A 57671-nucleotide genomic window follows, 5' to 3' on the forward strand; every position below is an offset into this window, starting at 1 on the left:
TTAGGTGGCCTTGGCGGTTTAGGCGGAATGTTTAAACGATAATTTCAGAAGATAAAAGTGCGGTTAAAAAAGAAATATTTTTACCGCACTTTTATATTTTACGCTGGATTATCTATATCTTTAAATTCTACATCAAAGCCATATTCTTTCGCCAACCATTCACCTAATGCCTTGATGCCATATCGTTCAGTTGCGTGATGACCTGCAGAGAAGAAATGTAATCCTTGCTCACGGGCAGAATGAATTGTTTGTTCTGATACTTCACCAGTAATAAATGCATCGCAGCCTTGTTCTGCAGCAAGATCAATATAACCTTGTCCGCCACCAGTGCAGATACCAATTTTTCGGATTAAGTGTGGTCCGTTTTCAATGCAAATTAACGGTTTTCGATTTAACACTTTTTCTATTTTTTCTGCAAAGTCTTCACCTGTCATCGGTTCTTTTAATTCGCCCCAAACAGGAATACTCACAGCACCTTTTTCTAATGGTTGTAAATTTTCAATGTCTAGCAGTTTGGCTAATTGTGCATTGTTGCCTAATTCTGGGTGCACATCTAATGGCAAATGATAGCCATATAAATTAATGTCGTTCACTAAAAGCGCTTTAATTCGCTTGCCTTTCATTCCTCGAATACAAGGGTTTTCACTTTTCCAAAAATAGCCATGATGAACCAAAATCGCATCAGCATTTTGGCTGATTGCGTAATCAATTAGAGCTTGACTTGCCGTTACGCCAGTAATGATTTTTTTGATTTCTGTTTTACCTTCGACTTGTAAGCCGTTGGGCGCATAGTCATTGATTTTATCGGAAGAAAGTTTTTGATTAATGAGTTGTTCAAGTTTGAGATTATTCATAATGGATCGTTGATTGGAAAAAGTTGAGATATGGTACAAAATTCCAAAAAAAATGGCTAGTGCGAAGGAGTGGGGGAATGCACTAGCCAAGTTTCATTACTATTAAATTACTATCTAGTATCTAAAACAGAATTCATTATATACACAAATTTATATCGATCAAGGGGAAATAAGAAATTTTTATTTTACTTAAAGTGCAGTTTAAATTTCTTACGTTTTTTAATAGTTCAATAAGTCAAATTTATCAGTAAAGAAGGGGAGCTTGGCTTTGGTGAGAGGGGTTAATGATGGCAAGGAAAGCAAAATATTTTGTTGGGATGTGGCGTCGTTGTGCTACAATTCACAGGTTTTTTAATTTAGCAAAAAGGTTTACTTATGAAAAAATGGTTATTGATTATCGCAGGCTCGTTGATTATTTCAGCTTGCGCAAATAAGGATGTGTATTTTAACGGCGCAGAAGGCTCTCATTCAGGTGTTAAATTTGATAAAGATGCTCGCCAATGGGGATTGAACCCATAAAGTTTGGTAGATTTTAGTCTAATTTCTATTCAAGAAAGTGCTGGTTTCCCAGCACCTTTTTATCCACATTTATTATTTATATTGAACCGCAATATCGCTTTCGCTGACGCTATCACCATAAACAGGCAATAATGTTTTTTCATAGGCTTGTTTTAATTACGCCTTCTTTAGAAAGTTTCACAATTTCAGTATTTAACCAATTGAGTAAATCTGGCGCATCTTTGCGTACTGCAGGGGCAATAACATCTTGATCGCCAAAACTTTTTACGCCTACTGTGTAGCCTGGATTTTGTTTTGCCCAAGCAAATAAGAAGGTATTGTCATTAGAAAGTGCATCACCACGTCCGTCACGTAATGCTTCAAAGGTTTCGGTATTTTGTTCAAATTTAAGTAATTTTATGTTGGGGTAATTTTTGGTAAAGAAAATATCAGCGGTAGTCCCTTTATCCACAATCAGGGTTTTATCTTTTAATTGTTCAAGGTTTGTGATGACTTCACCATTTTTAGACACCACGCCAAGTGCAACTTTCATATAAGGGTTAGCAAAATCGACCACTTCTTTACGTGCTGCGGTGACAGTAAAATTTGCTAGAATAATGTCTACTTTTTTGGAAAGTAAATATTCGGCGCGGTTTGCCGCATCTACAAGCACAAATTCCACTTTATTTTCATCGCCTAATAGATCCTTCGTAATCGCTTTACCGATTTCCACATCAAAACCTTGGCTTTTTCCTTGGGCATCTACATAGCCAAATGGCGGTTTATCACTGAATACGCCAATGCGTACTTTGCCTGCTTGTTTGATTTGTTCAATTGCAGAAGCTTGTTTCGTTTCTTTGACCTGTTCTTTATCGTTACAGGCCGATAATCCAAAAGCAAGTGCTGCCGTGGCAAAAAGTGTGGTTAATTTTTTAAATGTTTTCTTCATAGTTTGTCCCTCTTGGTTCATAGTTTAAGATGTTTAAGAATGTTTTCGCCCGATCCGTGGTCGGATTCGTGAAGAAATCTTCAGGCTTGGCTTGTTCGATAATTTGACCTTTATCCATAAATACAATGCGATGTGCGACTTGACGTGCAAAATTCATTTCATGTGTCACAATCAACATTGTCATGCCATCTTTGGCTAGACCTAAAATAACATCGAGTACTTCGCGTACCATTTCTGGATCCAATGCAGCGGTCACTTCATCAAATAGAATAATTTCAGGATTCATACATAGGGTGCGCACAATGGCTATGCGTTGCTTTTGCCCACCTGAAAGCTCGCGTGGATAGGCATTTTTACGCTCATATAATCCCACTCGTTTGAGTAATTCATCTGCTTGTTTTTCTGCTTCAGCACGATCGCGTTTTTGTACTTTTAATGGTCCAAGTAGAATGTTGTCGATCACCGATAAATGAGCAAATAATTCATAACTTTGAAACACCATACCAATACGTTGGCGCGCTTTTACCCAACTGATGTCTTTGCCAAGTATGCCTGCATTTTGCAGTAATAATTGACCGCTCTTTATTGGTTCTAAGCCATTTAGTGTGCGTAGAAAAGTGCTTTTCCCACAGCCAGATGGCCCTAAAATTACGACAACTTCCCCTTTTTCGACAGAAAGACTTATTCCTTTTAATGCTTCTACGTCGCCATAATTTTTAACAAGATTTTTGATTTCTAGTAATGCCATTTTGGTTCCTTAATTTTCCCAACGCGCTTCTAAATAGCGAGAAAATAATGAAAGTGGATAACAAATTACAAAATATAAACAGAAAATTACACCGTATATCCAAAGAGCAGCGGATTGATTAGTGAAAAGAGAATGTTCAATAATTTGTTGGCCAACTTTGATAACTTCAACCACACCAATTAACATGGCAAGTGAACTGGTTTTTATCATACGTGTGAATAAGTTAATCATGCTTGGTGTCACTCGTTTTAGGCTTTGAGGAAGTAAGATATAAATGAAGGTTTTCAAGGGCGTTAAGCCTAGGGCGTAAGCCGATTCAATTTGGTGCTTTTCAATGGAGGTGAGCGCACCACGCACGAGATCCCCCATTTCTGCAGTTCCCCAAAAAATAAAGACAAGAATACAGACGGTGACACTATCTAAATGGATATCAAACCATTTTGCTAATCCAAAATAGGCAAGAAACAACAACACTAATAATGGAATAAGGCGTACAAATTCAAGATAAATGCCTGTAATTGCTTTGATAATATTATTTTTACTTGTCATCAGTACGCCTAAAATAATCCCGAAGAAGCAAGCAAAAAATACTGAAATAAATGCAATTTCAGCGGTAATCCAAAGCCCATGGAGTAAGCGGTTTAATTGGTTACCTTGGAATAATAATTCAAGCCCCATATTTTGCTCTCCGAGTACGTTTTTCTAAATAGCGAATCAAAATTGACATCGGTAATAAAATAATTAGATAAAATATAACCAATAAAAATAAGGACTCATTTGTTTTGTAATCCATACCAATGATTTCTTTTGCAATAAACATTAATTCTGCGACAGCAACTGCGCTGATAACGGAGGTTTCTTTCATTAAAAATAAACAGTTTGCTCCAATAGCTGGTATAGAAATGGCAAAGGCTTGAGGTAAAATCACATAGCGGAAAGCTTGAAAAGGTGTTAAACCGATGCTGAGTGCAGATTCTATTTGCCCTTTTGAGACTGCTTCTAATCCCCCGCGAATGGCCTCAGCCATATAGCTCCCACCTAAAAAAGCTAATCCAATTACACCACAAGTGAATCCATCTAATTTAATGCCAACTTTAGATAAGCCGAAATAAAGGAAAAACACTTGAATTAAAAGTGGGGTATTACGAGAAAGCTCAATGTAGCTTTTAACTAGCCAATTTAATGATTTCACTTGGTAAATACTTATCACTGCACAAATTGTGCCGATAATCAGCGAAAGTAAGATTCCCCAAAAGGAGAGAGCAAGTGTCATTAATGTTGCATCTACAAATCGCGGAAAAACGTTAATGATATAATCCCAGTTCATTTTCTTTTTATGAAAGCATTGTCTGTAAAAAGATAATAAAAGAGATTTTTTATGTTGAAAAAGAATTGAAACGAATGATTTATAGCAAAATGGAATAAGATGAAAAAAGAAAATGCGGTGAAAATTCACCGCATTTATTTATTATTCTACTTTCACAATCCAGCCTTCAGGTGCTTCGATATCACCGAATTGGATGCCTGTGAGTTCTTCATAAAGGCGACGTGTTACTGGGCCAACTTCAGTTTCAGAATAGAACACATGGAATTTGCCTTTATGTTGGATTCCGCCAACGGGTGAAATGACCGCTGCAGTACCACAGGCACCCGCTTCAGCAAATTGATCTAGCTGATCGATATAAACATCGCCTTCAATTGCTTCCATACCTAAACGCTCTTTTGCGATATGTAAAAGAGAGTATTTGGTGATACTTGGTAAAATAGATTCTGATTTTGGTGTGATGAATTTATTGTCTTTTGTGATCCCAAAGAAGTTTGCCGCACCGACTTCTTCAATTTTAGTGTGAGTTTTTGGATCTAAATAAATGGCATCAGCGAATTTACGTTCTGGCGTACCTTGTTCTGCCGCTAATACATGTGGCAGAAGGCTTGCAGCGTAGTTACCCCCCACTTTTACGCCACCTGTTCCCATAGGTGCAGCACGATCGTATTCGGTGGTAATAAAGTTAGATGGTGTCAAACCACCTTTGAAATAGGCACCAACTGGGCAGCAGAATACAGAGAAAATAAATTCTGGCGCAGCTTTTACACCGATGTTTTCACCCACACCAATTAAGAATGGACGTAAATATAGGGTTGCACCAGAGCCGTAAGGGCCGACCCATTCTTCGTTCGCTTTCACCACTTCTTTACATGCACGGATAAATAATTCAGTGGGAACTTGTGGCATGAGTAAACGATCTGAAGTATGTTGCATGCGCTTTGCATTTTCTTGTGGACGGAATAAGTTGATTGAACCGTCTTTGCAACGGTAAGCTTTTAAGCCTTCAAAGCATTGTTGACCGTAGTGAAGTGCGGTAGAACCTTCGTGAATATGTAAGGTATTGTCTGTGGTGAGTTTGCCTTCGTCCCATTTACCATCTTTCCAGTGAGCAATGAAACGGTAATCTGTTTTAATATAACTAAAACCAAGGTTATTCCAGTCTAAATCTTTCATTTTACTTCCTTAATATTATTTTTTTGAATGAAATGTTGTTTAATCTACACCATTCCGGAAGTGATTTAAATAATAAATTCTCGAAATTATGCAATTTTTAGCCAATTAAAAAGGAATAAGGAAATTTTGGAAACAGGGCAGGAAATAAAGATATAGTTATGCTAAAATCGGGATGAAAAAAACGCCACTCAATGAGAGCAGCGTTTAACCAAATCGGTTTAATAATATACAGGAAGTAAATGAGTAACATATTTGTTACTCAAGTTCGGTTACCCGAACTATATGCAAACACAACATCATACTTAAGTCCGAAACTCATTAACTAGTAAGGAATTACCAATCATTAAGTATGGTTGTATTGTAAGGAAAAAGGGTTGGAAAGGACAAATGACGTTTTTTTATTTGAAGTATTAGAAAAACTAATCCGAATTAAATCTTGTCTATTATAGACAAAAATTTTATGAATGGAAATACTTATGTATAAACGTTTGCCACCATTGAATTCGCTAAAATCTTTTGAGTCGGCTGCTCGCCATTTAAGTTTTACTAAAGCTGCAGATGAGCTTTGTGTCACACAAGCGGCAGTTAGTCACCAAATTAAATTATTAGAAGAATTCTTAGGAATTGGATTATTTAAGCGAAAGAATCGTTCTTTAGAATTAACAGAGCTTGGAAAAGCATATTTTGTTGATATTAATAAAATTCTACGTCGTTTAAATGAAGCAACAGAACGATTATTAACGTTAAAAACGGATCCGCATTTAAATATTAGCGTACCACAAACTTTTGGTATTCAATGGCTCGTGCCACATTTAAGTGAATTTAATCAGCTTTATCCGCAAATTGAGGTTCGTTTAACAGGTGTGGATCAAGATGAAGGCTTGTTAAATAAAGAAATTGATCTTGCTATTTATTATGGTTTGGGTAATTGGCAGAATCTACAAGTTGATCGTCTTGGTGAAGAAAATTTATTGATTTTAGCCTCGCCCGAATTGTTAGCGGAAAATCCAATTATTCAGCCTGAAGATTTAAAAAAACACACATTAATTCACATTCATACACGTGATAATTGGCAAGCGATGGCAAATCATTTACAGTTAGATGATTTAAATATTCAGCAAGGGCCGTTATTTAGCCATACATTTATGGCATTACAGGCCGCTATTCATGGGCAAGGCATTGTATTAGCTAATCGCTTATTAGCCTTGCAAGAAATTGAAAATGGCTCATTAAAAGTGATATTGCCAACCAATTTACCTGATCCAAAATCATTTTATGTGGTCAATCATCTTGATCGCCTAGATGATCAAAAAATTCAAGCATTTCGTCAGTGGATTATTAACTCAATTAAACAAGAAGAAAATGAATAAACTCGCATTATATTGTCGTCCAGGTTTTGAGAAAGAAGTCGCCGCAGAGATCACCGCTCAAGCAAGCAATTTAGGTGTATTTGGCTTTGCACGAGTACAAGATAATTCGGGCTATGTCATTTTTGAATGTTATCAACCTGATGAGGCAGATCGCCTTGCTCGAGACATTCCTTTTAACCGTTTGATTTTTGCTCGTCAGATGATAGTTATTTCCGATTTATTGGAGGATTTAGATCCTGCTGATCGTATTAGCCCCATCGTGGCGGCGTTTGAAGAATTATCACAACAAGTTAATTTTGCTCAATCTAGCGAGCTTTTTGTCGAAACTGCAGACACAAATGAAGCGAAAGAGCTTTCCACTTTTTGTCGTAAATTTACCGTGCCTTTACGTCAGGCATTGAAAAAACAAGGTTGGCTTTCGGCAAAGGCGAGTCAAAAGAGCGGTCAATTTTTACATTGTTTTTTTGTAAAACCGAATTGCTGCTATGTGGGATATTCTTATGTGGATAATCATTCCCCCCATTTTATGGGAATCCCTCGTTTAAAATTTCCGGCAGATGCGCCGAGTCGCTCCACGTTAAAACTAGAAGAAGCTATTTTGACTTTTATTCCGCGTAAAGAAGAGAATAAACGTTTAAATGAAAATATGATTGGCGTTGATTTAGGGGCTTGTCCTGGCGGTTGGACGTATCAATTAGTCAAACGCGGTTTATTTGTTTATGCTGTTGATCACGGAAAAATGGCGGCGAGTTTGCATGATACGGGGCGCATTGAACATTGCGCGGAAGATGGTTTTAAATTTCAGCCTCCCAAAAGGAAAAAAGTGGATTGGTTAGTCTGTGATATGGTGGAACAACCAAGTCGTATTTCGTTATTGATTGGTAAATGGTTGTTGAATGGTTGGTGCCGAGAAACGATCTTCAATTTAAAATTACCCATGAAAAAACGTTATCAAGAAGTGATATTATGTTTAGAAAACTTAGCTGTTATGTTGGCTGAGCAGAATTTGAATTTTGATATTCAAGCAAAGCATTTATATCACGATCGTGAAGAAATCACGGTTCATATAGCATTAAAATCTTGAGTGAATTGTTTTCATAACCAAAAAGGACGTCGCGAATGAATTTACACGAATACCAAGCAAAACAACTATTTGAGCATTATGGACTACCCGTAAAAAATGGGGCGGTCTGTCAATCTGTTGATGAGGTAGATTTGGTACTGGCTCAACTTTCAGGCGATAAGTTGGCGGCGAAATGCCAAGTTCATGCGGGTGGGCGTGGTAAAGCAGGTGGCGTTAAATTAGTGCGCGATGTAGAGGAAGCAAGAGCTTTTACAGAAAAATGGCTAGGACAACGTTTAGTCACTTTTCAAACGGATAAATTGGGTCAGCCAGTAAACCAGATTTATTTTGAAGAAACTTGCGATATTGATAAAGAATTTTACTTAAGTGCGGTTGTTGATCGCGCCTCTCAAAAAGTTATGTTTATTGCTTCTCCTGCTGGTGGAATGAATATTGAAGAAGTCGCGCAAAATTCACCGCACTTACTCCACAAAGTCACCATTGATCCTTTATTTGGAGGATTGCCTTATCAAGGCCGTGAATTAGGGTTTAAATTAGGGTTAAGTGGTACGCAAAACAAACAGTTTACCGATATCTTTATGGGATTATCTCGATTGTTTCTAGAAAAAGATTTATCTTTAGTGGAAGTCAATCCGCTTGTTCTAACTAAACAAGGCAATTTGGTTTGTCTCGATGCCAAAATATCTGTTGATGATAATGCTTTATTCCGTCATAAAGATCTCTTAGCACTGCAAGATTTAACTCAAAATGATGCCCGTGAAGCAGAAGCTGAAAAATTCCAGTTAAACTATGTGGCTTTAGAGGGCGACATTGGTTGTATGGTAAACGGGGCAGGGCTTGCAATGGGCACCATGGATATTGTGAAACTCTATGGTGGGAAGCCTGCGAATTTTCTTGATGTGGGTGGTGGTGCAACAAAAGAGCGGGTTGCTGAAGCGTTCAAAATCATTTTAACTGATCCTTCCGTGAAGGTGATTTTAGTGAATATTTTTGGTGGCATTGTTCGTTGTGATTTGATTGCTGAAGGCGTGATTGCTGCTGTAAATGAAGTGGGCGTGAGAGTGCCTGTGGTTGTGCGATTAGAAGGAACGAATGCTGAAATCGGTCGCCAAATTTTAGCGGAAAGCGACGTTAATATTCTTACCGCACACAGTTTACAACAAGCCGCAGAATTAGCCGTGAATGCAGCAAAAGGAGAACACTAATGGCGATTTTAATTGATAAAAATACCAAAGTGATTTGCCAAGGTTTTACTGGTGGACAAGGGACTTTTCATTCTGAACAAGCATTAGCCTACGGAACGCAATTAGTTGGTGGCGTATCACCAAATAAAGGTGGAACTACCCATCTTGGTTTGCCTGTATTTAATACAGTTCGTGAAGCTGTCGAAAATACGGCGGCAACAGCGACGGTCATTTATGTGCCAGCACCATTTTGTAAAGATGCGATAATTGAAGCCATTGATGCAGGGATTAAGTTAATTGTCTGCATTACTGAGGGCATCCCTACATTGGATATACTTAAGGTGAAACAAAAATTAAATGAAACAGGCGTTGTGATGATTGGGCCAAATTGCCCGGGTGTGATTACGCCTGATGAATGTAAAATCGGCATCATGCCGGGACACATACATAAAAAAGGTAAAGTGGGGATTGTTTCTCGTTCTGGTACTTTAACGTATGAAGCGGTAAAACAAACTACAGATGAGGGCTTTGGACAATCTACTTGTGTGGGTATCGGTGGAGATCCTATTCCAGGTTCTAGTTTTATTGATATTCTTGAAAGATTTCAACAAGATCCTGAAACAGAAGCCATTGTGATGATTGGCGAGATCGGCGGTTCCGCAGAGGAAGAAGCGGCAACCTTCATTAAAGATAAGGTCACTAAACCCGTGGTTGCCTATATTGCGGGTATCACTGCGCCAAAAGGTAAACGGATGGGACATGCTGGTGCCATTATTAGTGGCGGAAAAGGTACTGCCGCAGAAAAAATAGCAGCGCTTGAGGCCGCAGGTGTGACCTGTGTAAAAAGTCTCGCTGAAATTGGTGCAGCCTTGAAAAAGGTATTAAAATAATTTCAAAAAATTAACCGCACTTTAGTTTGACAAGGCGTAGATTGACTCTCTACGCCTTTATTTTTATATGCTCGCCATTATAAAGTGAGCGCAAAACTGCTATAATCAGCGCACACTTTTTAAGGAAGAAACAGATGAGCCAATTTTTTTATATCCACCCTGAAAATCCACAAGCGCGCTTGATTAATCAAGCCGTAGAGATTTTACAAAAAGGCGGTGTGATTGTGTATCCGACGGATTCGGGATATGCCTTAGGCTGTATGATGGGCGATAAACATGCTATGGATCGCATTGTAGCAATTCGTAAATTGCCTGAAGGACATAATTTTACGTTGGTGTGTAGTGATTTGTCGGAACTTTCAACTTACGCAACGGTGAGCAATACTGCGTATCGTTTGATTAAGAATAATACGCCAGGGCGTTATACTTTTATTCTTACTGCAACGAAAGAATTACCGCGTCGTTTAATGACATCAAAACGTAAAACCATTGGTTTACGCGTACCAGATAATAAAATCGCTTTAGATTTACTTTCAGCCTTAGGTGAGCCGATTTTATCTTGTTCGTTAATGTTGCCAGGTGAAGAACATACCACGCAATCTGATCCTGAGGAAATTCGAGATCGTTTGGAGCACCAAGTCGATTTAATTATTCATGGTGGATATTTAGGGCAAGAGCCTACAACAGTGGTGGATTTAACGGAAGAATCACCAGTGATTTTGCGCGAAGGAAGTGGAAGTACTTCTCCTTTTATTTAACTTATAGACGCTTGTGAAAGCGACCTTTCCATTATTTAAGGAAAACAATGAAACCTAGTCAAAAACAAACTCAAAGACAACCGCACTTTTCCAAAGATTCAGCAAAGAAAAGTGATTTTTCAGCTAAAAATGATAGACGTTCAGTGTCTCGTACTGCTCGCGTAGAAACAGCAAATACGAAAAAAAGTGCGGTTAATTATGACAACAAATTTTTAGCTAAGCCAAAAGCGAAACCTGTTTTAAAAGCCTCAAATCAGCCTAAAGTAGAGGGCGAAAAATTACAGAAAGTTTTAGCGCGTGCTGGACAAGGCTCTCGTCGTGAAATTGAATCGATGATTGCCGCCGGCCGAGTGAGTGTAGAGGGTAAAATTGCGACTTTAGGCGATCGTATTGACGTACATTCTGGTGTAAAAGTGCGTATTGATGGTCAAATCATTAATCTTAGTCAGGCACAAAAAGAAATTTGCCGCGTGTTAATGTATTACAAACCTGAAGGCGAACTTTGTACTCGTAGCGATCCTGAAGGGCGTGCGACAGTGTTTGATCGTTTGCCACGTTTAACAGGCTCTCGCTGGATTGCAGTGGGGCGTTTAGATATTAATACATCGGGTTTGTTGCTTTTCACTACTGATGGTGAGCTGGCAAATCGCTTAATGCACCCAAGTCGTGAAGTTGAGCGTGAATATTCGGTGCGTGTATTTGGTCAAGTTGATGATGCAATGTTAGCGCGTTTACGCAAGGGAGTTCAGCTTGAAGATGGCCCAGCCAACTTTAAAGAAATTAAATTTACAGGCGGTGTGGGTATCAACCAATGGTATGACGTAACCTTGATGGAAGGACGTAACCGTGAGGTCCGCCGTTTGTGGGAATCCCAAGGAATTCAAGTCAGCCGTCTGATTCGTATTCGTTACGGCAATATCAAACTGATGAAAGGTTTACCTCGTGGTGGTTGGGAAGAAATGGATCTTGAAAACGTCAATTACTTGCGTGAACTTGTGGGATTACCGGCTGAGACTGAAACAAAATTAGATGTTACACAGCCACGTCGTCGTCCAAAATCAGGACAAATTCGTAAAGCGGTAAAACGTTATTCTGAACTGAGCAAACGTTATAAAAAATAAGGACTTTTTTTATGAAAATGCAGCAACTGCGGTATATTGTTGAAATTGCTAACCATAATTTAAATGTAACTGAAGCGGCTAATGCGCTTTATACATCACAGCCTGGAATTAGTAAGCAAGTGAGGTTGCTGGAAGATGAATTAGGTCTAGAAATTTTTGAACGTCATGGCAAGCATATAAAATCAATTACGCCAGCAGGGAAAAAGATTATTTCGATTGCACGCGAGTTACTTGTTAAAGCGCAAGGTATCCGTGCCGTTGCCGATGAATATACTCAGCCGAATCACGGTGTATTACGTATTGCGACGACAAATACTCAGGCACGTTATATGCTGCCAAGCGTGATTGAACGTTTTTCTAAAAAATATCCTGATGTAAGTTTGCATATTCACCAAGGTTCGCCAACACAGATTCATGATGCATTAATGTCGGGTGAAGTGGATTTGGCGATTACTACCGAAGCGCCTTATTTATTTGATGATTTGGTTCAGATTCCATGCTATTGGTGGAATCGCGCAGTGATTATTACGCCCGAGCATCCGCTTGTCAAAGTGAAAGAACTGACGATCGAGGAATTAGGTAAATATCCGCTTGTGACCTACACGTTTGGTTTTACAGGTGTTTCTGATTTAGATTACGCATTTAATAGCGCAGGAATTTTGCCGAATATAGTCTTTACTGCTACCGATGCCGATATCATTAAGACTTATGTACGCTTAGGCTTAGGGGTGGGCATTATGGCATCTATGGCTCATACACCGTCAGATACGGATCTTGTGGCGATTGATGCCAGTCATTTGTTCCGCCCGAGTATGACGAATATTGCATTTAAACATAGCACGTTCTTACGTAATTATATGTACGATTTTATGGAATATTTTTCACCGCACTTAACTCGTAGTGTCGTGGAAAAAGCAGAACGCTTGCGTGATAACAGTTCAGTGAAAAAATTATTTGAAGGCATTGAATTGGAAACAAGATAACAATGTATAAATGAAGTGCGATTGAAATTTAATAAGAATTTCAACCTCACTTTTTTATACTAAAAATAGAACTGGAACAAGGTTCATCACACCGATTGTCGCGATAGAAAGTAATAATCTTGATGTGCCGAAAATAAAACCACGATTATTGCCATTATCAAATTTCACTAATAAGTTTGCCATTGCCGTGAGGGCGTACACTTCAATGACGGTAAAAATGATGAGATAGGCATAGGCAGAAAATACGGAAAGATAACGTAAGGTGATAAACCAAGGTACGATAATTCCAATAGCTAACAGAGGGGCAACCCATGCTGCTTGTTTGATTGTTAAATTAATTTTTCGGGAAAAATAGCTTTGTAATAGCACGGTGAGTAAGCCATTGCCAAATAACGCTATCGGTGAATGTTCAGGCATGCCAAGTTTATTGTTAAATAAAAAAGGAAAAATGACAAAGAAAGAGCTCGCAATGGCAAGAGGTAAAAATAGCATTAAATGCACCATGAGAAATTCTTTTGTAATAATTTCTTTGATTTGTGTAAAGCGAAATTTTACCAACGTTTGTAAGGTTTGAATTTGATAGAAAGGCTTCACCATTAAGGCGAATAATACGGCTTCCATTGAAAAACAGACCCAAATGAGCAAGTCGATATGTTCGTATTTAATAAATGGGATGACTAAAAGTGGCGCAAACATGGATGACATGGATGTCACTTTTAGGTATTTCCCTTGCAAGCGCGTTTTTTCTTTGTATTCATTCCCAGCCAGCACAAGTAAGCAGGCTTTGGCGTTGGTTCCAAATAAGCAACTACCTAAACCAAAACAAGTGGTCGCAATAAGGAGTAATAAATAATTATCTGCCGCGAGAAAGAAAACATAAGCTATTACATCTAAAAAACAGCCGAGCAACATCATTTTGGCTAAACCATAACGATCGCCCCAAATACCAGCAAGAATGGAAAGGGCTTGGTTTGAGAAAAAGAGCAGTGATAAGGAAAAGGCGATTTCGCTGTTGCTCAATCCTTTACTTTGTAGATAAATCAGAAATACCGTTTGCACAGAAAAAAATGTAAGGGTGGAAAAGAAACGCCGAGTAAGTAAAAGTTTTTGTAAATTCATAGAGTCAAATGATAAAAAAGAAAAGCATGCGTTGAATAACGCGCGCCATGAGTTTTACAAGTGCGGTTGAAATTGATACTAAAATTTTACCGCACTTGAAAGATTAAAACAGATCGTGATATTTCACTAAATCTTTACGCTGAATAGCAAATACGCCTAATCCGCCATTCTTAAGTTCTACCCATTCAAATGGTACATCTGGATATTGCTCAATTAAGCTCACCATGCTATTGCCCACTTCACACACTAATACGCCATTTTCGGTTAAGTAATCTGGCGCTTGTTTCAAAATTTGTTTGGTAATGTTTAAGCCATCATGGCCAGAACCTAAGGCTAACTCTGGTTCAAAATGGAATTCTTCCGGCATATCGGCGAGATCTTCTTCATCCACATAAGGTGGATTGGTCACGATAAGATCGTATTTTTGTCCCAAAATATTTTCAAATAAGTTTGATTGAATCGGGAATACGCGATGCTCTAATTGATGGCGTGAAATATTGATCTCCGCGACATTAAGTGCATCAACCGATAAATCGACAGCATCTACTTCCGCATTCGGGAAAGCATAAGCACAAGCAATGGCAATACAGCCACTGCCTGTGCATAGATCGAGAATATGATTTGGTTCTTGTGAAATTAAATCTTCAAAGCGATCTTGAATTAAAGCACTAATTGGAGAACGCGGAATAATAGTTCGTTCATCGACATAAAATTCATGACCGCAGAACCAAGCACTATTTGTTAAATATGCCACTGGTACGCGTTGTTCGATTCGGGTTAATACAAGTTGAACTAAGGTTTCTTTTTCAGATGGGGTTAATCGACTGTTAAATAATTCGGTAGGTAAATCAATCGGTAAATGTAAGCCACTTAAAACGAGTTGCAGGCTTTCATCCCAAGGATTATCGTGCCCTTGCCCGAAGTAAATATCAGATCGATTGAGAATGCTATACGTCCAACGCAGAAAATCTTGGATGGTTTGCAGTTCGTTTACAACATTATCTTCCAAGATAGTTGCAACTAATTCTTGGTTATGTGAGGTTTCCATCGCATTTCTCCATAAAAGTGAGTAGAAAAGTTAGCATAAAATTCGGTATGAAAATTTGGCGTAGTTATACCACAGATGAGAATGTAGAACTATGATATGATACGCAAAATTTGAAATTAATGAGAAAAAATGCAAGACGAACTTGATTTATTCCGTGCGGAAACCAAAGGCATTAAGCCAATTAAACAAGATACTTTTGTTGCCCCTCGCCAAAAACGTGATCAGAAAAAAATAGAATTGAAAGAATTACGAGCTAAAGAAGATACATTGTTCTATTTTTCTGATGAATATGAGCCGTTACTGAATGAGCATGATGGTGTTGTGAAATATTTACGTGATGGGGAAGATTCCCATTTATTAAAACAACTTCGTCGTGGAGATTTTCCGCCAGAATTGTTTTTAGATTTACACGGTTTAACCCGTGAACAAGCTAAGCAAGAATTAGCCGCACTTTTACTGGCTTGTGAAAATGAGCATGTTGATTGTGCCAGTATCATGACGGGCTATGGCACCTTTACATTGAAAAAACAAATTCCACGTTGGCTAGTACAACACCCTAAAGTTCGGGCATTACATCAAGCACCAAGGGAGTGGGGTGGCGAAGCCGCAATTTTGATTTTGGTTGATTTGTAAAAAACGTTATAAAAAAATACCGCACTTTTACTGCCAGTGGCAAAGTGCGGTATTTTCTTTTATATTTTTACTTGAGCTATTGTGTCGCTTGAATTGCGGTTAAGGCAATTGTGTACACAATATCATCAACTAAGGCACCACGAGATAAGTCATTGACTGGTTTGCGCATACCTTGAAGCATTGGACCGATAGACACTAAATCTGCAGAACGTTGTACTGCTTTGTAAGTGGTATTACCGGTGTTCAAGTCAGGGAATACGAATACCGTTGCTTTACCTGCTACTGGTGAATTTGGTGCTTTAGAGCGAGCTACATCTTCCATTACAGCTGCATCGTATTGTAATGGGCCATCGATTAATAAATCAGGGCGTTTTTCTTTCGCAATACGGGTTGCTTCTTTCACTTTTTCTACATCAGCACCGCTACCAGATGTACCTGTTGAGTAAGAAATCATCGCGACTTTTGGATCAATACCAAATGCTTTTGCAGAATCTGCAGATTGAATTGCGATTTCAGCAAGTTGTTCTGCAGTTGGATCTGGGTTTACCGCACAGTCACCATAAACAAGCACTTGATCTGGTAATAACATAAAGAAGATAGAAGAAACAATTGAACTACCTGGTGCAGTTTTGATGATTTGCATTGGTGGGCGAATGGTATTTGCAGTCGTGTGAACAGCACCAGATACTAAACCATCCACTTCATTTGCTTCTAACATCATGGTACCAAGCACTACGGTGTCTTCTAATTGTTCACGAGCTGCGGTTTCTGTCATACCTTTAGCTTTACGTAATTCAACTAAACGAGCAACATAGTTTTCACGAACATCTGCTGGGTTTATGATTGTAATTCCTTTACCTAATTTAACACCTTGTGCTTCAGCTACACGTTGAACAGATGCTGGATCTGCTAAAAGCACACATTCCGCAATGCCACGTTCTGCACAAAGTACGGCTGCTTTGATTGTACGAGGTTCATCACCTTCAGGAAGCACAATGCGTTTTTTCGCAGCACGAGCAAGTTCAGTCAATTGGAAACGGAACGCTGGTGGGGATAAACGACGTAAACGAGTAGAATCCGCAACTAAGTTATTGATGAAGTCAGCATTAAAGTGCTGGCTTGTGTATTGTTTGATGTTTTCAATACGCTCTTTATCATCAACGGGCACTTCAAGGTTGAAGTTTTGTAAATTTAATGCTGTTTGCCAAGTATTACCTTCAATACGGAAGATTGGCAATTTTGCTTTTTCAAAAGCTGGGTAGCAAAGTTTATTGATTTGAGCATCAATTTTGTAACCGCCAGTTAATAAGAGACCGCCGATTTCAATACCATTTGACGCTGCGAGAGCGGCTGCCACAAGTACATCTGGACGATCTGCTGAAGCGACTAATAAGCTGCCTGCACGGAAATGCTCAACCATATTTGGCAAACTTCTTGCACAGAAAGTGATACCACGGATACGACGGTTAATATCTCCTTCAGTGATAATTGATGCACCTAAGTATTTCACTAAATCGATAGCACGTGTTGCGATTAAATCTGCAGACCAAGGCACGCAAGCTAATAATTTGATTGAGCTATTTGCAAATAATTTGCTCACTTCTGCTTCACATGCATGGCTGTGTTGGAATGAATCAAAGATTTCAGCAAGATCAGGGCGTGTACGGCCAGATTCATCAACGGGTGCATTAAATTTGTTTACAACCACGCCTAAAAGATTTGGATTATTTTTGCCACCAAATAAAGAGGCTGCTGCTTCTACGCGATCTTTTAATTCGGTTGGGGTTTCAGTTGCAGGTGCTGCAACTAATACAATTTCCGCATCTAATGCTTGTGCAATTTCATAGTTGATGCTATTTGCGTAACCGTGTTTTCTTGTTGGAATTAAGCCTTCAACTACAACGATATCGTTGTTTTTAGTTAATTGTTGGTGATTTGCCACAATTTTTTCTAACAATACATCAGACTGATTTTGCCCAATCAATGATTCCGCAACGCTTAACATAAATGGTTCAGAAGTTTCAAGGGTAGTGCTGGTGCGAATGATAGAGGTTGTACGATCCAGTTTATCTTCACCTGTGCTTGGTTGAGAAACCGGCTTCATAAAACCAACTTTTGCGCCTTTTTGTTCAAGAGAATGGATTAATCCCAGACTAATGCTAGTTAAACCCACACCTGTGCTTACAGGGATAAGGATAATCGTGCGAGACATAGTTAAACCTTAATGTGTATATGTTATAAATAAAAACTGCCGGAAAATTCGGCAGCTTGTTGTTAAATTAGAAACAAAGTTTTGCGGTATCTTGTGCGATAACTAATTCTTCGTTAGTTGGAAGAACAATCGCTTTAAATGCTGAATCATCAGTGGTGATTACGCCATCTTTACCGAAACGTGCCGCTAGATTGCGTTCGTTATCTACTTTAATACCAAATAATTTTAAGTGATTTAATGCTAATTCACGAACGTGTGCTGAGTTCTCACCAATACCACCAGTGAAAGCAATCGCATCTAAGTGATCATCATCTAATACAGCCATATAAGCACCGATATATTTCGCTAAACGATAGCTGTATACATCTAAAGCGCGTTTTGCTTCTGGTTTAGATGCGTCATCGTAGTTATCTTCGGCATAACGGCAGTCGCTTGTTACTTCAGTTAAACCTAAAAGACCAGATTTTTTCACTAAAGTCTCTTCAATTTGTTCCATAGACATACCTAAAGTTTTGTATAGGTAGAATACGATTGCAGGGTCGATATCACCACAACGAGTGCCCATGACTAAACCTTCTAACGGAGTTAAGCCCATTGATGTATCGATACATTTACCGTTACGCACAACAGAAACAGAACCACCATTACCTAAGTGACAAATAATCGTATTGACTTGGTCTGCAGGTTTTCCTACATATTCAGCGACTTCACGAGAAACGAAGTAGTGGCTAGTACCGTGTGCACCGTAGCGACGAACGCCATGTTCTTTATATAAAGAGTATGGAAGGGCATAAAGGAATGCTTCTTCAGGCATGGTTTGGTGGAATGCTGTATCAAAAACTACTACGTTTTTATCTTTTAAGTGCGGGAATGCGTTGAATGCTTCGCGAATACCGATTAAGTGTGCTGGATTATGAAGTGGTGCAAATTGTGCAGCATCTTCAATACCTTTAACAACTTCATCAGTTACGATAACAGATTGGGTGTATTTTTCACCACCATGTACGATACGGTGACCAATTGCCGCGATAGAGTTTTTAAGCTCATCTGTCATGATATTAGACGCGATAAAGTTAAGCGCTTCAGTATGAGCTGCGCCTGCGCCTAAATCTGCGTTACCTTTCTCACCATTGAGTTTCCATTTGATACGAGCTTCTGGTAAGAAAAATGCTTCCGCTAAGCCGGATAATTTTTCTTCACCTGTTGCAGGATCAAGAATTGCAAATTTTAGTGAAGAACTACCACAGTTAAGGATAAGAACAAGTTTTGACATGGGAACCCTATATTTGATTAAAGTTAATGGAAATCCACCATCGTAGATGGATTGAAAAAATCTGGCATAGGATACACCTTTTGATAAACAAAATAAATTCATCCCAGTATAAAAAGACAACGATTTATGGAACTTTTTGAAAAATTAAACTTTTTCAGTAAGGTGACAATTTCAGGCAAACTGGGGTATGATAAGTGCGGTTGTTTTTTAAAGGTGTTTTTATGGCATTTTTTTCCATTTTAAAACAGGGACAAATTTATCTTAATACTTGGCCACAGGAGGCTAAGTTAGGGATTATTTTCCCTGAAAACCGCATTATGAAAGCCACGAATTTTGCACAAAAATTCATGCCCTTTGTTGCTGTATTTGCAGTGGTGTGGCAACAGATTTATGCAAAAAATGATTTGATGGCCTTTTCTATTGCAATTTTGACCGCACTTTTTGCCTTGCTTATTCCTTTTCAAGGTCTTTATTGGCTTGGTAAGCGTGCGAATTCGCCATTAGAAAATCAAAGTGCGGTGTGGTTTTATGATATTTGCGAACGCTTAAAAAAACTACATGAACCCTTGCCTCTTGTGCAAGATCAACCGACATACCAACATTTAGCAGAAGTCTTAAAGAAAGCTCAAAGCAAATTTGAACGTGCTTTTTGGCAGGAAATTTAGTTTACGCAAACGTTTTCTTTTTGGCTTTATTTTTGTAGAATACCTCGGTCGTTTTAAACGGCCGTTTTTCATTGAGAGATTTTTTAATGATCGATTACATTATTATTGGCATTATCGCTTTTTCCATTCTTGTCAGTTTATTACGCGGTTTTGTACGCGAAGTGCTTTCACTCGGTAGCTGGGTTGTGGCATTTATTGTAGCAAGCCAGTTCTATCCTTATCTTGCAGCTTATCTTACGCAAATTGAATCAATGTATATTCGTAATGGAACCGCAATCGGGATTTTATTTGTACTGACTTTAATCGTGGGTGCCATAGTAAATTATGTGATTAGTCAATTAGTAGATAAGACGGGTTTAAGTGGCACAGATCGTGTGTTAGGTGCGATTTTTGGTTTAGTGCGCGGTGCGCTGATTGTCGCTGCGTTATTATTTTTCATGGATACCTTCACCAATTTTGAACAAACTGATTGGTGGAAAGAATCTCAATTAATACCGCACTTTGGTTTTATTATTGAATGGTTCTTTCAACAACTTCAGGCTAGTTCAAGTTTTTTAAATCCAACGCTTAATCAATAAGGAACACAAAATGTGTGGTATTGTCGGTATTGTTAGCCAAAGTCCGGTTAATGAATCTATTTATGCAGCATTAACTCTTTTGCAACATCGTGGGCAAGATGCTGCGGGCATTGTGACGGTTGACGATGAAAATCGTTTCCGCTTACGCAAAGCTAATGGTTTAGTGAGTGATGTGTTCCATCAAGAGCATATGCTACGATTGCAAGGAACTGCTGGGTTGGGGCATGTTCGCTATCCTACAGCGGGGAGTTCTAGCGTCTCAGAGGCGCAGCCTTTTTATGTGAATTCCCCCTATGGTGTCACTTTGGTGCATAACGGCAACTTAACCAACTCAGTGGAGTTAAAAGAAAAAGTCTTTAAAACAGCTCGCCGCCATGTAAATACTAATTCAGATTCCGAACTTCTTCTTAATATTCTCGCTAACCATCTCGATCATATTCCTCAAGATCACCTCGACCCACAAGATATTTTCTATGCCGTTCGTAAAACTCACAACGATGTTCGTGGTGCTTATGCTTGTTTAGCGATGATTATTGGGCATGGCATGGTTGCGTTTCGTGATCCTTTTGGTATTCGTCCTTTGGTGCTGGGTAAACGCGAAGAAAATGGCAAAACTGAGTATATGTTTGCCTCTGAAACAGTAGCCTTAGATATTGTGGGTTTTGACTTTGTTCGCGATATTGCCCCTGGTGAAGCCGTTTATGTGACGTTTGATGGCGAGCTTTATTCGCAACAATGTGCCGAAAGTGCGGTGTTAAATCCTTGTATTTTTGAGTATGTTTATTTTGCACGCCCAGATTCAACAATTGATGGAGTCTCTGTTTATGCGGCACGTGTTCACATGGGCGAAAAACTCGGACAAAAAATTGCAAAAGAATGGGCGGATGAAATTGATAATATTGACGTGGTGATTCCCGTTCCTGAAACCTCCACAGATATTGCGTTACAAATTGCCCGTGTACTAGGGAAACCTTACCGACAAGGATTTGTGAAAAATCGCTATGTTGGCCGTACGTTTATTATGCCAGGACAAGCACAGCGTATTAGTTCGGTTCGTCGCAAATTGAATACTATTAAAGCTGAATTTAAAGATAAAAACGTCTTATTGGTGGACGATTCTATCGTTCGCGGTACAACTTCTGAGCAAATTGTTGAAATGGCTCGCTCAGCTGGCGCGAAGAAAATTTACTTTGCCTCAGCAGCTCCAGAAATTCGTTATCCGAATGTATATGGTATTGATATGCCAAGTCGCGATGAACTGATCGCTTACGGTCGAAATGTTGATGAAATTGCGCATTTGATTGGCGTAGATAAGCTAATTTTCCAAGATTTGACCGCACTTACCGAATCTGTTCAATTAGAAAATCCGTCTATTCGAGGGTTTGATTGTTCAGTGTTCACAGGCGAATATATTACAGGTGACATCACGCCAGAATATTTGGAGAAAATCGCAAGTCAACGGAACGATAGTGCAAAGAAAAAACGTGAAAAACAAGCATCTAATCTTGAAATTTATAATGAACAATAAATTTCGATAAGGCGAGATATTTAGTCCGATAAAAAATCACCGCATTAAAAAAGTGCGGTGATTTTTTTATTTGTTTTTTAGGATGTCTTTTAGATAGTTTTCGCAATCAGAATATTTAAATTGGAATCCAGCATTGAGTAATTTTTCAGGCACAACATTTTGGCTTTCGAGTAATAGATTCGCTCGTTCGCCAAGAATGAAATGTAATATCCATTTTGGAATGGTTGCAAAGGCCGGGCGCTTTAATATTCGAGCTAAAGTGCGGTTAAATTTATGCTGTTTTATTGGGGTAGGGGCTGTGAAGTTAAATGAGCCTTCACATTTTGAATGATCGAGTAAAAATAAAATGCCATTTACCATATCTTCTAAAGCGATCCAAGGGAAATATTGCTCTCCCTTGCCTAGTTTACCGCCAAGTCCCCATTTATATAAAGACAACATTTTTGCAAGCGCGCCCCCTTTTTTAGAAAAGACCATGCCTGTTCGAATCAAACAAACCCTCGCATTAGCTTGTCGCGCAATATTTTCCCAATCTTGGCATAATTGTGCGGTGAAGGTTTCTGCTGTTTTTCTTGTTTCGGTAATTTTGTGTTCGTCTTGATCGCCGTAAATTCCAGTCGCTGAACCTGAAATAAAAATAGGGTGTTGCTGATATTGATTAATGAATTCAACCAGTTGAGTAGTGAGGCTTAAACGACTTTCTCGTAAAATAGATTTTTGCTTTGTCGTCCAAACTTTATGAAAAATCGGCTCACCAGCAAGATTGATGATGGCATCAAACTGTTCTTGTAAATCGAGTTCTGAAAGTGCGGTAATAAATTTGATGTTTTTTTGCTTTGAGATAGTACGCGGCGTACTTGAGCGCGTTAAGATCGTCACTTGTTCATTGCGTAAGCAGAGTTGTTCAACAAGTGCTTTGCCGATAAGTCCCGTACCCCCAGTTAATAAAATGTTCATTACAACGCGTTTTCAAATAAACGTTGAACATTTTTGAGTAAATCGACAATTTTTGTGCCACGTGTTGGTGTGATAAAAATTGTGTCATCGCCTGCGATAGTACCTAAGATACCTTCTGATTTTCCAATTGAATCGAGTAAGCGAGCGATGAGTTGTGCCGCACCCGGAGAAGTCTTAATGACAATTAACATATCATTGTAATCAACGTCTAATACAAGATTTTTTAATGGACTACTGGTATTAGGAACACTTAATTCACCTGGTAAGCAATAGACCATTTCCATTTTGGTATTACGGGTGCGAACTGCTCCAAATTTGGTGAGCATTCTGGATATTTTTGATTGATTTATGCCTGTAAAGCCTTGTTTTTTTAAGGCATCGACAATCTCACTTTGAGAGCCAAAGCGTTCTTGATTGAGTAATTCTTTAAAAGCGCGAGTTAAATTGTCAGTCATTTTATTTTTCAACAGTCAAAATTTGCATAAGAATTGCATAAAAATTCATTTTCAGCAACTTGAATGTGAATAAAAGCAAAGAGAAGGAAAAAATTGCCTCAGAAATGTGAACTAGATCATAGAATGATATTTCTCTGTTTGTAATTGTGAGATGAAAATTTTAAAATCAGGTCATCTTAAATTAACTAACACATAAGGAGTATTTATGAAAGTTGCAGTATTAGGCGCCGCAGGCGGTATTGGTCAAGCATTAGCGTTATTACTAAAACTTCAGTTGCCTGCTGGTTCAGATTTAGCATTATATGATATTGCCCCTGTTACCCCAGGTGTTGCAGTGGATGTGAGCCATATTCCAACCGCAGTGAATGTGAAAGGTTTTTCTGGTGAAGATCCAGCTCCTGCACTTGAAGGTGCGGATGTTGTATTAATTTCTGCTGGTGTTGCACGTAAACCGGGTATGGATCGTTCAGATTTATTCAATATTAATGCGGGCATTGTTCGTGGTTTAATTGAGAAAGTCGCGGTTACTTGCCCAAAAGCTTGTGTTGGTATCATCACTAACCCAGTTAATACTACAGTTGCAATTGCGGCTGAAGTATTGAAAAAAGCAGGCGTTTACGACAAACGTAAATTATTTGGTGTGACAACTTTAGACGTGTTACGTTCTGAAACCTTTGTGGCTGAATTAAAAGGTTTAAATGTTTCTCGTACGAGCGTTCCTGTTATTGGTGGTCACTCAGGTGTGACTATTCTTCCATTACTTTCTCAAGTTCAATATGCTGAATGGAATGAAGATGAAATCGAACCATTAACAAAACGTATCCAAAATGCAGGTACAGAAGTGGTCAATGCAAAAGCGGGTGGCGGTTCTGCAACGCTTTCAATGGCGCAAGCTGCAGCGCGTTTTGCTCGTTCTTTAGTGAAGGGATTGAGTGGCGAGACAGTTGTTGAATGTACTTATGTTGAAGGTGATGGTAAATATGCTCGTTTCTTCTCTCAACCAGTTCGTTTAGGCAAAGAAGGTGTAGAAGAAATTTTACCAATTGGTCCATTAAGCAATTTTGAACAACAAGCCTTAGAAAATATGTTACCGACTTTACGTGCAGATATTGAATTAGGTGAAAAATTTATTAATGGTTAATCATTAAAAAAGAAGCGAGCATTAGCTCCCTTTTTCATGTTTCGATAAAAAAGCCACCAAATGGTGGCTTTTATTTGTGTCTTTATTATTTCTGACGCATTGCAGGGAATAAGATAACATCACGAATTGACGGTGCATTTGCATAAAGCATCGCTAAACGATCGATACCTAAACCTTCACCAGCTGTTGGTGGTAAGCCGTGTTCTAGCGCAACAACAAAGTCTTCATCTTTAAACATTGCTTCATCATCACCCGCTTCTTTCGCAGCCACTTGTGCATCAAAACGTTCATTTTGGTCTTCCGCGTCATTTAACTCTGAGAAACCATTACCGATTTCACGACCACCGATAAAGAGCTCAAAACGATCTGTTACATCAGGATTTTCATCATTACGACGTGCAAGTGGCGAAATTTCCGCAGGGTGAGCCATTAAGAATGTTGGTTGAATTAAGTGATGTTCAGCCACTTCTTCAAAAATTGCATTGACAATGCTGCCTAAACCCCAAGATTTTTGTACTTCAATACCTAAGCGTTCTGCCGTGGCTTTTGCACGATCAAAGTCATATAAATCTTCTTTTACGATACCTTTGTCTGCACCGTATTTAATGGTTGCATCGTGTAACGTAATACGTTCGAATGGTTTACCAAAATCAAATTCGTATTCGCCGTATTTCACAATAGTAGTACCAAGAATATCAATCGCTAATTTACGAAGAAGTTCTTCGGTGTTATCCATTAAATCATGGTAGTCTGCATACGCTTGGTAGTATTCAAGCATGGTAAATTCTGGATTATGGCGAACAGAAACCCCTTCATTACGGAAGTTACGGTTTAATTCAAATACTCGTTCAAATCCACCAACGACTAAGCGTTTTAAATAAAGTTCAGGTGCGATACGTAAATACATATCCACATCTAATGCATTGTGATGAGTCACGAAAGGACGCGCAGATGCACCGCCTGGAATCACTTGTAACATTGGTGTTTCCACTTCCATAAAGCCTTTAGAAATGAAATATTCACGAATACCCGCGACAACTTTAGAACGAATAATAAAAGTGCGGCGAGATTCTTCGTTAGAAATTAAATCTAAATAACGTTGGCGATAACGAACTTCTTGGTCGGTTAAGCCATGGAATTTATCTGGTAATGGGCGAAGTGCTTTAGTTAAAAGTTGAACTTCAGTGGTTTTAACGGTGAGTTCATCGGTTTTTGTTTTAAATAGAGTGCCTTTAACGCCAACGATGTCACCTAAATCCCAAGTACCAACGTCATCTTTATAAACGCCTTCAGGCAAATTATCGCGTGCAACATAAAGCTGGATTTTACCGCTCATATCTTGAATGGTGATAAACGTCGCCTTACCCATTACACGGCGAGTCATAATACGGCCAGCAACTTGTACTTCAACGCCTTTCTCTTTTAAGATTTCACCGTCTTCTGCATCATATTGATTGTGCAAATCTTGTGCGAGCGCATCACGACGAAATTTGTTTGGAAATGCATTACCTTTTGCACGTAATGCGGCTAATTTTTCACGACGAACGAGCATTTCGCCATTGAGATCTAATTCTTTAACTTCTTGTTCTGACATATTGTTTACCTTTAATTTTAACTTTAAAAATATCTTCAAAAATAACCGCACTTTGGGGTTATTTCTTATGATGGGATAAGTAACGCATCTTTACTCATCCAGCAAATCATGCTTAAAGCCCAGCTTTTAAACTCGCTTCAATAAATCGATCTAAATCACCGTCTAATACGGCTTGGGTATTACGGTTTTCCACGCCAGTACGCAAATCTTTAATGCGTGAATCGTCTAATACGTAAGAGCGAATTTGGCTTCCCCAACCAATGTCGGATTTATTATCTTCCATTGCTTGCTTATCCGCATTTTTCTTCTGTAATTCAAGCTCATACAATTTTGCTTTTAATTGTTTCATCGCTTGATCTTTGTTCTTGTGCTGTGAACGATCGTTCTGACATTGCACCACAATGCCACTTGGCATATGGGTAATTCGCACCGCACTTTCTGTTTTGTTTACGTGCTGACCACCTGCCCCTGATGCACGATAAACATCAATACGTAAATCAGCAGGATTGATTTCAATATCAATATCATCATCAATTTCAGGGTAGACAAATGCTGCACTGAATGATGTGTGACGACGGTTATTGGAATCAAATGGACTTTTACGCACCAAACGATGAATACCGGTTTCTGTTCGTAACCAACCAAAGGCATATTCACCGCTCACTTTAATCGTTGCCGATTTTAACCCTGCAACATCACCGTCAGAGACTTCCATCAGTTCTGTTTTAAAACCTTTGCTTTCAGCCCAACGGAGATACATACGGAGCAACATTTCTGTCCAATCTTGAGCTTCCGTACCGCCAGAACCTGCTTGTAAGTCCACATAGCAATCGCAAGCATCATGTTCGCCACTAAACATTCGACGGAACTCTAATTTTTCAAGTTGTTGTTCGAGTTCATCTAACTCAGCTACTGCCTCATTGAAGGTGTCTTCGTCTTCTGCTTCGATGGCAAGTTCTAACAAACCATCAACATCTTCTAAGCCTTGTTCTAAATTTTTGATGGTATTTACAACTTGTTCTAAAGAAACACGTTCTTTACCAAGCGCTTGGGCTTTATCCGGATCATTCCAAACATCTGGCTGTTCTAATTCCGCATTGACTTCTTCTAAACGCTCAACTTTGGCATCGAAGTCAAAGATACCCCCGAAGCACCGAAGTGCGGTCGGATAAGTCGGTGATTTTATTTTTTACAGGATTGATTTCAAACATAATAAATTCACTGTGTGATAAAGTGTGGAATTATATGCTATTTTCTGATTTTTGGATAGTTTGACCTTGCAGAAATTAGCAATCTCTCTATAATTTCAGACTTTCTTACTCAAGTAAATTTAGGAACAAAAAATGAAGAAAATTTTTACCGCACTTTTGTGCGTGGCCGCGGCTAATGCAATGGCAAACGATGCCACAATTAAAAGCAAGTTACAGTCTCTTGGCGCATCAAATATTGATGTGAAATCCTCGCCAATTTCAGGCATCAAAACAGCAGTAACAGATCAAGGCGTACTTTATGTGACGGAAGATGGAAAATATGCTTTCCAAGGTAAACTTTACGAACTCACAAATAATGGTCCTGTTGATGTAGCGGGTAAAATTTTAGTGGATAAACTTAATTCTTATAAAAACGAGATGATTGTTTATCCCGCTAAAAATGAAAAGCATGTTGTGACGGTATTTATGGATATTACTTGTCATTATTGCCATTTATTACATCAACAATTAAAAGAATATAACGATCTTGGTATTACAGTGCGTTATTTAGCTTTCCCTCGTGCGGGCATGAATAACCAAACTGCAAAACAAATGGAAGCAATTTGGACGGCTAAAGATCCTGTTTTTGCTTTAAATGAAGCAGAAAAAGGCAATTTACCGAAAGAAGTTAAAACCCCAAATGTTGTGAAAAAACATTATGAATTAGGCGCACAATTTGGCGTAAATGGCACACCAAGTATTGTTACCTCAACTGGTGAGCTTATTGGCGGTTATTTAAAACCAGCTGATTTATTGAGCGCACTTGAAGAAACAACAAAATAATTCTAGCGATATTCATATTTATAAGGGCATATCTTATATGCCCTTTGAATGTGATAAATTAAAACAAAATACACCGTGAAAAAACTTATCAAACGCCGTGAAATTCCAATTGGAAATTCTGTTTCAAACCATCCGTTATTAGATCGCCTTTATCGCGCACGCCATATTCAAAACACCGAAGAATTAGACCGCACTTTAAAATCAATGCTGAATCCAAATCAGCTATATGGTATTGAGCAAGCGGTAAATTTATTAGTGGAAGCTTACCAACAACAGCAAAAAATAGTGATTGTTGGGGATTTCGATGCTGATGGTGCAACTAGTACAGCATTGAGTGTGCTGGCTTTAAGACAACTTGGTTTTGCGGATGTGGATTATCTTGTACCAAATCGATTTGAACAAGGTTATGGTTTGAGTATTCCTGTGGCTGAAATGGCGATTGAAAAGGGCGTTCAGCTGTTAATGACGGTGGATAATGGTGTTTCATCTTTTGAAGGTATTGCATTTTTGAAAGAAAAAGGTGTTCGTGTTTTAGTGACGGATCATCATTTACCACCGGAAACTTTGCCGCCAGCTGATGCTATTGTTAATCCTAATTTAAGTCAGTGTGGTTTTCCTTCAAAATCCTTAGCGGGCGTTGGTGTTGCGTTTTATTTGATGTTAGCCGTACGAGCAAAATTTCGTGAGCTCGGTATTTTTACTGCAGAAACACAACCTAATTTTACAGACTTGCTCGATCTAGTGGCATTGGGTACTGTAGCGGATGTGGTGCCTTTAGATCAAAATAATCGTATCCTTGCTTATCAAGGCTTAATGCGGATTCGTGCACGGCGTTGCCGTCCCGGTATTGTTGCATTAGCAGAAGTGGCTAACCGTAATGTTGAACAGTTTACTTCAAATGATCTCGGTTTTTGTATCGGACCTCGTTTAAATGCAGCGGGGCGCTTAGACAATATGTCGATTGGGGTAGAGCTTTTACTGGCTGACGATATGCTAAAAGCCAGAGAATTGGCTTTAGATCTTGACCAACTCAATCAAACGCGTAAAGAAATTGAAGCAGGCATGAAGCTTGAGGCATTAGAAATTTGCCAAAATCTCACCGCACTTTTTAAAGAGTTACCTTCGGGGATTACACTTTATCAACCAGATTGGCATCAAGGTGTGTTGGGCATTGTGTCATCTCGGATTAAGGAGCAATATCATCGCCCTGTGGTTGCCTTCGCGAAAGATGGTGAGGGAGTTTTGAAAGGTTCTGCGCGTTCTATTGAAGGCTTACATATGCGTGATGCTTTAGAGCGTATTCATTCGCAACATCCTAATATGATTTTAAAATTTGGTGGCCATGCGATGGCTGCGGGATTAAGCCTCCGAGAAGAACACTTTGACGATTTCCAACATATTTTTAATCAAACCGTTGCCGATTGGCTTGATGAAGAACATTTACAAGGTGTAATCTGGACCGATGGCGAATTAAATTCAAATGAATTTAATCTTGAAACGGCAGAACTGATAAAATCAGCAGGCCCTTGGGGACAAGCTTTCCCAGAGCCTTGTTTTGATGGAGAATTTAAAATTTTAGACCAGCGTGCAATTGGACAAAATCAAAATCATCTCAAAATGTTAGTGGAGCCAAAACAAGGTGGACCTTTATTAGACGCGGTTGCGTTTAATATTGACACAAGATTGTATCCTGATCTTTCAATTAAACAGGCAAGATTTGCATATAAATTGGATGTTAATGAGTTTCGTGGTAACCGAAATGTACAGCTTTTAGTGGAATATATTGAAGCGATTGATGAGTAATATTTTGAAATTTTATGGATTATTCGTATTAGGTTTATTTGGGTTTACATCATCGGTTATAGCTGAAGTAAATCAAAAAGAATTTTCTACTCAAAATTCACCGCACTTACCATATTCTGATGTCATGCATTTTGAAGATGGGCGGGATTATTTTTCTTATCAAGAGCCTATTGATCAAGCGCCTAGAGCGGATAAAAAAATACGTATTCAATTCTTTTGGGATTACGATTGCCGCGTCTGTTCGTCAGCGCAAGATATTTTGGAGCTTTATAGTCAAATGCGTACAAATAAAGTCGCGTTGGAACAATATCCTATTGCAACTTCGGATAGCCAGTTTAGCGCACGCGTTTTTTATACCTTGCAAGCACTAAGTGCGGGTGAATTATCTAATGTTTTATTATTTGAAACTTCAGAAAAATCCCGTTATGGAGAATTATCTGCGACAAATAAAATTCAACAATGGGCGGAAGAACAAGGGCTAGATAAGCAGTTATTTATTCAGGCTGAAAATTCAGAAAGAGTAAAAGAACAAATTCAAGATGCGATTGAATTGACGGAAGAATATGGTGTTTTTACCTATCCTTACGTTGTCATTGGGGGGAAATATGTACTCACGGCGAGTACGCTTTATAACGATGATTATAGCGTGGCAGTGTTAGATTTTTTGGTAAATAAAATAGAACAGGAACAAAAGTGATGAAAATCGGAATTGTTGGCGCAATGGCGCAAGAAGTAGAAATTTTAAAAAATGTAATGGCAGAGAGAACTGAAACTCGAGTAGCAAGTGCGATAATTTTTGAAGGCAAAATTAATGGTAAAAATGTTGCATTATTGCAATCTGGTATTGGCAAAGTGGCTGCGGCAATTGGCACTACGGCGTTATTGCAATTAGCCAAGCCAGATTTTGTGATCAATACTGGTTCTGCGGGTGGGGTAGCAAAAGGCTTGAAAGTGGGAGATATTGTAATTTCAGATGAAACACGCTACCACGATGCGGACGTAACAGCTTTTGGCTATGAAAAAGGGCAGTTGCCCGCTAATCCCGCGGCATTTTTATCGGACAAAAAATTGGCTGACCTCGCTCAAGAAATTGCAGAAAAGCAAGGACAATCAGTAAAACGTGGTTTAATTTGCTCTGGCGATAGTTTTATTAATAGTGAAGACAAAATTGCACAAATAAAAGCTGACTTCCCGAATGTGGCGGGGGTTGAAATGGAGGCCACAGCGATTGCACAAGTTTGCTATGCTTTTAATGTGCCTTTTGTGGTGGTTCGAGCTATTTCGGATGGAGGAGATGGTGAAGCAAGTATGTCTTTTGAAGAGTTCTTACCGTTGGCCGCAAAACAGTCTTCGGCATTAGTATTAGGGATGATAGACAGACTGTAGTAATAATCTCTTAATAAGATAATAATTCTAAATTTGAATTGTAAACATTATTTAAAAAGGCATAGTTTATTAGCTATGCCTTTTATATGAACTCATTAGAACTTATAATTGAAACTCAGAATATAAGTTCTTCCACGTGCAAAGTTATAAAGTACAGATTTATCTTTTCCTCCATCTTCACAAGTATTATTTTTACTACAAATTGAATCATTTAAGCTTGAATAATATCGCTGTGAAGCAGCATCATTGCCTGAGTCTAAAGGATCAACATAACGTTTATCTAGTAGGTTTTGTACTTCAGCTTTGATAATTAAATCTTTAACAGGTTCATAACTTACATGCAAATCTAAAATAATCGGTTGTTTATTAATTTCCTCTGTTTTTTTGATTGCATAATAAGTTCGTTCATGGCTCGTATTTAATTCAAATTGAGAACCGTTAATATAATCTTCTTGAATGGTTGCACGTTTACTTTTTCCATAGTAACGTGCTGCGATACCAAGAGTTAATTTTTGATCAAACCAGCGAGATCCAAGTTCTAATCTTCCATAATCTTTAGGTAACATTGATATACGGGATAGACCATAACCTTGTTTCAGAATATCATCTTTTGATGCGTTGTTAGGACGTGGGCTTGCATCCGCATAATTGGTTGGTTGATTTGTTCGTTGGTATGCATAAGATAGATTTGCAAAGAAACGTCCCATGTCATAGTTAATTTCTAACTCGACGCCGCTCTTTTTCACAATAGGCTTATAATTTTGATGAGCAATGGTGAATCTAAATCCATTATTAGCTGCCCAGTCAGGAACAACGCCATCTCTCCACCATACACCATATACATTATGAATATAATTTTTGATAAAGCTGCGATAGCCTACTAGTTTTAAACCTAATATATCTTCTTTAGTGAAAACGCCTTTTTTATAGGTATTAAATCCAAGTTGATAAGTTTCAGCTCGCTCAGGTTTTAATGCCGTATTTACGCCAACATCAGATACTTGAGAGAAGAACATTTCTTGAATATTTGGCATTCTATGTGTGCGCGAATAGGTGAAAAACGGCATAAAATAATCATTGATATCTGCGCTAAGTGTTGCTGAGTGATTTATCGCTGTTTTATGTCCTGATTTATGCAAAATCGGTTCATTAATTTGATCCGCTGTATTTTCATATCCAACATACTCACCATTAAACGCATAATGGGTAAAATTCACGCTGTAATCTAAATGATAAATGCCTTTAGAAAGTGCGGTATCAAAATACACCGTTTTAAATTTCTGCTTACCTGAAGGTTGTAAAATAACTGAACGTTGTGGTAGTAAATTACGACTGCCTTTAAATCGTCCTAAATTACTGTAGTTACCTTGATCATGTGAAGCATCATCATAAAACAAACTTAATTCTTCTGGAAAACGGTTTTTACTGTATTCATTAGTAAAATAGTTAAACCCTAATGTGGTTTTTAAATCGATTTCTTTTGGCAATAAGAAGGTATAGCTGTTATTTATATCAACAATATTTGCCACATTCTTGGTAATAAGTTTGTCTGCAACTTGCCAACCAGCAAAAAAGCCACCCTTAGGATAAATGGTTTTACCTAAGTTATGTGCTACCATTAGATTTAGATCAAGATAGCGATTATTATTAAAATTATAATTTAATTGATAATTACGATTTTCGATTTTTCGAGAACCAATTTTATTATCAAGGGTACGTATTTGTGCACCTAAGGTATGGTTATCATCGCCATATTCAAATTTTAATAAATGGCTACGAGAACGAGATTGCAAACTGCCTGGCTCAATAGGGGCAACACTATATTGATCTTTATTGCGTTCAAATGAGTTATTTGTGGAATCTACATCATTTTGTAATTCAGGGATATTTTGAGGTTGTATACCATTTTCCAATTCTCTCAGAATTTTTCTTCTGGTTTCATTTTTATAAGTATTAAGTTGATAGCTAGATGTATTATAACGAGGCTCATTAGGCGTATCTTCTTCACTAACATACTCATAATTTTCTTCTTTTCTTTCAATCCGAGTAATACAACCTGGTGTTCTTGTTTCGGTCGCTCCAGTTAGCTCATCGGTTGTTGTAATTGGGTCTGTATTTCCATTAAATGTTGGATTGGGTGCGTTACAAGACCAATGGTTTTTGTTTAGATCAGGAGTCCACTGTCCAGCTGAATTTAAAATATAACCGGCATTGTGGAAATAGGCTTCTTTTTCTTTAGCAAGAATATCTTGTCCAAGCGAAGACAATCGTTCACCTCCACCGATACGATAATCTTGAGACACCTCACGTTGACTGTAACCATATACCACACCAACATAACCACCATTATCCAGCCATTTTCTGCCTGCAGCCATTGTCATAAAATTCGATTTAGTTGCATTGCTCCCCGTCATTCCTTTTACGATGAGCCCAAAAGGTTTGTCATCAGTAATAACATCATTAACACCTAATGTTCTAAAATTGGCACTACCAGATAAGGTATTTACGCCATTGGAACCTGAAAAGTTACTTTTATTGACATCGACACCAGCAATGAAGTTAGGATCAAGCGATGCACCGAATTGAGAATTACCACCTGATTGACCTGAGTCCATGGCAGTAGAGTAAAAAGTTTGAGTGACGCCATCGACCATTGTATTGACACGACCTAACCCATTTTCGCCACGAATATTAACAGAAACTACGCCAGATCCTTTGTCTTGTTGAGTAAAAGCACCTGGGATACTTCGAATAACTTGATCGATAGTCTGGGTTTCTTTAAAAATATGCTCTCGGGTACTTTTCGCTTTTGCTTCCGTAAAAGGTTTTTTATCGTTAGCGACATTTTTTTCTACTACATCAATTTGCTCTAGCGTTTCTTCTGCCTGAGCTTCCATAATAGATACACTTATTGTATTGATAAGACAAAATGTAATTAAATTTAATCGAATAACTTTCTGCATTATTACTTCCTTATTTTTTGAGAAAGATTCGTATTATCTTATTGTGTTTTGTAAAATTCAATAAATTTTTATTAAAATTAATATAAAACTCTAAAAAAATGAAAAAAATTAATTTATAAAAGAGGGCTCTTTAACTAAAAAGCTTATAGGTGCGCGTTTGTTATTTTTTACTCTTTGTTAGTGGATCTTGAGTTAAGTTTGAAAGGTGGCAATAGCGAAATAGAATGTTTATCTTTATAATACGTCAACTTTTGATAAGTAAAGGATAAGTTATATGGGAACGATTATTACCGTTGATGGGCCTAGCGGTGCAGGGAAAGGCACGCTTTGTTACGCTTTGGCTGAAAAGCTAGGTTATGCCTTATTGGATAGTGGAGCAATTTATCGCGTTACAGCATTAGCGGCATTGCAACGTAAAACTGATTTAACAAATGAATCGGCACTAGCTGAATTAGCTCGTCACTTAGATATTCAATTTATTCCTCAAAATGGCGAGGTGAATATTTTGCTTGCTGGCATGAATGTAAGCCATTTAATTCGCACTCAAGAAGTCGCTGATGCTGCATCTAAAGTCGCTGTGTTTCCAGAAGTGCGGTTAGCTTTGTTACAACTTCAGCAAGATTTTGCGAAAAATGATGGATTAATTGCTGATGGTAGAGATATGGGGACTGTGGTATTCCCAAATGCTCAAGTGAAGTTATTTTTAGATGCAAGTGCTGAAGAACGCGCAAAAAGGCGCTATAAACAGTTGCAAAATAAAGGAATAAATGGTAACTTTGAGCAGATTTTAGCCGAGATAAAAGAGCGTGATTTTCGTGATAGAAATAGAGAGGTTGCGCCTCTAAAACCGGCTGATGATGCTTTGTTATTGGATAGCACAACGTTGAGTATTAGTGAAGTTATTGATCAGGCGTTAGCTTATATTCAAGAAAAGGTATCAGTTTCGATTTAACTGTTTGTTCAAGGAAGAATAAGCATTTATCCTCAACCCCGCATTTTATGGATTTTAATGTGGATGTTATTAACTTAAATTAAGAAGATTATTTATATGTCAGAATCTTTTGCTCAACTTTTTGAAGAATCATTAAAAGGCCTTGAAACTCGTCAAGGTTCAATCGTTAGCGGTACTGTAGTAGCTATCCAAAAAGGCTTTGTGCTTGTTGATGCAGGTTTAAAATCTGAGTCTGCAATCCCTGTTGCTGAATTTCTAAATGCACAAGGCGAACTTGAAATCCAAGTTGGCGATACTGTAAATGTTGCATTAGATGCAGTTGAAGATGGTTTCGGTGAAACTAAACTTTCTCGTGAGAAAGCTGTTCGTCACGAATCTTGGATTGAATTAGAAAAAGCTTACGAAGAAAAAGCGACCGTTATCGGTTTAATCAACGGCAAAGTGAAAGGTGGTTTCACAGTTGAGTTAAACGGTGTTCGTGCATTCTTACCAGGTTCTTTAGTTGATACCCGTCCAGCGCGTGAAGCAGATCACTTACTTGGTAAAGAATTAGAATTCAAAGTAATCAAATTAGATCAAAAACGTAACAACGTTGTTGTTTCTCGTCGTGCAGTGATTGAATCTGAAAACAGCCAAGAACGTGAACAAGTATTAGAAAATCTTGTTGAAGGTTCAGAAGTTAAAGGTATCGTTAAAAACTTAACTGAGTACGGTGCATTCGTTGATCTTGGTGGTGTTGACGGTTTATTACATATCACCGATATGGCTTGGAAACGTGTTAAACATCCAAGCGAAATCGTGAATGTTGGCGATGAAGTTACTGTTAAAGTATTAAAATTTGATAAAGATCGTACTCGTGTATCTTTAGGCTTAAAACAATTAGGTCAAGATCCGTGGGCTGCAATTGCTGAAAATCACCCAGTGAACAGCAAATTAACTGGTAAAGTAACTAACTTAACAGACTATGGTTGTTTCGTTGAGATCTTAGATGGCGTTGAAGGTTTAGTTCACGTTTCTGAAATGGATTGGACTAATAAAAATATCCACCCATCTAAAGTTGTTAGCTTAGGCGATACTGTAGAAGTAATGGTATTAGAAATTGATGAAGAACGTCGTCGTATTTCTTTAGGCTTAAAACAATGCAAAGCTAACCCATGGACTCAATTTGCTGAAACTCACAATAAAGGCGATAAAGTAACTGGTAAAATCAAGTCTATCACTGATTTCGGTATCTTCATCGGTCTTGAAGGTGGTATCGATGGTTTAGTTCACTTATCTGATATTTCTTGGAATGTATCAGGTGAAGAAGCCGTTCGTAACTACAAAAAAGGTGACGAAGTTTCTGCAGTAGTATTAGCAGTTGATGCAGTGAAAGAGCGCATTTCTTTAGGTATCAAACAACTTGAAGAAGATCCATTCAATAACTTCGTAGCAATCAACAAAAAAGGCGCTGTAGTATCTGCAACAGTAGTTGAAGCAGATGCAAAAGGTGCTAAAGTTGAATTAGCGGGCGGTGTTGAAGGTTATATCCGTGCAGCTGATTTAACAAATGAAGTTGCTGCAGGTGATGTGGTTGAAGCTAAATACACTGGTGTAGATCGTAAATCTCGTATCGTTCACTTATCAGTGAAAGCAAAAGATCAAGCTGAAGAAGCTGCTGCAGTTGCAAATGTGAATAACAAACAAGAAGAAGTTGCTATTCCAAACGCAATGGCTGAAGCATTTAAAGCAGCTAAAGGTGAATAATTAATTCACGTAATAAGGCTGGGCTCATGTCCAGCCTTATTTTTAGGGCTTATTGCTAATACATTGAAATAATGTATTAGCAATAAATCTTAATTTGAATAATATTAAGGGAGAAAAGACGATGACTAAGTCAGAACTTATAGAAAAATTATTAGCGAAACATCCGACTTTACCCGTAAAAGAAATCGAAAATATGGTAAAAGATATTTTGGAGTTTATTTCTCAATCTCTTGAAAATGGCGATCGTGTTGAGTTGAGAGGATTTGGAAGTTTTTCACTGCATTATCGTAACCCTCGTTTAGGGCGTAATCCAAAAACGGGGGATTCTGTTAAATTAGAAGCTAAATCTGTACCGCACTTTAAAGCTGGCAAAGAATTAAAAGAGCGTGTAGATATTTATTAATAAAATTAAAATGCTCGAATATGCCTTTACAACTACAACGTTTGCCATTATTTAGAAAAGCCATATTTTAAGGAAATGTTATGATTAAATATATTTTAGGTATTGTGATTTTTATCGCTATCGTGTTGGTTGCAATTACCATTGGGGCAAATAACGATCAAGTTATTACATTTAATTATATTGTGGCGGAAAGCCAACTCCAACTATCCACTCTTGTTGCTATTTTATTTGGATTAGGTTTAATTCTTGGCTGGTTAATCACCGCTTTTTTCTATCTTAAGTTAAAACTTAAAAATATGGCATTAGCTCGTCAAGTTAAGCGTCAAACTTTACAAATCAACGAGTTGACTACTGTGCGCGATAAGGTCGCCTGATGCTAGAATTACTCTTTCTACTATTGCCTATCGCTGCAGCCTATGGTTGGTACATGGGGCAGCGTAGTGCAAAGAAAGATCAAGATGACATTAGTAATAAACTCTCCCGAGATTATGTTACGGGGGTAAACTTCTTACTTTCCAATCAAACCGATAAAGCTGTAGATTTGTTTTTGGACATGCTTCAGAAGCAAGAAACTGAAAACGAAATAGAAAGCCACTCCCAATTTGAAGCTGAGCTTACACTAGGCAATCTATTCCGCTCTAGAGGCGAAGTTGATCGTGCATTGCGTATTCATCAAGCTTTAGACCTTAGTCCTAATTATACATTTGAGCAAAAATTACTCGCAAAGCAGCAGCTTGCTAGAGATTTTATGGTGGTTGGTTTTTTTGACCGAGCTGAAAATCTTTATATTTTACTAGTGGATGAACCTGAGTTTGCAGAAAATGCTTTACAGCAACTTTTAGTGATTTATCAAAAAACTAAAGAATGGAAAAAAGCGGTTAATATTGCTGAAAAACTCTCTAAAATAAAACTACAAGAGAATAATATTGAACTTGCGCAATGTTATTGTGAATATTCACAAAGTTTAGAGCCTGAAAGTACGATTGAAAAACGCAGTATTTTACAAAAAGCTTTGTTGGTTTCTCCTACTTGTGTTCGCGCTTCTTTATTACTCTCAAATTTAGAAATGCTTGAAGGTCAATATCAACAAGCGGCAAAAATACTAGAACATGTTTTGGAGCAAAATCCAGATTATACTGGTGAGATTTTGTCACCTTTAAAACATTGTTATGAAGAATTAAATCAGTTAGATAACTTTGAGTTATTCTTAATTCGTGCTGGCCAAATTACTAATAATGATGAAGTAGAGTTAGCACTAGTCAAATTAATTGAAGAAAAAGATGGCAAGTCTGCTGCTCAGGCTAAGCTTTATCAGCAACTCACGAAAAAGCCAAGTACTTTAATTTTCCACCGTTTTATGCAGTATCAAATTGATGATGCAGAAGACGGGCGTGGAAAAGAAAGCCTAATTTTATTACATAAAATGGTGGGTGAACGAATTAAGCAAACATCGGCCTATCGTTGTACAAATTGTGGTTATCAAATCCATAAGCTATTGTGGAATTGCCCATCTTGCCGTCAATGGGAAAGTATTAAACCAGTTTCAAGTCAAGAACATAATTAATTGATACTCAGCGAGGTAACATTATGACAAGCAAAATTATTGTGGCATTGGACTATGAGAAAGAAGCAGAGGCTCTTGCTTTAGTTGATCAAATTGATCCGAGTTTGTGTCGATTAAAAGTGGGTAAAGAAATGTTTACTACACTTGGTATTAATTTTGTAAAACAATTACATCAACGTAATTTCGATGTTTTCTTAGATCTTAAATATCATGATATTCCAAATACTGTAGCAAGAGCGGTCAGATCTGCCGCTGATTTGGGTGTATGGATGGTAGATTTGCACGCAAGCGGTGGGCTACGAATGATGGAAGAAGCTAAGAGAATTCTTGAACCTTATGGGAAAGATGCGCCATTGCTTATTGCTGTGACGGTATTAACCAGTATGGAAGATTTGGATTTATTACAAATTGGGATTAATGCATCGCCAATGGAACAAGTTTTACGCTTAGCTCATTTAACCCAACGTGCAGGTTTGGATGGTGTGGTTTGCTCTCCGCAAGAGGTTGAAATTTTACGTAACGCTTGTGGAGAAGAGTTTAAATTGGTGACCCCAGGTATTCGTCCAATTGGAGCGGATTTTGGTGATCAAAGACGTGTGATGACACCTACTGCTGCGATTCGTGCTGGTTCGGATTATTTAGTGATAGGGCGTCCTATTACTAAAGCTGATAATCCTGCAGAGGTTCTTCGTTCTATTAATGCATCTATTGGGTAATTATGATGTCAGATTATGTTTTAGTGTATTCAACCGATTTGGGGAGAATTAAAGAGGAAAAGGCTTCTGTAGTTCGCCCAAAAGGAGACGGTGTTGTACGTATCCAAAAACAAACAAGTGGTAGAAAAGGTGCTGGCGTATCGGTTATAACTGGTTTAGATTTATCTGATGAGGAATTGAAAAAATTAGCTGCTGAATTAAAAAAACGTTGTGGATGTGGTGGCTCAGTTAAAAATGGAATGATTGAGATTCAAGGTGAAAAGCGTGATTTGCTCAAGCAATTGTTAGAGCAAAAAGGCTTTACCGTTAAATTATCAGGTGGATGATTAAAAAAGGCGCATTAGCGCCTTTTTTGTTAAAGATTTAAAATTTCTTTGACGAAAGGAATTGTAAGATTTCGTTGTGCTTGTAATGAGGCTTTATCTAGTAGATCAAGCGCTTCAAATAATGTGTGCATATCTCGAGCTAGTCGTGTAAGTAAAAAATTAGCTGTTTCATCGGGTAATTGAATTCCTCGTTGATAAGCGTTATGTTGTAGCACACTAATTTTTTGCTCGTCAGTTAGGGAATTTAATTGATAAATTTCACCCCAAGTCAAGCGAGAGTTCAAATCAGGCAATTTTACAGAAAGTGCGGAAGGCGATTTATCTGAACTAATAAGCAAAAGCGTTTTTCCGCTTGCTTTAATTCGATTGAATAGATCAAAAATAGCTAATTCCCATTCGTCATTGCCGATTACAGTTTGTACATCATCTAGACACACTAATTCTTGTTGTTCTAGATTTTCAAGAACTTCGGTAGAAAAATATTGAGATTTGCTGAGCGGTACATAAATAGCAGTACGTTGATTGATTAAATATTCGTTACTAAATGCTCTAAGCAGGTGAGTTTTTCCAGAACCTTTATTTCCCCAAATATAGAAAAACTGTTGTTTTAATTCAGATGAATTTTTGCGTAAAGAATCGAGCAATAAAAGATTATTATCGCCGTAAAAGTTTTCTAATGTGGCATCATCAATTTGATGAATGGGTAAGGGAAGCTGCTTATTCAAATATTTATGTGTTACAGGTTATAAGTAAGAAAAAGGGCTAAATTGGTATTTAACCCTCTTAAAAGGAGTTTCATTCTACTTCATTTTTTGCTTTCGGTAAAACAAGGTTTAATATGATAGCCACAATCGCGCATAAGCTGATACCTTTTAGTGATACGTTACCCACATCTACAAACATATTGCCGATACCAAATGTCATGACGACAGAAATAATACATAGATTACGTGCTTCGGTAACATCAACTTTGCCACGAATTAAGGTGCTCATGCCCACGACTGCGATTGAACCGAAAACAAGCATCATAATTCCACCCATTACAATAGTTGGAATCGTAGATAGGAATGCGCCTACTTTTCCACAGAATGAAATCGCAATAGCCCAAACCGCAGCCCAAGTCATAATATTAGGATTGAAATTTCGGGTTAACATAACGGCACCAGTTACTTCCGCATAGGTTGTATTTGGTGGTCCACCCACTAAAGATGCAGCAGCGGTTGCTAAGCCATCACCTAATAAAGTGCGATGTAATCCTGGTTTTTTTAAAAAGTCTTTACCTGTTACAGAGCTGATTGCCATAATGCCACCCACGTGTTCTACTGCAGGCGCAATGGCAATTGGTAACATATAAAGAATGGCTTCTAGGTTAAATTCGGGCGCAGTTAATTTTGGTAAGCTGAACCAAGGCGCATCAATCACTGGTTGGAAATTAATTAAACCTAGGAATAAACATAAAATATAGCCCGCAGTAATACCAAACATAATTGGGATGAGTTTCATCAATCCTTTGGCAAATACTGCCACAGATAAAGTAGTAATAAGAGTTACCATTGAAACTAATACCGCATCGTTATATGCATAAGCACTATTTTTACCTAATGACATATCAACTGCTACAGGCGCAAGCCCCATCCCAATGATAATGATCACTGGACCAACGACAATCGGTGGGAAAATGCGTTGTAATGCTTCTGTTCCACGTAATTTTACTAACATGCTTAGTGCTAGATATACAAGACCAGCAGATGCTAAACCTCCCATAGTGGTCGCAATGCCCCAAGTTTGAACACCATATTGAATCGGAGCGATAAAGGCAAAAGATGAGGCTAAGAAAATAGGAACTTGTTTGCCTGTGCAAAGTTGGAATAGTAGGGTTCCAACGCCTGCAGTTAATAATGCTGTATTGGAATCAAGGCCTGTAATTAATGGTACAAGAACGAGCGCACCAAATGCGACGAAGAGCATCTGTAGGCCAACGAATGATTGTTTTAATGTACTTTGTTTTTCCGAAGGGAAAGAAGAAGTTTGATTTGTCATTTAGTTTCAACTCTCTGTTTGAATTAACTTAAAGTGCGGTCAGTTTTTCTTGTGTTTCACGCACACAAAAAGACGGCAAGAAAATGCCGTCCATCTTTTATTTTTTGGGATTATTTGGTCCCAAAAATTTTATCACCCGCGTCACCTAGACCCGGAATAATGTAACCATGTTCATTTAAGTGGCTATCAATAGAAGCGCAGTAAAGTTCAATGTCAGGATGTGCAGCTTCAAGAGCCTTAATACCTTCTGGCGCAGCGACTAACACTAATACTTTGATATGTTTACAACCTTTTGCTTTTAAAAGATCAAGGGTTGCAATCATTGAACCGCCAGTTGCAAGCATAGGATCTACAACAATTGCAAGGCGCTCTTCTAAATCGCTAGCTAATTTTTGGAAGTAAGGGACTGGTTCAAGGGTTTCTTCATTACGGTAGATTCCCACTACGCTGATACGTGCGCTTGGTACATGTTCAAGTACACCATCCATCATACCTAAACCTGCACGTAAAATTGGGACAACCGTTACTTTTTTACCTTTAATTCGATCGATTTCTACTGGGCCATTCCAACCGTTGATCGTTACTTTTTCAGTTTCTAAATCAGACGTCGCTTCATAGGTTAATAGGCTACCGATTTCTGTTGCCAGTTCACGGAATTTTTTTGTATCAATCTCAGCTTCACGCATCACACCTAGTTTGTGTTTTACAAGTGGGTGTTTTACTTCAACCAGTTTCATTTTCACTCTCCTTTTGGCTTTAAAAAAACAAATTGACGAATTCTAGATTAAAAAAATATAAAATGGTAGAGGTTTATAAAAATATTCTGACTTGAAACGGGAGTTCTCAATACAATATTGTCTTTAAACTGGTCGAATGCTCTCTATATCTAATTTTGCATCAAATTCATTAAGCAGAATTTGTAATTTACTATCTTTTTGCAACTCATTTTGAGCTTTTTCCCGCAATGCTTGATAAATATTGCGGCGATATTCAATTGGAGTGGTGATATTGCTATCATCAATATTAATTGCTAATCGAATATTTTTACCTTGCAATTTGCTTAAAGCTTCAACTAAATTTTTTATGCTTCTGTCTTGGCGTAAATGGGATTTTTCTGAATGTAGTCCAAGATTAATTTCATCATCAGTTTTGCTTTGTAAGAAACAATTTAACGCTAATTCTTTGCTAAATCCTGTTACACCCGAACGCTCAACTATATCCGCCCATTCATCTTGTTGTTGAGTTTGGGTAATGATTTTTAAACGTAGTTCAGGCGTAATATCTTTTAAAATCGCCTGTTTTATATCAGAAGGACGAACGCCTGTATCGGCTTTAGCAAGTTCTGGATTGCTCCATTCCCAACGATAGGTATCAGCACTCAAGATTTCTTGCTCATCTTGAGCAATTTCTACATTATCATCACTTGAATTTTCTTCAGTGCTATTTTCTTGCGGAGCCTGTGCGGCATTTGATGGTGAGGTTGGCTTTTCTATGTGCTTGGGCTTCGGCTCAGTCATTTCTCGCACGGGAAGTGCGGTCATTTTTTTATGAGATTTTTCTTCATCCAGTTCTTGGATGTGATGTAAAGTTTCGCTTACCGCAGCTAATGATTCAGCTTTGTGTTCTAGACGTTCTTGGTTTTCCAGTTGTGTTAAATGTTCAAGCGCATTTAAAGCCGAAAGGCTTGCCAAATTTGGAATGCCCGTTTTATTTGGTTTTGCTTGAGAATAAGCTGATTTTATACTTTGCGACAGTACTGGTACATCGACATAATTACCTGTATTTTCAACCGCACTTGGAGTTGATGGCGGTGGAGTAATTGTAGTGTTAGCCTTTGGTACTGCCGTAAGGAACTTTGGGTGGAATGCCAATGCCCTCAATAATGTCATTTCTGTGCCAATACGATGGTTTGGCGCATTTGATAAGTCTTTTCTACCAGAAACAATGACTTGATAAAAAAACTGAACATCTTCTGGAGAGATATGTTTGGCTAAAAATGAAAAATGTTCATTGTCATCTGAAGATTTTTGTGGAAGAAGTTGCATGAGTGCAATTTGATGTAATTTTTCTGTACATTCGCCAAGTAATTTATCCCAATCGCCTGCTGCATCTGCAACTCTTTGCAGTGTTCGCATTAAGAGTTCGCCATTGCCTTGATGTAAGGCGTATAAAATATCAACAGAATAGTTATCGTCAAGTAGCCCTAACATATTGCTTACAACACTATTCGTAACTTGTCGGTCACCCATAGCAATGGCTTGATCGGTTAAACTTAAGCTATCACGAATACTTCCTTGCGCTGCTTTTGCAAGTTTAACTAATGCAGGCTCTTCAAAAGGAATATTTTCTTGCGTCAAAATACCGGCAAGATGCTGGGAGATTTGCGTTTCATCTAATGCTTTGAGATGAAATTGTAAACAGCGAGAAAGAATAGTTACAGGTAATTTTTGTGGATCCGTTGTCGCGAGTAAGAATTTTACATATTCTGGTGGTTCTTCCAAAGTCTTGAGCAATGCATTAAATGAATGACGAGATAGCATATGGACTTCATCGATTAAGTAAACCTTAAATCTGCCCACAACTGGTTTATATTGCACGTTATCTAATAATTCGCGCGTGTCTTCAACTTTTGTGCGGGATGCCGCGTCAATTTCAATTAAATCAATGAAATTGCCTTGCTCAATCGCTTTACAATTTTCACATTCACCACAAGGTGTAGCCGTTACACCATCTACGCAATTTAATCCTTTTGCGAATAATCTGGCAATAGAGGTTTTCCCTACACCACGGGTGCCTGAAAAGAGGTAAGCGTGATGTAGTCGATTATCTTTTAATCCATTTGCTAATGCCGTGATAATGTGTTCTTGCCCAACAACATCAGCAAATGTTTTTGGTCGCCATTTTCTGGCTAAGACTTGATAGCTCATCGAATCCTTAATTAATGACCTTCAAAATTGACGAGTGTATAGCAATCAACGCCCAAATTATTTAAGCGTTTTTCGCCACCTAATTCAGGTAAATTAATCACAAATGCAGCGTGTTTTACCACTCCACCTAAACGTTGCACTAACTTTACTGTTGCTTCAACCGTGCCGCCTGTCGCTAATAAATCATCAATGATTAAAATATTGTCACCTTCTGAAATTGCATCAACGTGCATTTCCAAAGTATCTTGACCATATTCTAATTGATAAGATTGAGAAATGGTTTCGCGTGGTAATTTTTTAGGTTTACGTACTAATTCGAAAGGTAAACCTAGTGCTAAGGCAACGGGGGCACCAAAAATAAAACCACGAGATTCAGTTCCAAGCACTTTGGTAATTCCTTTATCGCGATATTGTTCCACAATAAGATCTATTGTTGCTTTAAAAGCAGCTGGAACTTCTAAAAGGGTAGTAATGTCGCGGAAGATAATGCCTTCTTTTGGATAGTTAGGAATTGATTTGATAGAAGATTTAATTAAATCAAGTTGTGTAGTCATAAATAATGCTCAAAAGTGCGGTAAAAAAAGAAACGTTTTTAGGGCAGTATCTTATCATAAAAAAATAAAAAGATAGGAAAATAAAAATCCCCAATTGGGGATTTTTATTTAGGTTTGAATTTATAATTTTAGCTGAATTAAAACTTCTTAAATAGAAATTATTTTTTCTTCGCTTTTGCATTTGGAAGGTCAGTGATTGAGCCTTCAAATACTTCCGCAGCTAAACCAACAGACTCGTGTAAAGTTGGGTGAGCGTGGATAGTTAATGCAATATCTTCTGCATCGCACCCCATCTCGATAGCAAGACCGATTTCACCTAATAATTCACCACCGTTAGAACCTACGATTGCACCGCCAAGTACACGATGAGTATCTTTATCAAAGATTAACTTCGTCATACCTTCTGAACATTCAGAAGCAATCGCACGGCCTGATGCTGCCCAAGGGAATTTAGCGACTTCGTAGTTTAAGCCTTCTTGTTTACATTCTTTCTCAGTTTTACCTACCCAAGCCACTTCTGGTTCAGTATAAGCGATTGATGGAATAACTTTAGGATCGAAGTAGTGTTTTTGTCCTGCAATGACTTCTGCAGCAACGTGACCTTCATGAACACCTTTGTGCGCTAACATTGGTTGACCAACAATATCGCCGATTGCAAAGATATGCGGCACATTGGTACGCATTTGTTTATCAACATGAATGAATCCACGATCATCTACTTCAACGCCTGCTTTACCTGCATCAATCAATTTGCCATTTGGTACACGACCAATAGCGACAAGCACCGCATCATAACGTTTGGTGTCGTTGCATGCTTTGCCTTCCATTGAAACGTAGATACCATCATCTTTTGCTTCAACAGCCGTCACTTTGGTTTCAAGCATTAACTTGAATTTTTTCTCGATTTGTTTGGTGTAAATTGCAACAACATCTTTATCCGCTGCTGGGATAACTTGGTCGAACATTTCCACAACTTCAATTTCTGAACCTAATGCGTGGTAAACCGTACCCATTTCTAAACCGATGATACCGCCACCCATAATGAGAAGTTTTTTAGGTACTTCTTTTAATTTAAGTGCATCTGTTGAATCCCAAATACGCGGATCTTCATGTGGAATGAAAGGTAATTGAATTGGGCGAGAACCTGCTGCAATAATCGCATTATCGAATTTGATTGTAGTTGGATGGCCATCACGGTCACGTGCGACTAAAGTATTTGGATCAGTAAATGCAGCTAAGCCTTCAACAACAGTGACTTTGCGTGCTTTTGCCATACCGGCTAAACCACCGGTTAATTTAGCGACAACCGCTTCTTTACCTGCACGAACTTCATCTAAATCAATTCTTGGCTCACCAAAGTAAATACCATTTTTACTTGCGTGTTTTGCTTCTTCAATCACTTTTGCTACGTGCAACAATGCTTTAGATGGGATACAACCTACATTTAAACATACCCCACCAAGAGTTGAATAACGTTCAACTAATACAGTTTCTAAACCTAAATCCGCACAACGGAACGCTGCTGAATAACCTGCTGGGCCAGCACCAAGTACGACGACTTGGGTTTTAATTTCTTTACTCATTTTTACCTCGTAAAAACGTTCAAAATATTGACCGCACTTTTTGCGATCATAAGGAATTTGCTAAAACGCCCTTTCTTCTAATTAGAAGAAAGGGGCGTTATTACATAATCAAACGGCGTAAATCTGCTAATACAGCACCGATATAGCTAATGAATCGTGCACCATCTGCACCATCAATGACACGGTGGTCGAATGATAATGACATTGGAAGAATTAAGCGTGGCGCAAATTCTTTACCATTCCATACTGGTTCCATTGATGATTTAGACACACCAAGGATGGCCACTTCTGGTGCGTTTACGATTGGTGCAAAGTGAGTGGTACCAATACCACCAAGACTTGAAATAGTGAAACAGCCACCTTGCATATCAGATGCAGTCAATTTGCCTTCACGTGCTTTTTTCGATACTTCCATTAATTCACGTGAAAGTTCGATAATGCCTTTTTTGTTCACATTCTTGAATACAGGCACGACTAAGCCGTTTGGTGTATCTACTGCGACACCAATGTTAATATATTTTTTCAGGATTAAGCGTTGTGCATCTTCGGTAATTGAGCTGTTGAAACGTGGATACGCTTCTAATGCTTTTGCCACCGCTTTCATAATGAACACAACTGGCGTGATTTTTACACCAAGTTTTTGTTTTTCTGCTAATGCATTCTGTTCTTTACGGAATGCTTCTAAATCCGTGATATCTGCTTTATCGAAGTGAGTAACGTGTGGAATCATGACCCAGTTACGATGTAAGTTAGCGCCTGAAATTTTATTGATACGGCTTAATTCGACTTCTTCTACTTCACCGAATTTACTGAAATCAACTTTTGGCCATGGTAATAATCCTAAGCCAGCGCCATTCGCTACGCCATTGCCAGCAGCCTGTGCTGTTGTACCGCTTTCATAAGCTTTAACTGCTGTCTTCACATAAGCTTCGATATCTTCTTTAACGATACGACCTTTACGACCAGAACCTTTTACTTTATCTAAGTTTACGCCAAATTCACGTGCTAAACGACGAATAACAGGGGTAGCATGCGCATAGCCAGCACTTGCCACTACTTGTTCTTGGCTTAAGCCAGATACATTGCCAGATTGAGCTGGTTGTGCCGCCGGCGCAGGCGATGCAACTTGTGGAGCTGGTGCTGATACTGCCACCGCTGGGGCTGCACCCGCTACTTCAAAGCGCATAATTAATGAACCAGTCGATACTTTATCACCTGATTTCACGAGAATTTCTTTTACTACACCGCCGAATGGAGCCGGAACTTCCATTGATGCTTTATCACCTTCAACGGTAATTAATGATTGATCTTCTGAAACAGTATCACCCACGGCAACCATGATTTCAGTCACATTGACTTCATCACCACCAATATCTGGCACATTCACATCTTTAATTGCAGATGTTGTAGCAGTTACAGGTGCCGCTGTTTGAGCTGGTGCAGCCGCAGCAACTGGAGCAGCTGATACTGTTTCAAATTTCATGATGAGTTTGCCGGTTGAAACTTTATCACCGACATTAATTAAAATTTCTTTCACCATACCTGCGATTGGTGCTGGAACTTCCATTGAAGCTTTATCGCCTTCAACATTGATGATTGATTGATCAACTTCAACACTATCACCCACTTTAACCATAATTTCAGTAACGTTTACTTCATCAGAACCGATATCTGGTACGTTTACTTCAACAACAGCCGACGCAGTTGGCGCAGTCGCAGCTACTGGTGCTGCAGGTGCTTCAGTCGCTGCTGCAGCGCCCGCAGTTTCTAATATGAGCATTGGGGTGCCTGTTGTGACTTTATCACCGACTTTGACTAAAACCTCTTTTACAACACCCGCTTCTGGTGCAGGCACTTCCATTGAAGCTTTATCACCTTCAACGTTAATGATAGATTGATCAACAGAAATGGTATCGCCTACGTTTACCATGACTTCTGTTACGGTAACTTCATCACTACCAATATCAGGAATTTGAATTTGTTTTGACATTTTTTTGTTCCTTTTAAAGTGCGGTCATAAAACACGATGTTTTTTGACCGCAGTTTTCATCAATTACGCGTAAAGCGGATTGATACGATCTACATTCAAACCGAATTTCGCAATCGCATCTGCAACAACTTGGTTAGATACTGTACCTTCTTTCGCTAATTGAGAAAGTGCAGCAACCACAACATAACGTGCATCAACTTCGAAGTGTTCACGTAAATTTGCACGGCTGTCTGAACGACCGAAACCATCTGTACCTAACACATGATAATGACGACTTGGTACGAATGCACGGATTTGATCTGCGTATGCTTTAACATAGTCAGTTGAAGCAACGGTTGGTAAATCAGCTAATACTTGAGCAACGTATGGTACGCGTTGTGTCTCTGTTGGGTGTAATAAGTTCCAACGTGCTGCATCGTGACCTTCACGGGCTAATTCATTGAATGAAGGCGCAGAGAATACATCTGAGGTGACACCATAATCTTTTGCAAGAATTTGTGCTGCTTCACGAACATGACGCATGATTGCACCAGAACCTAACAATTGAACGTGGCCTTTGCCTTTTTTACCTTCCACTGTTTCAAATTTGTATAAACCTTTGCGAACACCTTCTTCCGCACCAGCAGGCATTGCCGGTTGATCCATGACTTCATTTAATGTTGTCATGTAATAGAATACATCTTCTTGTTTTTCGCCGTACATGCGGTTAATACCGTCTTGCATAATTACAGCGACTTCAAATGCAAATGATGGGTCGTAAGTGACACAGTTCGGAATGATACCTGCTTGAATATGGCTATGGCCATCTTCGTGTTGTAAACCTTCACCGTTCAGGGTTGTACGACCAGAAGTACCACCCACCATGAAACCACGAGCTAATTGGTCACCAGCAGCCCACATCATATCGCCCACACGTTGGAAACCAAACATTGAGTAATAGATGAAGAATGGAATCATTGGTTGGTTATTGACAGAGTAGGAGTTCGCTGCAGCTAACCAAGATGCGGTTGCACCTAATTCATTGATACCTTCTTGTAGCACTTGACCATCTTTTGCTTCGCGGTAGTAAGCCACTAAGTCACGATCTGAAGGAACATAGTTTTGACCATGTGGGTTATAAATACCCACTTGGCGGAATAAACCTTCCATACCGAAAGTACGCGCTTCATCCGCAATCATTGGAACGATAGTTTTACCAATGTTTTTATCTTTTAATAAGATGTTTAATGCACGAGTAAACGCCATAGTGGTTGAAATACCACGAGGTTGTTCTTCTAATAATGCTTTAAATTCCTCTAATGCGGGAACTTTATATTCAACATCAAATTTAGTACGACGAGCAGGAACATAGCCGTTTAATGCTTTACGGTGACCATGTAAATATTCGTATTCAGGTGTGCCTTCAGCAAATTTAATGTATTCTAATTTTTCTACTTGCTCATCAGTCAATGGTAAATTGAAGTAGTCACGGAAACCTTTAAGGCTTTCATAAGACATTTTTTTAGATTGGTGAGCGGTATTTTTACTTTCCGCTTCAGGAATTTTATAACCTTTAACTTGATGCGCTAAAATCACAACTGGTTTCGTTGCATTTTGTGCTTTTGCATAGGCTGCATATAATTTTTCGCTATCGTGCGCACCACGGCGTAATGCCCAAATTTCATCATCCGTCATATCTGCAACTAATGCAGCGGTTTCTGGATAACGACCGAAGAAGTGTTCACGAATATAGGCACCGTCTTTAGATTTAAAGGTTAAATAGTCACCATCAACCACTTCCATCATTAACTGAGTTAATTTACCTGAAGTATCTTTAGCGAATAATTTATCCCAGTCGCTGCCCCATAATACTTTGATTACTTCCCAGCCCGCACCAGTAAATAATCCTTCTAATTCTTGAACGATTTTACCGTTACCATTAACTGGACCGTCTAAACGTTGTAAGTTACAGCTGATAGTGAAGATTAAGTTATCTAATTTCTCACGAGCTGCAAAAGTTAATGCACCTTTAGACTCAATTTCATCCATTTCACCATCGCCTAAGAATGCGTAAACTTTTTGATCTTTGGTATCTTTTAAGCCACGGTTATCTAAGTATTTTAAGAAACGCGCTTGGTAAATTGCGTTCACTGGGCCTAAACCCATTGAAACCGTAGAGAATTGCCAGAATTCAGGCATTAATTTAGGGTGTGGATATGAAGATAACCCATCGGTAAAGGCTTCTTGACGGAAGTTATCCATTTGTTCTTCAGTTAAACGACCTTCTAAGAATGCACGCGCATACATACCTGGAGCAGCATGGCCTTGGAAGAAAATTAAGTCGCCACCGTTTTTCTCGGTTGCTGCTTTGAAGAAGTGGTTATAGCAAACTTCATACATGGTTGCCGCAGATTGGAAAGTTGAGATATGACCACCTAAGTCAAGATCTTTCTTCTGACTACGCAATACCATAGCAATAGCATTCCAACGCACAGCAGAACGAATACGACGCTCAATAGCATGATCACCTGGGTAAGCAGGTTGTTCAGAAGCTGGAATAGTATTGACATAATCGGTCGTTACACCTGTCGGTAATGAAACACCGTTGGTGCGTGCTTGGCCGATAACTTGCTCAATAATATATTGTGCACGTTCTACGCCTTCTTCACGAATCAAAGAATCTAATGATTGTAACCAATCTTGAGTTTCGATTGGATCAACGTCATTTTTTAAAATCTCAGACATAGGTTTTCCTTATCTGTTAATTAAGTGAACATTAGTTTAGTAAACACTAAACACGAATATCAGAAATGCTTGCCTTTTTACAAACATTTAACAAATCTTGCAAATTTTAGAAGATTTTTTGAGAGAAAGATAGTAAATTTTCATTAAATATCCCTGTTGAGTACTGTGTTAATCGGTAATCTTTTGAAAGTGCGGTAATTTTTCTCGCCTTTTGTAAAGCCTATTAAAATCATAAGTAAAACATTGCATTCTGTAGGGCTTTGCTTTAAAGTTTTCAAACTTATTTCAAAAAGGAATCAATCATGCATATAACGACGCGAACGCTCACCCAACACAAACGTATTGCACTTGTGGCTCACGATAGCTGCAAAAAAAATTTACTGAATTGGACGCAAAAACACAAAGATGCACTTAAGCCTCATATACTTTATGCAACAGGTACAACAGGCCATATTTTAGAACGAGAAACAGGTTTAAGCATTCAATCTTTATTAAGTGGCCCGATGGGCGGCGACCAGCAACTTGGCGGATTAATCGCAGAAAAGAAAATTGACATGATGATCTTCTTTTGGGATCCAATGAATGCCGCACCACATGATCCTGATGTGAAAGCCCTCATGCGTATTGCAACAGTGTGGAATATCCCTGTTGCGATTAATCAAAGCTCCGCAGATTTCATGTTAACTTCAGTTTTATTTGAACAAGATGTGGAAATTGAAGTACCGGATTATGAAGGGTATTTAAAAGAGCGTTTAGCTTAAAAAGATAAGGAATATTTACCGCACTTCATGGTTAAACAGGGCGATAATTTATCGCCCTGTTTTTGTTATCATCCAAAGCCCCCCATCACAAGCATAAAGAGTACCATTTTCAACTGTTCTTCTGGGATTGGCTTACCATTTAGTTTCAATTCGTTATTCTCTAAAGCAAGCGTTAATGTGACGGTTTTATCGGTGTTTACGATAATGCCATTTGCTTCGTCTTCAGCAATTAATTCGTCCATTCTGTAAACTAAATCTTGTTTTTGATTTTCTGGTACAAATTTAGATAATAATGAAATCGCGGTTTCTTTATTCACATCAAAATTGATCGAAAAATCTTTGAATTGTTTGTATAAGCCGCTGCGCATTAAATCAAATTTAGGATTTGGCACTAAAGCAATATTCAGATCCAATGCCACTTTGCCTTTTTCATCAGAAATAGAAAGAGGGGCTAATTTAATTTGAGGCTGATTATTTGCAATGACCATGCCTGCTTGTTGTAATTTTTGTACCAATGCTTTAGGTAACGGCATATCTGAATCAGCCTTGCCTATTGCTACTAAAATGTTTAAAAGTTCTTGTAATGCATTGCCATCAATGTGATTCAATTCTAGGTTGTTGGTAAATTTCCCTAAATTTTTGCCATTAATATGTAGTTCATCCAGATTTGTTTTATTGATGATATTTACTGTATCACCTTCAACTTGTGTAGTTAAATTTGCTTGGCTGTTTTTCTGAATCAGAGAGAGCTTTTCTCCTGTCTCTGCAGACTCGGTATTTTGCTCAAAATAGCCTATTTTACTATTGATATTTCCACTATAAATAAATGGCCATTTTGTGCTTTGTAGTGAGCCTTGTACGACAAGATCTTTTATTTTAATTGATGAAGCGGTTGAAACTGCATGATTTGGGTCATTTGAATTAAATGCATCTACAGATAGCGTATAATTGCTTGGTTCATTTTTCTCTAGATCTACATTTAACACGACATTTGACCAATCAAAATCTGTCTTAGATTGCTCATTGTGATATTGCCCCGATGCAAGTTTTAATTCCGCATTACCATTTAATGCATAATTCATTGCGAAATTAAGTTGTAACGGTTTCTCTGATTTTGTGATGTCAAAGAGTGCTTGAGTTGTTGCATTTTTTCCTAACAAGGTTTGGCTTGAAAAAATGGTTGGAACGAAATTCAGTTTTGCCATACGATCAAGCGGCAAAGGTCCATGATAAAGTGTTGATGATAAAGGAATAATGATTGTTTCATTTGCCTTGTGGATTTCTATTTGATCTTGAATGTGAGAGGCAAATAATCCTCTTTCAAATTTTATATTTTTATAAAAAATTTTACTTTCTTCTAATACATCGGTTTTGGCAAATAGTTGATTTAACTGTTTGAGTTGATGTAAATATTCTTCTTCCGCTTTTTTCCCTGTAAACCATGCACTGGTACACCAAACGGCAGCAAGAGCAACGACTACGCCTGCAGCAATTTTTGATTTTTTCATTTATTTCTTTCCTATTTTAAAGTAAAAATTTTCGCCAAATTTATCACAAATCCCTTTTTCTTGCCTGAAAATTTTTGTTTTCCCCTTGAAGTTCGTCATTTGAGACTTATCTTGAAAACAAGAACGGAAATCACCGCACTTTAAGAAATAAAAAATTTTTAAAATTTTCTCTTGAAATGCGAAAGAATATCCACATCTTAAAACTCGTAATAAATTACCCTGAATTTTAAAATTTTTACTAGGAGTACAAAATGGGAAAAATTATTGGTATTGACTTAGGTACAACAAACTCTTGTGTAGCTGTAATGGACGGCGACAAAGCGCGCGTAATTGAAAATGCAGAAGGTGCGCGTACAACCCCTTCAATTATTGCTTATACAGATAATGAAACCTTAGTTGGTCAGCCAGCAAAACGTCAAGCAATCACTAACCCGAAAAATACATTATTCGCAATTAAACGTTTAATTGGTCGTCGTTTTGAGAGCGAAGAAGTACAACGCGATATTAAAATTATGCCTTTCGAAATCGTGCGTGCAGATAACGGCGATGCGTGGGTAAATGTAAAAGGCGATAAATTAGCACCACCACAAATCTCTGCTGAAGTATTGAAAAAAATGAAAAAAACTGCAGAAGATTTCTTGGGTGAATCTGTAACAGAAGCGGTAATTACCGTTCCTGCATACTTCAACGACGCACAACGTCAAGCAACTATTGATGCAGGTAAAATCGCAGGTTTAGACGTTAAACGTATCATCAATGAACCAACAGCGGCTGCATTAGCGTTCGGTTTAGGTTCAAGCAAAGAGAACCAAGTGATCGCAGTTTACGACTTAGGTGGTGGTACATTCGATATTTCAATCATCGAAATTGATAACTTTGATGGTGAACAAACTTTCGAAGTATTAGCAACTGGTGGTAACACTCACTTAGGTGGTGAAGACTTCGATAACCGTGTAATTGATTACATTATTGATGAGTTCAAAAAAGAACAAAACATCGATTTACGTAATGACCCAATGGCATTACAACGCGTAAAAGAAGCAGCAGAGAAAGCTAAAATTGAACTTTCATCAGCGCAATCTACTGAAGTAAACTTACCTTACATCACTGCAGATGCTACAGGCCCTAAACACTTAGCATTAAATATCACTCGTGCAAAATTAGAAGCATTAGTAGAAGATTTAGTGGCAAGCTCAATTGAGTCTTTGAAAGCTGTATTAAAAGATGCAGGTAAAGGCGTAAGTGAAATTCACGATATCATTCTTGTGGGTGGGCAAACTCGTATGCCACTTGTTCAACAAAAAGTTGCTGAGTTCTTTGGTAAAGAAGCACGTAAAGATGTGAACCCTGATGAAGCGGTGGCAATCGGTGCGGCAGTTCAAGGTGGTGTATTAAAAGGTGATGTAAAAGACGTTCTTTTATTAGACGTAACTCCATTATCTTTAGGTATCGAAACCATGGGCGGTGTGATGACCACTTTAATTGAGAAAAACACTACGATTCCAACTAAAAAATCGCAAGTATTCTCAACTGCGGAAGATAACCAAAGTGCGGTAACCATTCACGTTCTTCAAGGTGAACGTAAGCGTGCAGCAGACAATAAATCTTTAGGTCAATTTAACCTAGAAGGTATTAATCCTGCACCGCGTGGTATGCCACAAATCGAAGTAACATTTGATATCGATGCAAACGGTGTAATCAACGTATCTGCAAAAGATAAAAATACGGGTAAAGAGCAACAAATTCGTATTCAAGCATCTTCAGGTTTATCTGATGAAGAAATCCAACAAATGGTTCGTGATGCAGAAGCAAACGCAGATGCAGACCGTAAATTTGAAGAGCTAGTTCAAGCGCGTAACCAAGCAGATGGCATTGCTCACGCAACACGTAAACAAATTGCAGAAGCGGGCGATGCATTGAGTGCCGCAGACAAAGAGAAAATTGAAGCAGCAGTCGCTGAGCTTGAAACAGCGGCAAAAGGTGAAGATAAAGCAGAAATTGAAGCGAAAATTGAAGCGGTAATTAAAGCCTCTGAACCATTAATGCAAGCAGCTCAAGCAAAAGCTCAACAAGCTGGTGGCGAGCAACCACAACAATCATCAGCAAAAGATGATGGTGTGGTAGATGCTGAATTTGAAGAAGTGAAAGATAATAAATAATTCACCGCTCTTCTTAGCATAAACAAAGGGCGTGGAAACACGCCCTTTTGGTGTATATAAATGATCCCCCTCTTTAGAAAAGAGGGGTTAGGGGAGATTTGATAGCGATATCAAATTTTCTTATGAGCTAAATTTACTTCTGCCAAATCTCCCTCCCGCCCCTCTTTGCTAAAGAGGGGAGTATGTTATAAGCGCCCAAATTTACCCAGAATTTTGTAAATTTAAGGAATAGTTATGCCACTTATACTTTATCCACTTGCTACAATTCGTACGCATAACACAAAGGAAAATCCCGCAGAAAAGATTGGACAGCTTTGGCAGAATAATTTTGCAAAATTGCCTCAAAATGAGCCTTATTATGGTATTTATCTGAATTACGAATCGGATTTTACGGGCTATTATGATGTTGCTGTTGCTCAAGAAAGTAAACCTGAAGGCAGTTTTTCAACCATTGAAATTGAAGATCTGACTTGGTATGAAATCTTCCCCACGACTTATGAATCAGTAGTTCAAACGTGGCAACGCATTTGGAATAAAGAAAAGCAAGGCTTATTAAAACGTGCTTATAAAGTGGATTTTGAGAAATATTATCCAAATGGAAAAGTGGATATTTACATTTCAATTTGCCCACATTGCTAAAAATAGCGAATGTAAGCGGTCAGAAATGACAAAATATTTGCAAATAAAAATACGGAAACACTATGGCAAAAAAAGATTACTACGAAGTCCTTGGATTGAAAAAAGGAGCGAGTGAGAATGACATTAAACGTGCGTATAAACGTTTAGCGTCTAAACATCACCCTGATAAAAACCAAGGCAGTAAAGAAGCAGAAGAAAAATTCAAAGAAATTAATGAAGCTTATGAAGTATTAGGCGACGATCAAAAACGTGCAGCCTACGATCAATATGGCCACGCAGCTTTTGAACAAGGTGGTGGCGCTGGTGGTTTCGGTGGCGGCTTTGGCGGTGCTGATTTTGGTGATATGTTTGGCGATATCTTTGGTGATATTTTTGGTGGCGGTGGACGTGGTCGTCAGCGCGTTGTTCGTGGCGAAGACTTACGCTATGACTTAGAAATCACTTTAGAAGAAGCTGTAAAAGGTACAACCAAAGATATTCAAATCAATACTCTTGCACATTGTGATAGCTGTGGTGGTTCTGGCGCAGAAAAAGGCTCTAAAGTGGAAACTTGTCCGAATTGTCACGGTTCTGGTCGAATTCGCCGTCAGCAAGGTTTCTTTGTATCCGAAAGTATTTGTCCAACTTGCCACGGTAGCGGTAAGAAAATTGAAAAACCTTGTCGCAGCTGTCATGGCGAAGGACGCGTTCATAAGAAAGAAAATCTTTCAGTAAAAATTCCTGCAGGCGTAGATACGGGTAACCAACTTCGC

Annotated in this window: 51 protein-coding genes and 1 pseudogene (1 of these 52 running past the window's edge); 28 read left to right on the top strand and 24 right to left on the bottom strand. The window is 38.4% G+C overall.

Annotated features, from left to right (window positions below; translation table 11 throughout):
- Positions 1-98: 98 nt before the first annotated feature.
- The gene (locus AAX15_RS04040) at positions 99-854 is read right to left on the bottom strand and encodes a Nif3-like dinuclear metal center hexameric protein (RefSeq protein WP_046939248.1); all 756 of its coding nucleotides are present in this window, start codon (positions 852-854) and stop codon (positions 99-101) included.
- Positions 855-1229: 375 nt separating this feature from the next.
- Here AAX15_RS04040 and AAX15_RS04045 point away from each other — a divergent pair, with 375 nt between their 5' ends.
- Positions 1230-1373, top strand: a complete 144-nt coding sequence (locus AAX15_RS04045; RefSeq protein WP_046939249.1) for a hypothetical protein — start codon at positions 1230-1232, stop codon at positions 1371-1373.
- A gap of 72 nt (positions 1374-1445) precedes the next feature.
- Here the strand turns inward: AAX15_RS04045 and AAX15_RS04050 are convergent.
- The 5 genes and pseudogenes from AAX15_RS04050 to AAX15_RS04070 form a co-directional block, all read right to left on the bottom strand.
- A pseudogene (locus AAX15_RS04050) lies at positions 1446-2301 on the bottom strand (cysteine ABC transporter substrate-binding protein).
- A complete protein-coding gene (locus AAX15_RS04055; protein WP_046939250.1) occupies positions 2285-3049 on the bottom strand; it encodes an amino acid ABC transporter ATP-binding protein in 765 nt (254 codons plus the stop codon). Before AAX15_RS04055 ends, AAX15_RS04050 begins: the two are co-directional and overlap by 17 nt.
- A 9-nt stretch (positions 3050-3058) precedes the next feature.
- Positions 3059-3727 carry an amino acid ABC transporter permease gene (locus AAX15_RS04060; RefSeq protein ID WP_046939251.1) on the bottom strand — a complete coding sequence of 223 codons (669 nt, stop codon included), beginning with the start codon at positions 3725-3727 and terminating at the stop codon, positions 3059-3061.
- Positions 3717-4376, bottom strand: a complete 660-nt coding sequence (locus AAX15_RS04065) for an amino acid ABC transporter permease (RefSeq protein ID WP_046939252.1) — start codon at positions 4374-4376, stop codon at positions 3717-3719. The genes AAX15_RS04060 and AAX15_RS04065 overlap by 11 nt, the downstream gene beginning before the upstream one ends.
- Before the next feature lie 141 nt (positions 4377-4517).
- Positions 4518-5549 (bottom strand): branched-chain amino acid aminotransferase, encoded by a 1032-nt coding sequence (locus tag AAX15_RS04070; protein WP_005646627.1) that lies wholly within the window; start codon positions 5547-5549, stop codon positions 4518-4520.
- 476 nt (positions 5550-6025) lie between these two features.
- Between AAX15_RS04070 and AAX15_RS04075 the strand changes: the two genes are divergently transcribed.
- The 7 genes from AAX15_RS04075 (at position 6026) to cysB (ending at position 12939) form a co-directional block, all read left to right on the top strand.
- The gene (locus AAX15_RS04075; protein WP_046939253.1) at positions 6026-6919 is read left to right on the top strand and encodes a transcriptional regulator GcvA; all 894 of its coding nucleotides are present in this window, start codon (positions 6026-6028) and stop codon (positions 6917-6919) included.
- The gene (gene rlmM / locus AAX15_RS04080; RefSeq protein ID WP_046939254.1) at positions 6912-8003 is read left to right on the top strand and encodes a 23S rRNA (cytidine(2498)-2'-O)-methyltransferase RlmM; all 1092 of its coding nucleotides are present in this window, start codon (positions 6912-6914) and stop codon (positions 8001-8003) included. Before AAX15_RS04075 ends, rlmM begins: the two co-directional genes overlap by 8 nt.
- A 35-nt stretch (positions 8004-8038) precedes the next feature.
- Positions 8039-9208 (top strand): ADP-forming succinate--CoA ligase subunit beta, encoded by a 1170-nt coding sequence (gene sucC / locus AAX15_RS04085; protein ID WP_046939255.1) that lies wholly within the window; start codon positions 8039-8041, stop codon positions 9206-9208.
- Positions 9208-10077, top strand: a complete 870-nt coding sequence (gene sucD, locus AAX15_RS04090) for a succinate--CoA ligase subunit alpha (RefSeq protein ID WP_046939256.1) — start codon at positions 9208-9210, stop codon at positions 10075-10077. The genes sucC and sucD overlap by 1 nt, the downstream gene beginning before the upstream one ends.
- 134 nt (positions 10078-10211) lie before the next feature.
- Positions 10212-10835 (top strand): L-threonylcarbamoyladenylate synthase, encoded by a 624-nt coding sequence (locus tag AAX15_RS04095; protein WP_046939257.1) that lies wholly within the window; start codon positions 10212-10214, stop codon positions 10833-10835.
- Between the two features lie 47 nt (positions 10836-10882).
- Positions 10883-11956 (top strand): 23S rRNA pseudouridine(2605) synthase RluB, encoded by a 1074-nt coding sequence (gene rluB, locus AAX15_RS04100; protein ID WP_046939258.1) that lies wholly within the window; start codon positions 10883-10885, stop codon positions 11954-11956.
- 11 nt (positions 11957-11967) lie between these two features.
- Positions 11968-12939 carry an HTH-type transcriptional regulator CysB gene (gene cysB, locus AAX15_RS04105; RefSeq protein ID WP_046939259.1) on the top strand — a complete coding sequence of 324 codons (972 nt, stop codon included), beginning with the start codon at positions 11968-11970 and terminating at the stop codon, positions 12937-12939.
- 54 nt (positions 12940-12993) lie between these two features.
- On the opposite strand, the gene AAX15_RS04110 is transcribed toward cysB, so the two are convergent.
- Together AAX15_RS04110 and prmB are read right to left on the bottom strand one after the other, a co-directional pair.
- Positions 12994-14058, bottom strand: a complete 1065-nt coding sequence (locus tag AAX15_RS04110; RefSeq protein ID WP_046939260.1) for an MFS transporter — start codon at positions 14056-14058, stop codon at positions 12994-12996.
- 103 nt (positions 14059-14161) lie between these two features.
- Positions 14162-15106 (bottom strand): 50S ribosomal protein L3 N(5)-glutamine methyltransferase, encoded by a 945-nt coding sequence (gene prmB / locus AAX15_RS04115; protein WP_046939261.1) that lies wholly within the window; start codon positions 15104-15106, stop codon positions 14162-14164.
- Positions 15107-15235: 129 nt separating this feature from the next.
- Between prmB and smrB the strand changes: the two genes are divergently transcribed.
- Entirely contained in the window at positions 15236-15739 is a 504-nt protein-coding gene (gene smrB, locus AAX15_RS04120) for an endonuclease SmrB (protein WP_046939262.1), read from the top strand.
- A gap of 76 nt (positions 15740-15815) precedes the next feature.
- Here smrB and pta read toward each other — a convergent pair whose 3' ends face one another.
- Positions 15816-17951 carry a phosphate acetyltransferase gene (pta, locus tag AAX15_RS04125; protein ID WP_046939263.1) on the bottom strand — a complete coding sequence of 712 codons (2136 nt, stop codon included), beginning with the start codon at positions 17949-17951 and terminating at the stop codon, positions 15816-15818.
- A gap of 67 nt (positions 17952-18018) precedes the next feature.
- The gene (locus AAX15_RS04130) at positions 18019-19224 is read right to left on the bottom strand and encodes an acetate kinase (protein WP_046939264.1); all 1206 of its coding nucleotides are present in this window, start codon (positions 19222-19224) and stop codon (positions 18019-18021) included.
- 221 nt (positions 19225-19445) lie between these two features.
- Between AAX15_RS04130 and yfbV the strand changes: the two genes are divergently transcribed.
- From yfbV to purF, 3 genes are all read left to right on the top strand, one after another.
- Complete coding sequence (gene yfbV / locus AAX15_RS04135; protein WP_009500030.1) at positions 19446-19889, top strand: terminus macrodomain insulation protein YfbV; 444 nt, start codon at positions 19446-19448, stop codon at positions 19887-19889.
- Positions 19890-19975: 86 nt separating this feature from the next.
- Positions 19976-20467: a CvpA family protein gene (locus AAX15_RS04140; protein ID WP_005626270.1), complete on the top strand. Its 492-nt coding sequence runs from the start codon at positions 19976-19978 to the stop codon at positions 20465-20467.
- 10 nt (positions 20468-20477) lie between these two features.
- Positions 20478-21995 carry an amidophosphoribosyltransferase gene (purF, locus tag AAX15_RS04145; protein WP_046939265.1) on the top strand — a complete coding sequence of 506 codons (1518 nt, stop codon included), beginning with the start codon at positions 20478-20480 and terminating at the stop codon, positions 21993-21995.
- Between the two features lie 66 nt (positions 21996-22061).
- On the opposite strand, the gene AAX15_RS04150 is transcribed toward purF, so the two are convergent.
- Both AAX15_RS04150 and argR read right to left on the bottom strand, forming a co-directional pair.
- Entirely contained in the window at positions 22062-22952 is an 891-nt protein-coding gene (locus AAX15_RS04150; protein ID WP_046939266.1) for a TIGR01777 family oxidoreductase, read from the bottom strand.
- Complete coding sequence (gene argR / locus AAX15_RS04155) at positions 22952-23407, bottom strand: transcriptional regulator ArgR (protein ID WP_005638679.1); 456 nt, start codon at positions 23405-23407, stop codon at positions 22952-22954. The genes AAX15_RS04150 and argR overlap by 1 nt, the downstream gene beginning before the upstream one ends.
- Positions 23408-23612: 205 nt before the next feature.
- Between argR and mdh the strand changes: the two genes are divergently transcribed.
- Positions 23613-24548, top strand: coding sequence for a malate dehydrogenase (gene mdh / locus AAX15_RS04160; protein ID WP_046939267.1), 936 nt, complete (start codon positions 23613-23615; stop codon positions 24546-24548).
- A gap of 85 nt (positions 24549-24633) precedes the next feature.
- Here mdh and lysS read toward each other — a convergent pair whose 3' ends face one another.
- Positions 24634-26142 (bottom strand): lysine--tRNA ligase, encoded by a 1509-nt coding sequence (gene lysS / locus AAX15_RS04165; protein WP_046939268.1) that lies wholly within the window; start codon positions 26140-26142, stop codon positions 24634-24636.
- Positions 26143-26254: 112 nt separating this feature from the next.
- Positions 26255-27353, bottom strand: a protein-coding gene (gene prfB / locus AAX15_RS04170) for a peptide chain release factor 2 (protein WP_100185028.1) whose coding sequence is annotated in 2 segments (ribosomal slippage) — positions 26255-27277 and positions 27279-27353 — 1098 coding nt in all. Because the reading frame shifts where the segments join, the coding sequence is not laid out codon by codon here.
- A gap of 132 nt (positions 27354-27485) precedes the next feature.
- Between prfB and dsbC the strand changes: the two genes are divergently transcribed.
- The 4 genes from dsbC to mtnN all read left to right on the top strand — a co-directional run bounded on the left by dsbC (position 27486) and on the right by mtnN (position 31364).
- Positions 27486-28175, top strand: a complete 690-nt coding sequence (gene dsbC / locus AAX15_RS04175; RefSeq protein WP_046939269.1) for a bifunctional protein-disulfide isomerase/oxidoreductase DsbC — start codon at positions 27486-27488, stop codon at positions 28173-28175.
- Between the two features lie 75 nt (positions 28176-28250).
- Positions 28251-29978: a single-stranded-DNA-specific exonuclease RecJ gene (gene recJ, locus AAX15_RS04180; RefSeq protein ID WP_046939270.1), complete on the top strand. Its 1728-nt coding sequence runs from the start codon at positions 28251-28253 to the stop codon at positions 29976-29978.
- Positions 29971-30675 (top strand): thiol:disulfide interchange protein DsbA/DsbL, encoded by a 705-nt coding sequence (locus tag AAX15_RS04185; RefSeq protein WP_046939271.1) that lies wholly within the window; start codon positions 29971-29973, stop codon positions 30673-30675. The genes recJ and AAX15_RS04185 overlap by 8 nt, the downstream gene beginning before the upstream one ends.
- Positions 30675-31364: a 5'-methylthioadenosine/S-adenosylhomocysteine nucleosidase gene (mtnN, locus tag AAX15_RS04190; protein WP_046939272.1), complete on the top strand. Its 690-nt coding sequence runs from the start codon at positions 30675-30677 to the stop codon at positions 31362-31364. Before AAX15_RS04185 ends, mtnN begins: the two co-directional genes overlap by 1 nt.
- A 95-nt stretch (positions 31365-31459) precedes the next feature.
- Here the strand turns inward: mtnN and AAX15_RS04195 are convergent, their stop codons facing one another.
- Entirely contained in the window at positions 31460-34327 is a 2868-nt protein-coding gene (locus AAX15_RS04195) for a TonB-dependent receptor domain-containing protein (RefSeq protein ID WP_046939273.1), read from the bottom strand.
- 274 nt (positions 34328-34601) lie between these two features.
- On the opposite strand from AAX15_RS04195, the gene cmk reads away from it, so the two are divergent.
- The 7 genes from cmk (at position 34602) to yciH (ending at position 40034) form a co-directional block, all read left to right on the top strand.
- Entirely contained in the window at positions 34602-35279 is a 678-nt protein-coding gene (gene cmk / locus AAX15_RS04200) for a (d)CMP kinase (RefSeq protein WP_046939274.1), read from the top strand.
- A 96-nt stretch (positions 35280-35375) separates the two neighbouring features.
- Positions 35376-37025, top strand: a complete 1650-nt coding sequence (gene rpsA, locus AAX15_RS04205) for a 30S ribosomal protein S1 (RefSeq protein WP_005630739.1) — start codon at positions 35376-35378, stop codon at positions 37023-37025.
- Between the two features lie 121 nt (positions 37026-37146).
- On the top strand, positions 37147-37428 hold the full coding sequence (locus tag AAX15_RS04210) for an integration host factor subunit beta (RefSeq protein WP_005629286.1): 282 nt from the start codon (positions 37147-37149) through the stop codon (positions 37426-37428).
- An 80-nt stretch (positions 37429-37508) separates the two neighbouring features.
- On the top strand, positions 37509-37802 hold the full coding sequence (locus AAX15_RS04215) for a LapA family protein (protein WP_005628856.1): 294 nt from the start codon (positions 37509-37511) through the stop codon (positions 37800-37802).
- Complete coding sequence (lapB, locus tag AAX15_RS04220) at positions 37802-38992, top strand: lipopolysaccharide assembly protein LapB (RefSeq protein WP_046939275.1); 1191 nt, start codon at positions 37802-37804, stop codon at positions 38990-38992. Before AAX15_RS04215 ends, lapB begins: the two co-directional genes overlap by 1 nt.
- A gap of 23 nt (positions 38993-39015) precedes the next feature.
- On the top strand, positions 39016-39708 hold the full coding sequence (pyrF, locus tag AAX15_RS04225) for an orotidine-5'-phosphate decarboxylase (protein ID WP_005634817.1): 693 nt from the start codon (positions 39016-39018) through the stop codon (positions 39706-39708).
- 5 nt (positions 39709-39713) lie between these two features.
- On the top strand, positions 39714-40034 hold the full coding sequence (gene yciH, locus AAX15_RS04230) for a stress response translation initiation inhibitor YciH (RefSeq protein WP_046939276.1): 321 nt from the start codon (positions 39714-39716) through the stop codon (positions 40032-40034).
- Positions 40035-40063: 29 nt separating this feature from the next.
- Here the strand turns inward: yciH and hda are convergent, their stop codons facing one another.
- The 8 genes from hda to aceE form a co-directional block, all read right to left on the bottom strand.
- A complete protein-coding gene (gene hda, locus AAX15_RS04235; protein ID WP_046939277.1) occupies positions 40064-40759 on the bottom strand; it encodes a DnaA regulatory inactivator Hda in 696 nt (231 codons plus the stop codon).
- A gap of 70 nt (positions 40760-40829) precedes the next feature.
- Complete coding sequence (locus AAX15_RS04240; RefSeq protein WP_046939278.1) at positions 40830-42074, bottom strand: nucleobase:cation symporter-2 family protein; 1245 nt, start codon at positions 42072-42074, stop codon at positions 40830-40832.
- Between the two features lie 110 nt (positions 42075-42184).
- Positions 42185-42811, bottom strand: a complete 627-nt coding sequence (gene upp, locus AAX15_RS04245; protein WP_005634809.1) for a uracil phosphoribosyltransferase — start codon at positions 42809-42811, stop codon at positions 42185-42187.
- Positions 42812-42934: 123 nt separating this feature from the next.
- Complete coding sequence (dnaX, locus tag AAX15_RS04250; protein ID WP_046939279.1) at positions 42935-45001, bottom strand: DNA polymerase III subunit gamma/tau; 2067 nt, start codon at positions 44999-45001, stop codon at positions 42935-42937.
- Positions 45002-45012: 11 nt separating this feature from the next.
- Positions 45013-45555 (bottom strand): adenine phosphoribosyltransferase, encoded by a 543-nt coding sequence (gene apt, locus AAX15_RS04255; protein WP_046939280.1) that lies wholly within the window; start codon positions 45553-45555, stop codon positions 45013-45015.
- Positions 45556-45713: 158 nt separating this feature from the next.
- A complete protein-coding gene (gene lpdA / locus AAX15_RS04260) occupies positions 45714-47138 on the bottom strand; it encodes a dihydrolipoyl dehydrogenase (RefSeq protein WP_005628839.1) in 1425 nt (474 codons plus the stop codon).
- Between the two features lie 100 nt (positions 47139-47238).
- Positions 47239-49128: a pyruvate dehydrogenase complex dihydrolipoyllysine-residue acetyltransferase gene (gene aceF / locus AAX15_RS04265; RefSeq protein ID WP_046939281.1), complete on the bottom strand. Its 1890-nt coding sequence runs from the start codon at positions 49126-49128 to the stop codon at positions 47239-47241.
- 63 nt (positions 49129-49191) lie between these two features.
- Positions 49192-51852: a pyruvate dehydrogenase (acetyl-transferring), homodimeric type gene (aceE, locus tag AAX15_RS04270; protein WP_046939282.1), complete on the bottom strand. Its 2661-nt coding sequence runs from the start codon at positions 51850-51852 to the stop codon at positions 49192-49194.
- A gap of 302 nt (positions 51853-52154) precedes the next feature.
- On the opposite strand from aceE, the gene mgsA reads away from it, so the two are divergent.
- Entirely contained in the window at positions 52155-52613 is a 459-nt protein-coding gene (gene mgsA / locus AAX15_RS04275) for a methylglyoxal synthase (protein WP_005638200.1), read from the top strand.
- Between the two features lie 68 nt (positions 52614-52681).
- Here the strand turns inward: mgsA and AAX15_RS04280 are convergent, their stop codons facing one another.
- Positions 52682-54121, bottom strand: coding sequence for a YdgA family protein (locus tag AAX15_RS04280; protein WP_046939283.1), 1440 nt, complete (start codon positions 54119-54121; stop codon positions 52682-52684).
- Positions 54122-54372: 251 nt separating this feature from the next.
- Here AAX15_RS04280 and dnaK point away from each other — a divergent pair, with 251 nt between their 5' ends.
- The 3 genes from dnaK to dnaJ form a co-directional block, all read left to right on the top strand.
- Positions 54373-56280: a molecular chaperone DnaK gene (gene dnaK / locus AAX15_RS04285; RefSeq protein ID WP_046939284.1), complete on the top strand. Its 1908-nt coding sequence runs from the start codon at positions 54373-54375 to the stop codon at positions 56278-56280.
- A gap of 234 nt (positions 56281-56514) precedes the next feature.
- Entirely contained in the window at positions 56515-56919 is a 405-nt protein-coding gene (locus tag AAX15_RS04290; RefSeq protein ID WP_046939285.1) for a GyrI-like domain-containing protein, read from the top strand.
- A gap of 62 nt (positions 56920-56981) precedes the next feature.
- Positions 56982-57671, top strand: partial view of a molecular chaperone DnaJ gene (gene dnaJ / locus AAX15_RS04295; protein ID WP_046939286.1) — the 5' portion only. Its footprint extends 459 nt past the window's final position; only the first 690 of its 1149 coding nucleotides appear in the window; the start codon lies at positions 56982-56984; its stop codon lies beyond the right edge, outside the window.

The sequence above is a fragment of the Haemophilus haemolyticus genome (genome assembly GCF_001008275.1).
GTDB classification, from domain to species: domain Bacteria; phylum Pseudomonadota; class Gammaproteobacteria; order Enterobacterales; family Pasteurellaceae; genus Haemophilus; species Haemophilus haemolyticus_P.

Bases quoted from the DNA above. Each gene is read 5' to 3' on its own strand.
- AAX15_RS04040 (WP_046939248.1), bottom strand. From the start codon at position 854: ATGAATAATCTCAAACTTGAACAACTCATTAATCAAAAACTTTCTTCC.
- AAX15_RS04045 (WP_046939249.1), top strand. From the start codon at position 1,230: ATGAAAAAATGGTTATTGATTATCGCAGGCTCGTTGATTATTTCAGCT.
- AAX15_RS04055 (WP_046939250.1), bottom strand. From the start codon at position 3,049: ATGGCATTACTAGAAATCAAAAATCTTGTTAAAAATTATGGCGACGTA.
- AAX15_RS04060 (WP_046939251.1), bottom strand. From the start codon at position 3,727: ATGGGGCTTGAATTATTATTCCAAGGTAACCAATTAAACCGCTTACTC.
- AAX15_RS04065 (WP_046939252.1), bottom strand. From the start codon at position 4,376: ATGAACTGGGATTATATCATTAACGTTTTTCCGCGATTTGTAGATGCA.
- AAX15_RS04070 (WP_005646627.1), bottom strand. From the start codon at position 5,549: ATGAAAGATTTAGACTGGAATAACCTTGGTTTTAGTTATATTAAAACA.
- AAX15_RS04075 (WP_046939253.1), top strand. From the start codon at position 6,026: ATGTATAAACGTTTGCCACCATTGAATTCGCTAAAATCTTTTGAGTCG.
- rlmM (WP_046939254.1), top strand. From the start codon at position 6,912: ATGAATAAACTCGCATTATATTGTCGTCCAGGTTTTGAGAAAGAAGTC.
- sucC (WP_046939255.1), top strand. From the start codon at position 8,039: ATGAATTTACACGAATACCAAGCAAAACAACTATTTGAGCATTATGGA.
- sucD (WP_046939256.1), top strand. From the start codon at position 9,208: ATGGCGATTTTAATTGATAAAAATACCAAAGTGATTTGCCAAGGTTTT.
- AAX15_RS04095 (WP_046939257.1), top strand. From the start codon at position 10,212: ATGAGCCAATTTTTTTATATCCACCCTGAAAATCCACAAGCGCGCTTG.
- rluB (WP_046939258.1), top strand. From the start codon at position 10,883: ATGAAACCTAGTCAAAAACAAACTCAAAGACAACCGCACTTTTCCAAA.
- cysB (WP_046939259.1), top strand. From the start codon at position 11,968: ATGAAAATGCAGCAACTGCGGTATATTGTTGAAATTGCTAACCATAAT.
- AAX15_RS04110 (WP_046939260.1), bottom strand. From the start codon at position 14,058: ATGAATTTACAAAAACTTTTACTTACTCGGCGTTTCTTTTCCACCCTT.
- prmB (WP_046939261.1), bottom strand. From the start codon at position 15,106: ATGGAAACCTCACATAACCAAGAATTAGTTGCAACTATCTTGGAAGAT.
- smrB (WP_046939262.1), top strand. From the start codon at position 15,236: ATGCAAGACGAACTTGATTTATTCCGTGCGGAAACCAAAGGCATTAAG.
- pta (WP_046939263.1), bottom strand. From the start codon at position 17,951: ATGTCTCGCACGATTATCCTTATCCCTGTAAGCACAGGTGTGGGTTTA.
- AAX15_RS04130 (WP_046939264.1), bottom strand. From the start codon at position 19,224: ATGTCAAAACTTGTTCTTATCCTTAACTGTGGTAGTTCTTCACTAAAA.
- yfbV (WP_009500030.1), top strand. From the start codon at position 19,446: ATGGCATTTTTTTCCATTTTAAAACAGGGACAAATTTATCTTAATACT.
- AAX15_RS04140 (WP_005626270.1), top strand. From the start codon at position 19,976: ATGATCGATTACATTATTATTGGCATTATCGCTTTTTCCATTCTTGTC.
- purF (WP_046939265.1), top strand. From the start codon at position 20,478: ATGTGTGGTATTGTCGGTATTGTTAGCCAAAGTCCGGTTAATGAATCT.
- AAX15_RS04150 (WP_046939266.1), bottom strand. From the start codon at position 22,952: ATGAACATTTTATTAACTGGGGGTACGGGACTTATCGGCAAAGCACTT.
- argR (WP_005638679.1), bottom strand. From the start codon at position 23,407: ATGACTGACAATTTAACTCGCGCTTTTAAAGAATTACTCAATCAAGAA.
- mdh (WP_046939267.1), top strand. From the start codon at position 23,613: ATGAAAGTTGCAGTATTAGGCGCCGCAGGCGGTATTGGTCAAGCATTA.
- lysS (WP_046939268.1), bottom strand. From the start codon at position 26,142: ATGTCAGAACAAGAAGTTAAAGAATTAGATCTCAATGGCGAAATGCTC.
- dsbC (WP_046939269.1), top strand. From the start codon at position 27,486: ATGAAGAAAATTTTTACCGCACTTTTGTGCGTGGCCGCGGCTAATGCA.
- AAX15_RS04185 (WP_046939271.1), top strand. From the start codon at position 29,971: ATGAGTAATATTTTGAAATTTTATGGATTATTCGTATTAGGTTTATTT.
- mtnN (WP_046939272.1), top strand. From the start codon at position 30,675: ATGAAAATCGGAATTGTTGGCGCAATGGCGCAAGAAGTAGAAATTTTA.
- AAX15_RS04195 (WP_046939273.1), bottom strand. From the start codon at position 34,327: ATGCAGAAAGTTATTCGATTAAATTTAATTACATTTTGTCTTATCAAT.
- cmk (WP_046939274.1), top strand. From the start codon at position 34,602: ATGGGAACGATTATTACCGTTGATGGGCCTAGCGGTGCAGGGAAAGGC.
- rpsA (WP_005630739.1), top strand. From the start codon at position 35,376: ATGTCAGAATCTTTTGCTCAACTTTTTGAAGAATCATTAAAAGGCCTT.
- AAX15_RS04210 (WP_005629286.1), top strand. From the start codon at position 37,147: ATGACTAAGTCAGAACTTATAGAAAAATTATTAGCGAAACATCCGACT.
- AAX15_RS04215 (WP_005628856.1), top strand. From the start codon at position 37,509: ATGATTAAATATATTTTAGGTATTGTGATTTTTATCGCTATCGTGTTG.
- lapB (WP_046939275.1), top strand. From the start codon at position 37,802: ATGCTAGAATTACTCTTTCTACTATTGCCTATCGCTGCAGCCTATGGT.
- pyrF (WP_005634817.1), top strand. From the start codon at position 39,016: ATGACAAGCAAAATTATTGTGGCATTGGACTATGAGAAAGAAGCAGAG.
- yciH (WP_046939276.1), top strand. From the start codon at position 39,714: ATGTCAGATTATGTTTTAGTGTATTCAACCGATTTGGGGAGAATTAAA.
- AAX15_RS04240 (WP_046939278.1), bottom strand. From the start codon at position 42,074: ATGACAAATCAAACTTCTTCTTTCCCTTCGGAAAAACAAAGTACATTA.
- upp (WP_005634809.1), bottom strand. From the start codon at position 42,811: ATGAAACTGGTTGAAGTAAAACACCCACTTGTAAAACACAAACTAGGT.
- dnaX (WP_046939279.1), bottom strand. From the start codon at position 45,001: ATGAGCTATCAAGTCTTAGCCAGAAAATGGCGACCAAAAACATTTGCT.
- apt (WP_046939280.1), bottom strand. From the start codon at position 45,555: ATGACTACACAACTTGATTTAATTAAATCTTCTATCAAATCAATTCCT.
- lpdA (WP_005628839.1), bottom strand. From the start codon at position 47,138: ATGAGTAAAGAAATTAAAACCCAAGTCGTCGTACTTGGTGCTGGCCCA.
- aceF (WP_046939281.1), bottom strand. From the start codon at position 49,128: ATGTCAAAACAAATTCAAATTCCTGATATTGGTAGTGATGAAGTTACC.
- aceE (WP_046939282.1), bottom strand. From the start codon at position 51,852: ATGTCTGAGATTTTAAAAAATGACGTTGATCCAATCGAAACTCAAGAT.
- mgsA (WP_005638200.1), top strand. From the start codon at position 52,155: ATGCATATAACGACGCGAACGCTCACCCAACACAAACGTATTGCACTT.
- AAX15_RS04280 (WP_046939283.1), bottom strand. From the start codon at position 54,121: ATGAAAAAATCAAAAATTGCTGCAGGCGTAGTCGTTGCTCTTGCTGCC.
- dnaK (WP_046939284.1), top strand. From the start codon at position 54,373: ATGGGAAAAATTATTGGTATTGACTTAGGTACAACAAACTCTTGTGTA.
- AAX15_RS04290 (WP_046939285.1), top strand. From the start codon at position 56,515: ATGCCACTTATACTTTATCCACTTGCTACAATTCGTACGCATAACACA.